Annotated in this window: 42 protein-coding genes and 1 pseudogene (1 of these 43 running past the window's edge); 14 read left to right on the top strand and 29 right to left on the bottom strand. The window is 65.5% G+C overall.

Features of this window, described 5'->3' with window-relative positions:
* From CFB81_RS29865 to CFB81_RS29840, 6 genes are all read right to left on the bottom strand, one after another.
* Positions 1-3,451 carry the 5' portion of a thioester reductase domain-containing protein gene (locus CFB81_RS29865; RefSeq protein ID WP_089437566.1) on the bottom strand. The gene continues 911 nt to the left of window position 1, outside the view, so only the first 3,451 of its 4,362 coding nucleotides appear in the window; its start codon is at positions 3,449-3,451; the stop codon falls past the left edge of the window.
* A 57-nt stretch (positions 3,452-3,508) separates the two neighbouring features.
* Entirely contained in the window at positions 3,509-8,176 is a 4,668-nt protein-coding gene (locus CFB81_RS29860) for a condensation domain-containing protein (RefSeq protein ID WP_089437565.1), read from the bottom strand.
* Entirely contained in the window at positions 8,173-13,785 is a 5,613-nt protein-coding gene (locus CFB81_RS29855) for a type I polyketide synthase (RefSeq protein WP_089437564.1), read from the bottom strand. Before CFB81_RS29855 ends, CFB81_RS29860 begins: the two co-directional genes overlap by 4 nt.
* Positions 13,786-13,831: 46 nt before the next feature.
* Complete coding sequence (locus CFB81_RS29850) at positions 13,832-16,093, bottom strand: AMP-binding protein (RefSeq protein ID WP_089437563.1); 2,262 nt, start codon at positions 16,091-16,093, stop codon at positions 13,832-13,834.
* Positions 16,094-16,161: 68 nt separating this feature from the next.
* Positions 16,162-17,670 (bottom strand): AMP-binding protein, encoded by a 1,509-nt coding sequence (locus CFB81_RS29845; RefSeq protein WP_089437562.1) that lies wholly within the window; start codon positions 17,668-17,670, stop codon positions 16,162-16,164.
* Positions 17,671-17,683: 13 nt separating this feature from the next.
* Positions 17,684-18,430, bottom strand: coding sequence for a TenA family transcriptional regulator (locus tag CFB81_RS29840; RefSeq protein WP_069621830.1), 747 nt, complete (start codon positions 18,428-18,430; stop codon positions 17,684-17,686).
* A gap of 173 nt (positions 18,431-18,603) precedes the next feature.
* On the opposite strand from CFB81_RS29840, the gene CFB81_RS29835 reads away from it, so the two are divergent.
* From CFB81_RS29835 to CFB81_RS29810, 6 genes are all read left to right on the top strand, one after another.
* Positions 18,604-18,870, top strand: a complete 267-nt coding sequence (locus CFB81_RS29835) for an acyl carrier protein (protein ID WP_050016620.1) — start codon at positions 18,604-18,606, stop codon at positions 18,868-18,870.
* A gap of 10 nt (positions 18,871-18,880) precedes the next feature.
* Positions 18,881-20,755, top strand: coding sequence for a hypothetical protein (locus CFB81_RS29830; protein ID WP_143328650.1), 1,875 nt, complete (start codon positions 18,881-18,883; stop codon positions 20,753-20,755).
* A 159-nt stretch (positions 20,756-20,914) separates the two neighbouring features.
* Positions 20,915-21,940, top strand: a complete 1,026-nt coding sequence (locus CFB81_RS29825; protein ID WP_256976378.1) for a PLP-dependent cysteine synthase family protein — start codon at positions 20,915-20,917, stop codon at positions 21,938-21,940.
* Positions 21,855-22,619 (top strand): GNAT family N-acetyltransferase, encoded by a 765-nt coding sequence (locus CFB81_RS29820; protein ID WP_249190683.1) that lies wholly within the window; start codon positions 21,855-21,857, stop codon positions 22,617-22,619. The genes CFB81_RS29825 and CFB81_RS29820 overlap by 86 nt, the downstream gene beginning before the upstream one ends.
* A complete protein-coding gene (locus CFB81_RS29815) occupies positions 22,616-23,578 on the top strand; it encodes an amidohydrolase family protein (RefSeq protein WP_069621476.1) in 963 nt (320 codons plus the stop codon). The genes CFB81_RS29820 and CFB81_RS29815 overlap by 4 nt, the downstream gene beginning before the upstream one ends.
* A complete protein-coding gene (locus CFB81_RS29810; protein ID WP_089437560.1) occupies positions 23,565-24,863 on the top strand; it encodes a cytochrome-c peroxidase in 1,299 nt (432 codons plus the stop codon). Before CFB81_RS29815 ends, CFB81_RS29810 begins: the two co-directional genes overlap by 14 nt.
* Before the next feature lie 19 nt (positions 24,864-24,882).
* Here CFB81_RS29810 and CFB81_RS29805 read toward each other — a convergent pair whose 3' ends face one another.
* From CFB81_RS29805 to CFB81_RS29775, 7 genes are all read right to left on the bottom strand, one after another.
* Complete coding sequence (locus CFB81_RS29805; RefSeq protein WP_089437559.1) at positions 24,883-25,275, bottom strand: RidA family protein; 393 nt, start codon at positions 25,273-25,275, stop codon at positions 24,883-24,885.
* Positions 25,276-25,311: 36 nt separating this feature from the next.
* Entirely contained in the window at positions 25,312-26,583 is a 1,272-nt protein-coding gene (locus tag CFB81_RS29800; RefSeq protein WP_256976377.1) for a hypothetical protein, read from the bottom strand.
* Positions 26,580-27,362: an outer membrane lipoprotein-sorting protein gene (locus CFB81_RS29795; RefSeq protein WP_089437558.1), complete on the bottom strand. Its 783-nt coding sequence runs from the start codon at positions 27,360-27,362 to the stop codon at positions 26,580-26,582. Before CFB81_RS29795 ends, CFB81_RS29800 begins: the two co-directional genes overlap by 4 nt.
* Positions 27,363-27,475: 113 nt before the next feature.
* Positions 27,476-28,618, bottom strand: a complete 1,143-nt coding sequence (locus CFB81_RS29790) for a DJ-1/PfpI family protein (RefSeq protein WP_089437557.1) — start codon at positions 28,616-28,618, stop codon at positions 27,476-27,478.
* 59 nt (positions 28,619-28,677) lie between these two features.
* A complete protein-coding gene (locus tag CFB81_RS29785) occupies positions 28,678-29,112 on the bottom strand; it encodes a FixH family protein (protein WP_249190681.1) in 435 nt (144 codons plus the stop codon).
* A 61-nt stretch (positions 29,113-29,173) separates the two neighbouring features.
* On the bottom strand, positions 29,174-30,565 hold the full coding sequence (locus CFB81_RS29780) for an ABC transporter permease (RefSeq protein ID WP_089437555.1): 1,392 nt from the start codon (positions 30,563-30,565) through the stop codon (positions 29,174-29,176).
* A complete protein-coding gene (locus CFB81_RS29775; protein ID WP_069620631.1) occupies positions 30,562-31,272 on the bottom strand; it encodes an ABC transporter ATP-binding protein in 711 nt (236 codons plus the stop codon). The genes CFB81_RS29780 and CFB81_RS29775 overlap by 4 nt, the downstream gene beginning before the upstream one ends.
* A gap of 123 nt (positions 31,273-31,395) precedes the next feature.
* Between CFB81_RS29775 and CFB81_RS29770 the strand changes: the two genes are divergently transcribed.
* On the top strand, positions 31,396-32,328 hold the full coding sequence (locus tag CFB81_RS29770; RefSeq protein WP_089437554.1) for a thioesterase II family protein: 933 nt from the start codon (positions 31,396-31,398) through the stop codon (positions 32,326-32,328).
* A gap of 50 nt (positions 32,329-32,378) precedes the next feature.
* On the opposite strand, the gene CFB81_RS29765 is transcribed toward CFB81_RS29770, so the two are convergent.
* The 11 genes from CFB81_RS29765 to CFB81_RS29720 all read right to left on the bottom strand — a co-directional run bounded on the left by CFB81_RS29765 (position 32,379) and on the right by CFB81_RS29720 (position 48,643).
* Positions 32,379-36,404, bottom strand: a complete 4,026-nt coding sequence (locus CFB81_RS29765) for a DUF3683 domain-containing protein (protein ID WP_179236111.1) — start codon at positions 36,402-36,404, stop codon at positions 32,379-32,381.
* Positions 36,405-36,485: 81 nt separating this feature from the next.
* Positions 36,486-36,734, bottom strand: a complete 249-nt coding sequence (locus CFB81_RS29760; protein ID WP_069619588.1) for a hypothetical protein — start codon at positions 36,732-36,734, stop codon at positions 36,486-36,488.
* Between the two features lie 12 nt (positions 36,735-36,746).
* Positions 36,747-37,523, bottom strand: a complete 777-nt coding sequence (locus tag CFB81_RS29755; protein ID WP_256976376.1) for a helix-turn-helix domain-containing protein — start codon at positions 37,521-37,523, stop codon at positions 36,747-36,749.
* Positions 37,524-38,549: 1,026 nt separating this feature from the next.
* Positions 38,550-39,926 carry an MATE family efflux transporter gene (locus tag CFB81_RS29750; protein ID WP_069619587.1) on the bottom strand — a complete coding sequence of 459 codons (1,377 nt, stop codon included), beginning with the start codon at positions 39,924-39,926 and terminating at the stop codon, positions 38,550-38,552.
* Positions 39,923-40,945, bottom strand: coding sequence for a cysteine synthase family protein (locus tag CFB81_RS29745; protein ID WP_069619586.1), 1,023 nt, complete (start codon positions 40,943-40,945; stop codon positions 39,923-39,925). The genes CFB81_RS29750 and CFB81_RS29745 overlap by 4 nt, the downstream gene beginning before the upstream one ends.
* 17 nt (positions 40,946-40,962) lie before the next feature.
* Positions 40,963-42,348: an alanine racemase gene (locus CFB81_RS29740; RefSeq protein ID WP_256976375.1), complete on the bottom strand. Its 1,386-nt coding sequence runs from the start codon at positions 42,346-42,348 to the stop codon at positions 40,963-40,965.
* The gene (locus CFB81_RS29735; protein WP_256976374.1) at positions 42,342-43,409 is read right to left on the bottom strand and encodes an ornithine cyclodeaminase family protein; all 1,068 of its coding nucleotides are present in this window, start codon (positions 43,407-43,409) and stop codon (positions 42,342-42,344) included. Before CFB81_RS29735 ends, CFB81_RS29740 begins: the two co-directional genes overlap by 7 nt.
* Positions 43,410-44,094: 685 nt before the next feature.
* Positions 44,095-44,412, bottom strand: coding sequence for a hypothetical protein (locus CFB81_RS35845; RefSeq protein ID WP_143328649.1), 318 nt, complete (start codon positions 44,410-44,412; stop codon positions 44,095-44,097).
* Positions 44,413-44,576: 164 nt separating this feature from the next.
* Complete coding sequence (locus CFB81_RS29730) at positions 44,577-45,119, bottom strand: hypothetical protein (protein ID WP_089437553.1); 543 nt, start codon at positions 45,117-45,119, stop codon at positions 44,577-44,579.
* Positions 45,120-45,490: 371 nt separating this feature from the next.
* Positions 45,491-47,476 carry a gamma-glutamyltransferase family protein gene (locus tag CFB81_RS29725; protein WP_089437552.1) on the bottom strand — a complete coding sequence of 662 codons (1,986 nt, stop codon included), beginning with the start codon at positions 47,474-47,476 and terminating at the stop codon, positions 45,491-45,493.
* A 210-nt stretch (positions 47,477-47,686) separates the two neighbouring features.
* Entirely contained in the window at positions 47,687-48,643 is a 957-nt protein-coding gene (locus CFB81_RS29720; RefSeq protein WP_069619581.1) for a LysR family transcriptional regulator, read from the bottom strand.
* A 101-nt stretch (positions 48,644-48,744) separates the two neighbouring features.
* Between CFB81_RS29720 and CFB81_RS29715 the strand changes: the two genes are divergently transcribed.
* From CFB81_RS29715 to CFB81_RS29700, 4 genes and pseudogenes are all read left to right on the top strand, one after another.
* Positions 48,745-49,869, top strand: a complete 1,125-nt coding sequence (locus tag CFB81_RS29715) for an aryl-sulfate sulfotransferase (RefSeq protein WP_069619580.1) — start codon at positions 48,745-48,747, stop codon at positions 49,867-49,869.
* Positions 49,870-49,927: 58 nt separating this feature from the next.
* Positions 49,928-51,283 (top strand): uracil-xanthine permease family protein, encoded by a 1,356-nt coding sequence (locus CFB81_RS29710; protein WP_089437551.1) that lies wholly within the window; start codon positions 49,928-49,930, stop codon positions 51,281-51,283.
* Between the two features lie 68 nt (positions 51,284-51,351).
* Positions 51,352-51,512: pseudogene (locus tag CFB81_RS29705) on the top strand (DUF2165 family protein); the annotation flags it as partial.
* 85 nt (positions 51,513-51,597) lie between these two features.
* Positions 51,598-52,533 carry a tyrosine-type recombinase/integrase gene (locus CFB81_RS29700; RefSeq protein WP_089437550.1) on the top strand — a complete coding sequence of 312 codons (936 nt, stop codon included), beginning with the start codon at positions 51,598-51,600 and terminating at the stop codon, positions 52,531-52,533.
* 38 nt (positions 52,534-52,571) lie between these two features.
* On the opposite strand, the gene CFB81_RS29695 is transcribed toward CFB81_RS29700, so the two are convergent.
* The 3 genes from CFB81_RS29695 to CFB81_RS29685 form a co-directional block, all read right to left on the bottom strand.
* Positions 52,572-53,051, bottom strand: a complete 480-nt coding sequence (locus CFB81_RS29695) for an RES family NAD+ phosphorylase (RefSeq protein WP_089437549.1) — start codon at positions 53,049-53,051, stop codon at positions 52,572-52,574.
* On the bottom strand, positions 53,048-53,503 hold the full coding sequence (locus tag CFB81_RS29690) for an antitoxin Xre/MbcA/ParS toxin-binding domain-containing protein (protein ID WP_050018210.1): 456 nt from the start codon (positions 53,501-53,503) through the stop codon (positions 53,048-53,050). Before CFB81_RS29690 ends, CFB81_RS29695 begins: the two co-directional genes overlap by 4 nt.
* A 301-nt stretch (positions 53,504-53,804) precedes the next feature.
* Positions 53,805-54,446: an HD domain-containing protein gene (locus tag CFB81_RS29685; protein ID WP_069619576.1), complete on the bottom strand. Its 642-nt coding sequence runs from the start codon at positions 54,444-54,446 to the stop codon at positions 53,805-53,807.
* Between the two features lie 173 nt (positions 54,447-54,619).
* Between CFB81_RS29685 and CFB81_RS29680 the strand changes: the two genes are divergently transcribed.
* Positions 54,620-55,585 (top strand): GlxA family transcriptional regulator, encoded by a 966-nt coding sequence (locus tag CFB81_RS29680; RefSeq protein ID WP_089437548.1) that lies wholly within the window; start codon positions 54,620-54,622, stop codon positions 55,583-55,585.
* Positions 55,586-55,711: 126 nt separating this feature from the next.
* On the opposite strand, the gene CFB81_RS35840 is transcribed toward CFB81_RS29680, so the two are convergent.
* Positions 55,712-55,891, bottom strand: a complete 180-nt coding sequence (locus CFB81_RS35840) for a hypothetical protein (protein ID WP_124505065.1) — start codon at positions 55,889-55,891, stop codon at positions 55,712-55,714.
* Here CFB81_RS35840 and CFB81_RS29675 point away from each other — a divergent pair.
* Positions 55,878-56,189: a DUF4148 domain-containing protein gene (locus tag CFB81_RS29675; RefSeq protein ID WP_069619574.1), complete on the top strand. Its 312-nt coding sequence runs from the start codon at positions 55,878-55,880 to the stop codon at positions 56,187-56,189. The two genes, CFB81_RS35840 and CFB81_RS29675, sit on opposite strands and share 14 nt — an antisense overlap.
* A 277-nt stretch (positions 56,190-56,466) precedes the next feature.
* On the top strand, positions 56,467-57,180 hold the full coding sequence (locus CFB81_RS29670; protein ID WP_069619573.1) for a dienelactone hydrolase family protein: 714 nt from the start codon (positions 56,467-56,469) through the stop codon (positions 57,178-57,180).
* Between the two features lie 135 nt (positions 57,181-57,315).
* Here CFB81_RS29670 and CFB81_RS29665 read toward each other — a convergent pair.
* Positions 57,316-57,671 (bottom strand): TolC family protein (locus tag CFB81_RS29665; protein ID WP_143328648.1); only part of this gene is annotated, 356 nt, incomplete at its 5' end.

Below are 57,671 nucleotides of genomic sequence, written 5' to 3'. Positions count from 1 at the left end.
GATCGCCCGGCACGGCAACGATCCGATCTCGGTGCTGTACATCCCATAAGCCGTGCGACTGCATCGCGGCCTCGATGCGTCGTACGCCTGCAGCCGGATCGTCGGCACGGACCACGCACATCACGCGTGCATCGGTCGTCGCGAGCAGCGTATGAAGCAGGTGCACGCCAAGGAATCCGGTCGCGCCCGTGAGCAATACCGTGCGGTAGGGGCGCCACGCATACGGTCGATGTGTCTCGATCGTCGGGTCGAGCCGCGCTTCCCCCGGCAAATCGACGGCCGGCGTATCGCGACGCACATTGCCATTCGCGACACTGGCGGCCAGGCCGGCAATCGTCGGCGCGGCCAGCAGCGTTTCCATGTCGATCGGGTGCTGAAGCCGCTCGCCGACCTGATACAGCATCACGGTGGCTTGCAGCGAATCCCCGCCGAGATCGAAGTAATTGTCGTGAATGCCGATGCGTGGCTGCTTGAGCAACACGCTCCAGATGTCGTGGATCGCCGTTTCCACCAGATCGCGAGGCGCCGCATGGCGACCATGCTGGCGAACCTCGACGTCACCGGAAAGCAGCCGGACGCGGTCGATCCTTCCTTTCGCGGAACGCGGCAGGGCGGCGAGCGCGACGATTGCGCCGGCGGACAGTGCCGGCATGCCGCGCTGCCCGGCCAGTCGGCGCACGATGTCCGCGGCGTCGGCCGTCGCGTCCTGATGGAACAGCGCATAGTCCCATTGTCCGCTTTCGGCGATCCGCTCCACGAGCGCGACCTCATCGACACCCGCCTGCCGTGCAACGTCGGCCTCGAAATCGAGCCAGTCCGCCGCCGTCTCGTCGGAACACGCGCTTCGGTCCGGCAGCCACGTATGACAGCCATGCTCCGTCCGCCACGCGTCCAGTGTCGTGCGCAACCACGTACCGTTGCGCGTGACGGTCAGGCTGTCCCGGTCCGGCTTGCCGTTGCGCAACATCAGATCGGGCACCGAGTGCCCCGACACGACGAGCGTACCGAGCGCGTCCCCACCCGCCGGGTTCAGATGGGCGTCGGCGACGAACACGGATTCATTTGCCGATACCACGCCCGATTCGACGCGATCGAATCCATCGGCCGACGAAACCGCATGCGGGAGCGACCACGCAGGCCAGCACAATTGCCGGAAGCGTTTCGCGCCGGGTGCAAGCTCGGCGAGTCTCGCGGCATCCTCACGCGTCAACGAGCGTGCATCGGCCATGACCCAGTCGGTGCGAAGCGCACCGGCCGACAGCATCGAGGAGGCGCGGATGATATGACGCGTCGCTTCCGGACTCAGGACGATACCGTGCCAGTGCGCATCCGGCGACGCCGCTCGCCGCAGAAACGCAGGATCGCCGGCGCACGCGATCTGGTGCAGCGACAGCCCGGCACCCAGTGCACCCAATACCGTCCACAACGCCGTATGCGACAGCGGCCCGTCGCCCAGCGCAACATCGCGCGATGCACCGGCCGGTAACGTCGCTCCGAACGCGCGCGCGGCTTCGACAAGCTGAGCATGCGTATAGCGCACGACATGCCAATCGCCGTCCACATCGCGCCGCAGCAACGAACAGGCGCCCAGCGCCGGATCCGAACGATCGTCGAGCGCGCCGTCGATTTGCCCGTACATCGGATCCTGCTCGTCGAATACGTAGCACATGACGCCCGTCAACGGCGTATGCTGCGCGGTCGTCACGCAACTTCGCAGCGGTTCCGGCGACCAACTGCCATCGACGAGCGCATCGAATGCGGACGACGGCAGATTCGGGTCGGTCATCACGCAATCGACGCCGTACGTCAGCCCGGACAGCAGCAACACCAGCCCGGAGACGGGGTCATCGCATGCAATCAGCACGCGCTCGCCCGGCCGATAACCGAAACGCCGCCATTGGTGAACGGCACGCTGCACGCGATCGGCAATCGTTCCATAGGTGACGCCGTGCGCGCCACCCGGCGATTCGCGCCCGTCCAGTCGGGAAAAGGCGATTCGATCCGGCGTGCGAGCGGCATGCGCGGCGATATCTGCCGACAACGTCGCGTCGCCCATCGATGCGTGTGCGGATGCGTCGGGCGCACCGCCGGCACCCGTCGACGATCGCGCGTCGAGCACGAGATCGCATACTTTTCGCGGGATCGCGTCGACCAGCACTTCGAGGAGTCTGCGGTATTGCGACGCCATGCGTTCAATGAATGCCTTGTCGAATCGGGCCGTGTCGTAGGTCAACTGAAACGTCAAGGTATCCGTCGGCAATACGACCAGCGCCAACGCATAACTCGTTTCCTCGACGGCGCGCGGGTCGTCGATCCGCCACCCGCAACTCGCCGCGAGCCGGTCGAACGCATCCCGGCCCGGATAGTTCTCGAATACGTAAAGCGTATCGAACAGCGATTGCTGGCGCGGCACTTCACTGCATTTCAATACGTCCGTGAGTGCGCTGTGCGCATGCTGTTCCAGCCTCTGCGTATCGGCTTGCAAGCGCCGCAACCAGTCGGCCGTATCGACCTCGCCGTCGAGCGTCGCGCGCCACGGCAGCGTGTTGATGAACAGGCCGGCCATGCGTTCGATGCCGTCCACTTCTGCCGCACGTCCCGATACGACGATGCCGCCGACGACGTCGGTGCAACCGCCGTAGCGCGCAAGCAGCACCGCCCATGCACCCTGGCACAGCGTATTGAGCGTCACCCGGGCGACGCGGCATGCGCGGCTGGCCGTTTCCATCCATCCGGCCGGCATCGTCTCGGCTCGAACCGACAACGTGCGGCGCGTGTCGGCGCCGCCTGCGGCATCGTTCGCCGGCGAAGGACATACCGACGGCGCGAATCCTGCCGGCCTGCGATAGCCGCGCAACAGATCGCGCCAATAGTCGAGCGAACTGTCGCCATCGCGTGTGCGCAGCCACGCAACGTAGTCGCGATAGTCCCGCGCGATTGCGGGAAGCGGCGCATCCGGGCGGGAATAACGCTGAAAAACCTCGCCGAGCAGCAACGGCATCGACCACCCGTCGAGGATCGCGTGGTGATAGGTCCACAGGAACCGGTGGCGCTCGTGACCGAGCTGGATCAGCGTGACGCGCATCAACGGCGCGACGCTGAAATCGAAGCCGCGTGCACGGTCGCTCGCCAGCAGATGTTCGAATCGATCGGCTTGCTCGTCGGCCGCTTGATCGCGCCAGTCGATCACCTCGAACGGCAATCCGACCGTATGCCGAACGACCTGCAGCGGATTCTCTTCGTGCAGGCGAATGAACAGCGTCTTGAGTGTGTCGTGGCGATGCACGACCGCTTCCCACGCGCCGCGGAATCGCTCGAGATCCAGCGGGCCATGCAACACGCAGGAAAATTGCTCGACGTAGATGCCGGAGGCTGGATCGAGTCGCGAATGGTGAAGCATGCCTCGCTGCAGAGGCGTGAGCGGGTAAATGGTGTCGACGTTTCGGGTCATCCTGGATTCCTGGTGCGGTCATGCGCGACGAACGCGCGGTATCGCGCGCCGTCGCGTTCAGCGCTCGAGTGCGTCGATTTCTTCCAGCAGCGCGTCAAGCGCGTCTTGATCGACATCGAGTTGAGGAACGTCGTCGGGTGTCAGACCGCCCACCCCGTCGGCGCTGCAATGGCGAATCAGCATCGTCAGCGCCTCTTCGACGCGGCACATGAGGCAGCCGATGCTTTCGTCGACGCCCGGCACCCCGAAGAAGCTGGACTCCACGGTCAGCCTGCCGCGCGACACGTACGCGACGACGTCCAACAGGTGCGTGCGCCGCTGGCGGGGGCTGCGGATGCCCGGCGCCGGTTCGGGCGGCCCGCCGTACAGCGGCGACGACGGCCCCGACAATTGCTCCAGTTGACCGAGATAGGTAAACAGGATCGGTGCGCGCGGAAACGACGTCAGCGCGTCGGCGCCGGCCTGCGATGTCGTGTCGAGATAGCGCAGAACGCCATAGCTCGCGCCCTTGCGCGGCACCTCGCGCAATCGGGCCTTGACCGACTTGATGAGCGCCGACGGATCCGCGGCGGTGACCGGCGTGTCGATCAAGACCGGATAGATCGACGTGAACCAGCCGACCGTGCGGCTCAGGTCGATCGCGTCGCCGAGCGCGTCCCGGCCGTGCCCCTCGACGTCCACCAGCAACGCATCGCTGCCGCTCCATGCATGGAAGCCCGCGTGCAACGCGGCGACGAGCAGGTCGTTCGCGTCGGTGCCATAGGCACGCGGCGCCGTGGTTCGAAACGCGTGCGTCAGATCCGCATCGAGCGTGATCGCGCAACTGAGCGACGATTCCTGATAAGCATGCTGGACGATCGAGGTCAGCCCGTGACGCATCAGCGCCACCCGTTTCGGCCCGCCCAGCACGTCGCGCACCCGTGCGTTCACGTTGCGCCAGTAAAGACGATCGTCGTCGAGCGCGTCGCCCTGCGCCAGCGCGAGCCACTGGTCGACCCAAGCCTTCACGGAGCTCGTCTTCAGCGGCAACGCCGCTGCCGTGCGGGCGCGCAACCGCAGATAGCAATCGGCCAGATCCTGCAGCAGGATGCTCCAGGACACACCATCGATCGCCATATGGTGAACGACGATCAACAGCCGGCTGCTCGACACGCTGGTGCTCTCGAGCCACCTGACCGCCATGAGCCGGCCGCCCTCGAGGTCGAGGCTGCTCTGTGCGGCGTCGATCGCGTCACGCCACATGCGTTCGCAATGCCGGCCGGCCGAGTCGATACACGGGACGATCGCAAAATCGACGGCGTCGGAACCGCCGTCGCCGGCAAACACGTGCCGCATTCCGTCGCCATGCGCGACGAAACGGGAGCGCAGCACGTCGTGATGACGCATGACGACGCGGATCGCCTCGGTCATGATGCTCGCATCGGGCGTCTCGCCGAGCGGAACGAGCAGCGCCTGGTTGAAGTGCGAACGATCGACGTCGACGCGCTCGACGAACCATTGCGCCGCCGGACCGAGCACCGCCTCGCCCTGCACCGGCGCTTGATCGACATCGAGACCCGGCGTCTCGCGCACCACCGTCGACAGGCTCGCCACGGTCGTATGCAGGAAGATGTCCTGCGGCTTCAAATACATGCCGTCGAGCGCGGCGCGCGATACGATGACCGCGGCGAGAATCGAATCGCCGCCCAATTCGAAGAAATCCTGATCGACGCCGACCGACGGCTGGCCGAGGACGTCGGCCCAGATCGCGGCGAGTTTGCGTTCGACGTCGGTCGACGCGCCACGGTCGGCCCGCTCGCTTGCGCGTGGCAGCGGGAGCCCGCCTGCGTCGAGTGCGCCGCTCGCGTCGAGCGGCAGCCGGTCGAGCACCATGATCGCGTCGGGGTGCATCGCGTCCGGCAACGCATGCTTCAGTGCCGAACGAACGGCGTTTTCGAGTGCATGCGCATCCACGTGACCGTCGTCCGCGACGAGATAGGCAACCAGCATTTCCTGCGACTCCCGAACGACGCACGCACAGGCAACGGCGGCCACACCGGGAATCGCGGAGATGGCCTGCTCGACCGTGCCGATCTCGATCGGCACGGGTCGGTGACGCGCGACCCGTGACGAAGGATCCGCGCACAGCAGGTCGCCGCCACGGCGGACGACCGACACGCCGGTGGGTATCAGCGTCCTGTCCGGGGGTGCGGTTTCGAGTGCAGCTCCCGCACCCGACGCGCTGATCGACGCGCCGTCGAAGAAATGCAGTTCTCCGGCCTGACGATCGTCGGCGAAAGTTCCGGACGATCCGAGCGCGAACGCAACGCGTCCCAGATACGACGGCGCCAGCAATGGCCAGCCCTCCGGCCCGGCTGTGAACGCACACAGCGCCGAGCCGGTGTCCGCGCGCTGCACCGGGACGAAGTACGCCGCAGCTGGTATCCGGTTGGCCGCGGCGAACGACTTCAACGTGTGCGGATGCTCGCCGTACGCGACAAGCGCGCGTGCCCGCCCCATGCCGGCGACATCGGCACGTTGCAACAGAAGGGACGGCAGGAGGAGCGACGGGCCGTCCGCGAGCAATCGGTCGAGTTCCGCGTACGCGATGGTCGCGATCGCCGGGTCGCCGGAAGCGAGCGCGCCGATGGCGGCCTGCTCGGACAGGCGAGCCGTGCCGCCGACGAGCACGACTTGGGCGAGTGCCGCTGCCGACAGCCAGTCATGCGCGCCGTGCGGAACGAGCGCCGTTGTGTTGGCGTCGAGATGGAGCAATTGACCGACATAGTCGAGCAGCGGCTCGACCGCCGACACCTTGCCGGCCGCAACGCCGTCGTTGCGCGCGGCGACATCGTGCGCACGCACGACGTCAATCGCGTCGATCTCCCAGCCGGACCAACCGTCGCTGCGACCGCGGCACACTGCGTCGGCCGTGTCGCCCGACACCGTATAGCACGCGCCGACGGCGCGGATCGCGAGCAACGCGACCGCGCGCTCGGCGACACTGTGCAGTCGGAGTTCGACACGTTTTCCGGCACCGATCCCGATGGCATCCAGTTGCGCACGGACGGCGCGAACCGCATCGCGGACCTCGCCGTCGCCGATCGCGCGATGGTCGAATTGCCAGACCACGCGCGAGACATCCCGCTGCATCTCGGATTCGGCATGGGACGCGCGTCGCACGAACGCGTCGGCCGCGGCAATGCGGCTTCGCGCATCGTCGATCGGTGCCGTCGCGAGTGTGTACCGGTGCAGAGAACGGCTGGTGTCAGCCACCACCTGCTCGACGAGATGCGCATACTGGCTCGCGAATCGCTCGATCGTTTCGTCGTCGAACAGATCCGTATTGAACGTCCAGGCGGTCAGATATTCGTCGCCGAGATCCTGTACGTTGAGCGTCAGGTCGTGTGTCGCGCCACGCGTACCGGTGCTCGATGCGGCGAGACGCTCACGATAGAACGGCACGCCGGTCCCGCCTTCGGCGGCGAAATCGCCGCGCGCCTGGTTCCAGTTGTACATCACCTGGTAGATCGGCGACCGGCTCGGATCGCGCGCCGGTCGCAGCGCATCGACCAGCAACGGGAACGGATAATCCTGATGGTCGAGCACGCGCAGCATCATTTCGCGCGTGCGCCGCAGCAGATCGTCGAACGAATCGTCCGGCCAGACTTCGCACGCGAGCACGACCGTGTTCACGAAATGACCGACCACGCGCTCGCTGCCCGGCGCATTGCGCCCGGACGTCGGTGCGCCGATCATCAAGCGCGCCTGCCCGGTGTGAAGGTGAAGATGCAATTGATAGACCGCGAGCAGCAGCATGTACGGGGTCACGCGCAGCAGCCGGGCCGTATCACGCACCTGCTGCGATAGCGTCGCGCCGAGCGACCGGTCGTACACGCGGCCATGCTCGGTTTTGCGCGGCGGGCGCACCCGGTCGGTCGCCAGGCTCAACACCGGAAATCCGTGTGCCAGCTCGCGCCGCCAGAACGCCGCGAGATGCTCGCCGTCCGCGCCGTCGAGCCGTGCGCGCTCGTGTTCGACGCAATCCTTGTACTGCACCGGCAGAGGCGGCAACTTCAGCGTCTCGCCAGCGCAGGCGAGACGGTAGAGCGTGCGAAGCTCGTTGAGCAGGATCTCGAGCGACCAGAAGTCGGCGGCGATGTGGTGGACGTTCAACAGCAGCACCGCGCGAATCGCGTCGGCGCCCTCCCGCTCGTTCAACAGTACCTTGAGCCGGATCGGCGATTGCGTCAGGTCGAACGGGCGATTCGACTCTTCATCGATCCACCGGCGGATCGCGGCTTCGTCGGCCGCGAACACGCGATCGACCGAGAACCGGGCGCGCGCTTGCGACCCTACCTGCTGACGCGGCTCGCCATCGATCACGCGGTACGCGGTGCGCAGGATCGGGTGGCGTGCGATCAGGTAATCGACGCAGCGGCGCAGCGTGGGTATGTCGACATCGTCGTCGATACGCGTCGCGTACGTCACGTTGTACGCCGCACTGTCGGGATTGAGCTGATGCAGCGACCAAAGCGATTTCTGCGCGAACGAAAGCGGGTAGGTGCCTGCCGTTCCCGCAAATTGCTCGAGCAGTGCGATGAGCGTCGCCTTGTGGGTCTTCAGCTCTTCGACGAGCGAAGGTGTCACCGCGCCCTTCGGCGCCTTGTATTGCAACTTGCCGTCCTGGGTCCAGAGCTCGATTCCGCGCCCCGCCAGTTCGTTGATGAATTCGATCGAGCTCACAGCTCTCCTCCTTCCATTTCGACGCCGAACGTCGCTTCCCCTGACACCACGTCGATCCGGTCCGCGGCGCGCGATGGCGGTGTTCCGTCGGGCGCCCGCGACTCGCTGCGGTCGAGCGTCGCCATGATCGTGCGCACGACGTCGTCGACGGTCGCGCCTTCGAGCAATCGCCCGAACGGAATATCGACGCCCAGCTCGCTGCGCAATGCATTGCGGAATTCCGCGGCCATCAGCGAATCGAGCCCGAGCTCGATCAGCGGGATATCCGGCGCGATCCGTTCGCTCGACGTATGCAGGGTCGCGGCGATTGCGTCGGTCAGCTGCCCACGCAGCAATTGCATGCGCTCGTCGTCCGGCAACCCCGCGATGCGCTCACGCAAACCAGGGCCGGTACCGGCCGGGCGATTCGCTGGCGGCGCTGACGGCACGAGTTCCGACAACAGCGCCGCCATCGCCCGGCTCGGGCTGCGCTTGATCAGCGTATCGACTTCCACGTTCCAGATCTGGGTCTGCCCGTCCGGTTCGGCGACCAGCGTGTCGAACACGCGCAGTGCGACGTCCGGCTCGATCGGCTTGAGACCGAACGATGCGATGCGGCGCAGTTGCCGCGCGTCGAGCTGATCGACCATCCCGTTGCCGCCCCACAGGCCCCAGTTCATCGTGTGTCCGGGCAAGCCGTCCTGGTTGCGCAACGCCGTCAGCGCGTCCACATAGGCGTTCGCGGCGGCGTATGCGCATTGGCCCGGAGAGCCGATGCAGGCCACGATCGACGAAAACGACACGAAGTGCCGCAGCGGCAGATGCGCGGTCGCACGATGCAAATTCGACGTTCCCGCGACCTTCGGCGCGAGCACCTTCAATACGTCGGTCATCGGCTGGGTCGCGAGCAGGCCGTCGTCAAGCGTGCCCGCCGCATGCAGGACGCCCACGAGCGGATGCGCGGAATCCGCTTCGAGCGCATGGACGAGCGCGTCGATGTCGGCGGCCGACGCGACATCGGCCGCCACGAATTCGACGATCGTGCCGTGCGCATCGGCGATCGATGCCAGGCGTGCGCGTTCGCTGTCGACCGGTACCTGGCGGCTGGCGGACACGATCTTCGGCACGCCATTCCGGATCAGCTGCTCGATCACCCGCGTACCGATTGCACCGCGCCCGCCCGTCACCAGATAGGCACCGTGCGCCAGCGATTGCGCCGCGCCGGCGTCGCGTGCGACGAGCCGCGGGACGTATACGGTGTCGCCATGCGACACGAACTGCGTCTCGCCGGTCGCCGCGGTGCCCGCCAGTGCGGTCAGCGCGCTCGCGCAAGACGTCGCATCGAGCGCCGGCAGATCGACCACACACACCGGAATGTCGCCGCTCTCGTGCATCAGGCTGCGGGCGACGCCCCAGGCGGCCGCCTGAAACGGCGACACGCGCACGTCGATGCCAGGCACGCGCTGCGCCGCCTGGGTCACGATGCAGACGGTCGGCATGCCCTGCGGCCAGCGGATCGACTGCACTTCGCGCCAGATGTTCGCGAAGCGCCGGTAAGCTGCGCCAACCGCGGCGAGTTCGTCTTTTGATTCCGCGTCGTCTATCGACGGCCACACGTAGAGCAGCACGGTACGTCGTGCATTCGGGCCGACGAGTGCGTCGTCGTCGAACGCAGCACGAATGCGCTGGGCACCTGCCTCGTCGTCGAACAGGTCGTCCACCGGCAGCGCCGCGCGCGCACACGCGTTGCCTGTCTCTTCACATGCGTGCGCCAGCATCGTGTCCGTCACGGAACCGTTGCCGATCAGCACGAAGTTCGCGCGTGCGTCGGTCGCTTCGTGTGTGGCCGCAAGCGGGCGCCAGACGAGCGTATTCAGTGCGACAGGCGGCGTGACCCGCTGAAATCGGCTCGGATCGATGGCCATCAGCCGCAATCCGGAGACGACGGCGACGCAGCCGCCCGCGTCGTCGTATAACCAGAGATCCGCGGTAGCAAGGCTGCGCTTCACCCGCGCCCGCACCGCGCACCACGCCGCACGCATGCCGCGCATCGGCATGCAAGCGATCCGTTCGATGCCGATCGGCACGAAGGCGGTGTTCAGCTCCGCATCCCACAGTGCGCCCGCGACGGTCTGAAACGCGTTGTCGAGCAGCGCCGGATGAACGATGCGGACGAGGTCATCCGTGCCGTCCGGCTCCATTTCGATTCGGGCCAGCGCCACGTCGCCGCCCCGCGACAGCACGCGAATCGAGCGAAATGCGCCGCCGTATTCGAGGCCCGTTGCCTGCAAGCGCTCGTAGAAACCGTCGACCGGCAACGCGTCGCCGCATTGCGCGCGCCATTCGTCGAGTGCCGGCGCGTCGGGAACACCGTGTACCGTCCCGATCCGCGCGGCGCACTGCAGCGTCCATTCGGGTTTGGAAGCAGCCGTGTCGTGACAGGCGTGAATGTCGATCCGTGCGCCTTCTTCTCCCGGACGCGAGGCGTCTCCCGCGTGCACGACCGTGCCGAACGTGACCGCGCTGCCGGGCTCCAGCGTGAGCGCGTTATCGAACGACACCGCATGCGCGACGAGCCAGCGGCCGTTCGCGGATTCCGCGTCGCCGCCATCGCGCCGCGATGCGGCATCGAGCAGCGCCTCGACGGATCCTGCCGCCGGGAAAACGAGTTGCCCGTGCACGCGATGCCCGCCCAGAAACGGCAGATGCCGATCGGATACCTCGCTCTCGTAGCGAAGGTGATCCAATGCCGGAATCGCGAGACGCCGGCCCAGCACGCCACGACCGGCGGTCCGACGCGCGCTGGTTGCGCTCGTCAGCACATTCGCCCTTTGTGCCGGCTCCCGCGCATTCACCCAGTAACGCCGCGCTTCGAGCGGATACGGCGGCAGCACGCCGCGGCGCGCGGCTTGCCGCATCGGCGCACCGGTTCGGGAGCGCTCGTATGCATGCCAGTCGACACGACGCCCGCACATATAGACATGTGCCAATGCACGCAACAACTGCTCGGTCTCGCGCCCGTCATGGTTCATCGACGGCAGCGCAATCACGTTGCCATGATCCGCCCGCTCCGCCATGCATGCGGTGACGAGGCTCGAAAGCGTCTTGCCAGGCCCGATCTCGATGACCGTCGTCACCCTGTCGTCGAGCAGGGTGTCGACACCCGCGCGGAACGCCACCGTGGCCCGGACATGTTCGACCCAATACGCGGGATCGCACAGGCGTTCGACCTCGAACCGGCCCGTCACGTTGGACACGATCGGAATCGCAGGCGCGCGATACCGCACGCTCGCCGCGACGGCGCCGAATTCGACGAGCATCGGCTCCATCAGCGGCGAATGGAATGCACGCGATACCGCCAACGCCTTCGTCGCGATACCGCGCGACGCGAACAGCCGCTCGATCGACTCGATTGCGTCGGGGTCGCCCGACACCAGCACGCTCTCCGGTGCGTTGTCCGCGGCGATGGCGACGCGTCCGGGGTAGTCGCGCACGGCATCGGCCACGTGACGCACGCTTGCGAACACCGCGAGCGCGCGACCCGGCGCGGTGAGCGTATCCATCAAACGCCCGCGCGCCATCACGAGGCGGCAGCCGTCCTCGATCGAGAACACGCCGGCGATGCAGGCAGCCGCGTACTCGCCGATGCTGTGGCCCATCACGACATCGGGCACGACGCCCCAGTGCATCCACAAGCGCGCGAGCGCGACTTCGAGCGCGAACATCGCAGGTTGCGTGTAACGCGTTTCGTTTATCCGGTCCTGATGGTCGCCCCACAGCACGTCCACGAGCGACAGTTCTCCTTGCGCCTCGATATGGCTGTCGCATGCGTCGAATACGTCGCGAAACGGCGCGAAATCCCGATAGAGCTGCCGAGCCATCCCGGCGCGCTGCGCGCCCTGTCCGGTAAACAGGAATGCAAGCCGGTCGCGAACGCCGCCGGGCTGGCCGCTCCGGACCGTCATGGCCCGCGCCGCGTCCGACAGCGCATCGAGCAGCGTGTCGCGAGCATCCGCGACGATCGCCACGCGATGCCGATGGCTGTCGCGTGCGAGACGCAGCGCGCTGGCGACCGCGTCGGGCGCCAACGACGCGTCTGCCCGCACGTGCGCCGCGCAGTCTTCGATCGCTTGCTTCAACATCGGCGCCGTGTGTGCGGACAACGGCCAGATGTCGTGACGCGTGTGCCCGGCCAGCGCGACGTCCGCGTCGGGCTCCGCTGCGCGCGCCTCCTGCCATGCTTCGACGATCAGGTGTGCGTTCGTGCCGCTCATGCCGAACGAGCTGATCGCAGCCACTCGCCGGCCCGGTCGGGACGACGGCCACGCCGCATGCTCGGTCGCGACGCGAATGCCGTTCGCATGCCAGTCGACGTGCGTGGTCGGCGTATCGAAATGCAGGTGCCGCGGCAGTTCACCCTTCTGCAGCGCGCATACGACCTTCATCAGCCCGGCGACCGCGGCGGCCGATTCGAGGTGCCCGATATTCGTCTTGATGCTGCCAACGTACAGGTCGCCGCTGCGATTCGTGTCGCGGCAGTACACATCCTCGAGCGCACGCAGCTCGATCGGATCGCCGAGCGGCGTACCGGTGCCGTGCGCCTCGACGTAGTCGACATCGGCCGGCGATACGCCGGCATGCTCGAGCGCCTCGCGGATCACGTCGCGTTGCGCACGGCCGTTCGGCGCCGTCATTCCGTTGCTGCGCCCGTCATGATTGACGGCGGAGCCACGAATCACCGCCCGAATCGGCCTGCCCTGCGCCCGCGCATCGGACAGCCGCATCAGCGCGACGACGCCGCAGCCTTCGCCGCGCACGTAACCGTCGGCGGCCGCGTCGAACGTCCGGCAGCGACCGCTCGGCGACAGCGCCTGAAGCTCGCTCAGCGCGATCGTCATCTCCGGCGACAGCATCAGGTTCACGCCGCCCGCGAATGCGACATCGGACTCGCGGGTCCGCAGGCTACGGCAAGCCAGATGGACGGCGACGAGCGACGACGAGCACGCGGTGTCGAGATGCAACGCCGGCCCATGAAATCCGAACAGGTAGGAAATGCGTCCGGCCGCGAAGGGCCGCGCGGTACCGAGCGACGTCTGCGCATAGCTGAGCGCGTCGCCCGCTACGCTCTCGCTGACGCGCGCGTAGTCGTCGACCGACGAGCCGACGAACACGCCGGTTCGGTACGACGCGATCGTTTCCCGCGAAAAGCCGGCATCTTCGAGTGCACGCCACGTGCATTCGAGCAACAGCCGCTGCTGCGGATCGATGTGCGGCGCCTCGCGCTCCGACACGCCGAAGAATCCCGCGTCGAAACGATCGACGTCGTCGATGAACCCGCCATGCCGGCTGTAGCTCGTGTCGCGCCGGCCCGGCCGCGGATCGTAGATCGCATCGGTCCATCGGTCGGCCGGCACGGGGCCGACGGCGTCGGTCCCGTCCGCGAGCATCGACCAGAGCGCGTCGGCGGAATCCGCGCCGCCGGGCAGGCGGCAGCCCATGCCGACGATGGCGATCGGTTCGTTCATCGCGTTGCGCGCTTCGGCCAGTTCGCGTTGCAGCGCGTCGATCTTCAGCAACGCTTGCTTCACGGGTGTAAGGGGCGCGGCGGGCGCGCGATTGGACTCGATCATGTGTACCACTCCAGACGTTCGCGGAACGAGACTGCCGGGGATCGGCTCAGCGCTGCAGCGCTTTCAGCAGCAGCGCTTCGGCCTGCGCGTCGGAGAGCGCCGCAAGCTGCTCCCGGGTAGGCGGCGCCTCGGCGCCGCCCACGATCGGCGCGGAATGCGCGTGCGCGGCGGCCGATGCGGGCGCATCGCTCGATCGCAACGCATCGGCCGCGCCCTGCATCCGCGCCAGATGCGCGGCAAGCTGCTCGACGTTCGAACAGTCCCACAGCACGGCGGCGTCGAACGTCAGCCCGATCGTGTGCTGCACCTTCAACGAAAACTGGAGCGCGCTCACCGAGTCGAAACCCATCTCGACCCACGCGGCCGTGCGCGATACCTGCGTCTCGGCGATCTTCAGCCGCTCGGCGACGATCCGTACGATCCGGTCCGCGATCTCGCGCTCGATCAGCGTCGAATCGGAATGCGGCGCAACCTCGGCGACAGTCGGCGCCACCGCACCGTCACGCGCCGCGCCGGCCTCCATCGCATGGGCGCCGTCGGTCCAGCTGGCGACGGCGCGCAGTTCGCCCTGCAGATACGCGCGACGACACAGCGCGCGCGCGATCTTGCCGCTGGAAGTCTTTTCGATGGTCGCCGGCTCGACCAGCACGATCGCGTGCGGCATGACCCCGAAGTCCTCGCCGATCGCGACCACCATCGCCCGCAGCGTGGCGTCGAGGTCCAGCGTCCGGCGCGCGGTGCGACCGACTTCCTGGATGATCACGAGCTTCTCTTCGCCGTCCGCTTGCACCGATACGGCGGCGCCGCACCCGCGGCGCAACGCCGGCACCGCGTCCTGCACGCACGCCTCGATATCCTGCGGATACAGGTTGCGCCCGCGAACGATCAGCATGTCCTTCACGCGGCCGGTCACGTACAGGCGGCCGTCGACGATCGCGCCCAGATCGCCGGTGCGCAGGAACGGACGAGCGCCAGGCTCGTCATCGACATGCGCGCCGAACGTCGACCGTGTCGCTTCCGGGTTGCCGTAGTAGCCCACGCCGATCGCGCCGCCGCGCACCCAGATCTCGCCGACGCCGTTCGGGTCGGCCACCGGGCGACCATCGGGCCCTGCGATCCGGATCTCGGTGCCGGGCGCCGTGCCGCCGCACGACACGAGGCTCTTCGCGTTCGCGGCGCCGGGCTGAACCGGTTCGACGATGCCGGCGGCAAGCTTCACGTTGTCGACGTCCAGATAATGGGCGCCTTCGCCGTAAGGGACGCCCGATACGATCAGAGTCGCCTCGGCCATCCCGTAGCATGGATAGAACGACCCCGGAGCGAAGCCGTGCGGGCTTGCGGCGTCGATGAAATCGGTGACGGTCTGGCGATGAATCGGCTCCGCGCCGCAGAACGCGACCCGCCAGCTGGACAGATCGAGCCGGCCGCCGTCGTCGCTTCCGTCGAGCGCGGCCGCGGCAAGCGCATACGCGAAATTCGGCCCGCCGGACGTCGTCGCACGGTGTGCGGCAATCGCGCGCAACCATCGGCCCGGCTGCTGGACGAACGCAACGGGCGACATCAGCACCACCGAAAGCCCGATCGACGCCAGTTGCAACGGCATCGACAGTCCCATGTCGTGATACAGCGGCAGCCACGACAGCATGCGGGTGTCGCGATCGTGCCGCATCAGCAGCGCGATCGACCGTTGGTTGTCGATGATGTTGCCGTGCGTGATCATCACGCCCTTCGGCGTGCCCGTCGATCCGGACGTGTATTGAAGGAACGCAAGATCGTCCGGCGCCGGCATGCGCGGCAACGCCGACGTGTCCTGCGCCCCCGCGTCGACGAGCGCTTCGTACGTGACGAGCGTGCAGCCGGTGAACAGCTGCTGCGTCGCGTGCAGGGTCTCGATGGTCTCGACCGAGGTCGCCGGCGCCACGATCAGCGTGGCGCCGCAGTTGTCGGCAATCGCGTGCAGCTTCGCCCATTGCGCGACCTTGCGTACCTGCTGCGGATGATAGGCCGGCACGGCGACGCGCCCCGATGCCAGACATCCATAGAACGTGCAGACGAACTCGGCGCTCGTCGGCAACAGCAGCAGCACGCGAGCGCCCGGCTCGGTCAGTCGCGCGAGTCCGCGCGCCACGCGCATCATGCCGGCATGCAGATCGCCGAACGTGCTTTCGCTTTCGATCGCCTCGCCGTCGCGCAGGATGGTCAGCGCGACACGGTCGGGGTCCCGCTCGGTGTGATGGGCGAGCGTCTCGATGATGGAGGTCGGTTCGACTTCCATCTGAAACACGTTCGGATTCGGATGCGTCGTCATGGTGTATCCAGAATGAGGTCAGTGCGCGCCGCCGCGCAAAGGCGATGGCTTGCGCACGGGGGGTGATCTCATGCGTCTCGCAGGAACGCGTCCGCGATCGCGCGGCGATTGAGTTTGAGGTTGCGCGTGCGCAATCCGCCTTCGACGTCGAATGCGCGGTCGGTGAAAATCACCTTCACCAGTTGCCGTTGTGCGGGCAGCGTGCCGTTGACCGCACGGACGAGTGCGCGCAGCGCGTCGGTGACGTCGGGATCGTCCGGCCGGCGCGTCGCGATGACGACGCTGAGCCCCGCTTGCGGGCCCGCCATCACGACGGCCACGTCGACACGCGGATCGCGATACAGCAGCGCCTCGATCGGCTCGGGATGGAATTTCTCGCCGTTGCTCGTGACGATCGCGTCCTTCTTGCGCCCGACGACGCGCAAAAAGCCGTCGGGATCGAATTCGGCAATGTCGCCCGTCGCGACCGCATTCGGCGCGATGAATGTCGCGCGACTGTCCTCTTCCGGCGCATCGAAGTAGCCGAGCGACAGCAGTGCGTTCCGTGTGACGACGACTTCACCGTCCTCCAGCAACGAGACGCTGCCCGGCTCCGCCGGCTGGCCGACCGTACCGACGCGCACGTGTCCGGGCTTGTTCCATGCAACCATGCCGGCCTCGGTGATCCCGAATGCCTCGTACAGCGCGATCCCGCAATCCCAGAAGAAATCGAGCGCCGCGCGCTTGATCGGCGCCATCCCGGTGACCATGTAGCGGATGTTGCCGCCGGTCAGCGCGCTCAGTCGCTCGGCGAGCGTCGACGGGTCGCTGCCCGGTCCGGCAGCCGCTCGCGCCAGCGTATGCAGCGTCTCGTACAACACCGGCGGTGCGATCACGAACGTCGGACGGTGCCGCTTGAGACCCGGAAAGAGCCCGTGGAACGGCACCGACACGAGATCGACCCCGTGATACAGGCAGAAGTAGTACGTCATCCGTTGCTGATAGTTCGCGAACGGCAAGAACGTCAGGAACCGCTCGCCCGGCGCGACGCCGAATGCGTCGCCATACAGACTGAGCAGGTGCGCGGTGCCGCGGCGGCTCATCACGAGCCCTTTGGTCCTGCCCGTCGTGCCCGAACTGAACACCAGGGAATGGGTATCGGGCATATGCTCGACCCGCACCGGCTCGATACGCGTTTGCAAATCGCCGCGGCTGGCGGGATCGATATCCACGACGCGCCCGGCGATCGCGCCAGCGGTGTCGAGCCATCGCGCGTCCACGGCCAGCACGCTCAGCTGGTAGCGCTCGATCAACGCATCGCACGTGTCGAGCAGGCCATCGTTCGGGAAAGCAACCGATACGCAGCCGAGCTCGATGCACGCAAGATCCCACACCATCCACGGATAACCGTTCGGCGCCGCGATGCCGACGCGCGCCCCGGGTACGAGGCCGATTGCCTTGCCGCGCTCGACCGTGGCGAGCACGTCTTCGAACAGTTCGTGGAAGGTCCGGACGGTTTCGGCGCCCTTGTCGTCGACAAAGGTCAGCGTGTGACTGCTGTCGCGCAAGCGCGCGACGAGATCGTCGAAGGTCATCATCGGCGTTGTCCCGTCACGCGTGCGCGACGCCCTCCGCAGACGCGTAGTACTTTTGCGCGGCGCTTTCATACATGTTCCAGAACAGCTTGCACGTGTGGCGCACCGCGAACAGCGCTTCCTGCTGCATCTCCACGGTCGTGCACAGGTCGGTCACGAGCGAAATGCCCTCGGCGACGTGCGCGACGTCCTCTTTCTGGTGAACCGAAAAGAATCGCGTGTCCTCCTCGGTGAGCCCGTAGCACTTCGCCAGAATCGAGTGGCGCGCGTCGCCCGCACGGGTTTCCAGGCTCTGCCCTTCGCTCGCGATCATCACCGCGGCGGCGCCGATATGGTAGGTACCGTCGCCCTTGCAGTTCTCGAGGCGATAGTCGATCAACTCGCGCGTGGCCGCGGACGGCGTCCATGCATCGCGCTCCTCGTCGCTGATGTCTTGCGCGCGAATGAAGTCTTCCATGAGCTCGACATGGTTCTTCGTTTTCGAGAAGCGCCCGGTTTCCTCTTCGAACAGGTTGTACAGCAGCCGGCGCTTGTGGTCGGGAAACGGGCAGCGGAAGTACAGGTTCTCGATGTACTCCAGAAAGTACCGGGTGATCTGGTATCCCTCGAGCGTGATGATCTTCAGCAAGCGCCAGTTTTTCTGAGGCGTGAACAACTCCGCGAAGATCGGGTGATCGAGCGTGAGCTGCTCGTCCAGCGTGTCGCGCAGCGCGCGGGAAAACGTCGCTTTGTCCATCAGCACGGCTTCTTTGGTGAGGGTCATGATCGTTCCCTGTCGGTGAGGTAACCGGCAATGTAATGGCGGCTTTCGAGACTGAAACCTGTCCGTTCGGGCGAGTGTTTCCACCGCTACGCCAACCCTGTACGTCAGTGCAGGTAGGCAGTGCGGTGGCTTGACGCTATAAAGCGGAACCCCTACGGCACTTGGAGAATCCGATGGACGACCACGCGAACGTGTTCGCTACGCTTACCGAACTGATTCCGCAGATTGCTGCGCTCGATATTGCGCCGGACATGCTGACGCGGGAAACGTCGCTGACGTCGGATCTGATGCTCGACTCGATCTCGCTGCTGTCGCTGATGGCGCTGACCGAGGATCGGCTCGGCATCAGCTTCGCATCGCACACGGAACAGGTCGCGAACCTCGAAACCATCGGCGATGCGGTTGACCTGGTGGAAATGCTGTTGTCCGTGAAAGCGTAGCGAGATGGCGATGAACGACCATCCGCTCGACGCATGCGGGATGCCGACTGCCGGCGGCTACGACCGTGTCTGCCTGCTGGATGCCGGCGACCTCGACGCGCTACGCGCGGCGGCCGATGCCGGCGATACGGCATCGGACGGCGTAGCGACGACGGCGCTCGACGCATACACGCGCATCGCCCGGCTTCGCGACGCATTGAACGCGCCCGGTTCCGGGCGGCTCGCCGTCGTTGTCGACGATCCCGAGATGCGTCGCACGCGTGAATTCACCTCCTTGCCCCGCATACTGTCGGCCGCGCTCGACGTCGCGTCCGCATCCGTTGCGAACACATGCATCGTCGTGCTCGGCGACGCGCTCGCGGACGGCTCGGCGGCCATCGGCGAAGCCGGGACGCACTCGCTGGCGTCAATCGACACGCTCGCCGACGCGGTCGCCGAAACCGTGTTCGAGATACGCCGCCGCGCCGACACGTACTTCGAGCAAGCACCGCTGGCTTTGCCTGCCGAAGCGGCCGGCACGGCTTGCCTGCTGACGGCTGAAGCGGTGCTGGCCTGGCTGGCGACGCAAGCGTCGCCCGGCCTTCACGTCGTGCATGGCGACCGGCGTATTGCGTGGCGCGAACTCGTGGAAAGCGTCGCGCGACGGGTGCCCATTCCGACGCGCAGCGATGCCGACGAGGCCGGCTCCGACGCCGTTCTCGCGCTACTCGAAACGAATCTGAAGCATGCCGAGCACATGCTGGGATACGCGGACGACGCGCCCGTGCCGCCGACCGACATCCGTTCTCACCGGCTGCCCTGCGCCGGCTTCGACTGGCCAGCCCGGATCGCTTCACGCGTCGCCGCTCACGCGGCCCGGCACGAACGGCGCGACGCGCCCCGATTTGTCGATCTGCCGTCTGCGCGCCGGATCACGACCGGCAGCGGGCATGGGTATCTCACTGCCGGGCGTGGCCCGCGGGCCATGTTGCTGATCAACGCATTCGGCATCCCGAACGACGTGTGGCACGACTTCGCGGCCGGATTGGCGCCGGATTTCTCCCTCTATCTGGCGGACGACGCAAGCGATACGCCAGCCGATGGAGAACTGACCCGCGCCTACTATTCGAGCCCCGATGCACCGGACCGCTACGCGCGAAGCGTGGCTGAACTGCTCGACGTCGAGGGAATCGACGCGATTCACGTCGCGAGCTGGTGCGGCGGCGCCCGATATGCGCTGGCGTTGGCGCGCGCACTGCCCGGCCGCATCGCGTCGATGAGCCTGATCGCCCCGTCGTTTGCCGGCGCGCAGGACTACGACGGCGCCGACAGCGCGTACGAAAACAATCTCAATACGATGTGCTCGCTCGTCGCGCGCATGCCGAAGGCCGCGGACAGCATGGCCAAATCGATGATCGGGCTTCTGGAGAAGCGGGCACGAAGCGACGCACGCGAAGGCGGCCACGCATCGATGTTCGCACTACCCGATTCGGCGACCCGTCACTGGCTGCACGCGCCGTTCGTGTCGGCGGCGAACATGATCGAATACAGCCAGCAATTGCTGAATTTCCGCGCCCATCGGATCGAATCCGAACGCGACGGATCGATCGCCGGCATCCCTGCACTGCTCGTGACCGGCGAACACGACGAAATGACCTGCGCAATACGTGCGCGAGCCATCACGTCGGCCCAGCTTCGCCCGATCCAGGTCGAACTCCAGGCCGGCAGTCATCACATGGTTCACCAGAATGCGGCGCTGCTGTCGCACCTCGTCGGCAGGTTCGTCGGCGATCGTGCGCTGACACCCGACGCACTGCCGCATCCGAGACTGCGCGTCCTCCCGGCGGCCAACCGTGGCGAGGTGGAAATGGAAATGGAAATGGAGATGGAGTCGGGCGAACTGTGACGCACGAGCCTTCCGATGCCCGTTCGGACAGTTACAGGCCCCGGGCATCGATCACTAAAGTCGCACTGTGAAGCAAGCCGGATCACACGCGGCCGATCGCGTCGTACCACTCGCGAACGACGCACGAGCCAACGCCAACCCGCTGGTCGGAGATGTCGAATGTACGCAAACAGCCTTGTCGAACTGATCGGCGATACGCCGCTGCTGTATCTGAAAAGCCTGTCGAATGAACACAGGCGAATCCGCGTGTATGGAAAGCTCGAGTGCTACAACCCCGGCAACAGCGTCAAGGACCGGAGCGCGCTACAGTTGCTCCGCCAGGCCGAGCGCGACCATGGGCTCAAGCCGGGCTGGTCGATCGTCGAATCGACGTCGGGCAACATGGGGCACGCACTTGCGATGCTGTGCGCCACACGCGGCTATCGCTTCATTTGCGTGCTCGATCCGAAGACGCCGAAAACGAATGCGAATCTCGTGCGGGCATTCGGCGGAGAAGTCGAGATGGTCGAGCACCCCGACGAGACGGGCAGCTATCAGCGCAAGCGCATTGCGGTCGCGAAAGCGATCGCCGCGAGCGTGCCGAATTGCGTGAACCTCGATCAATACAACAATCCGGCCGCGATCGACGCACACTATTACTCCACCGGCCCCGAAATCGTCTCCCAGCTCGCCGACCGGCTCGACGCCGTGATCGTGTCCGCCAGCACCGGCAGCCATCTGAGCGGCATCGCACGCTATGTGAAGGAGCGCGATCCGGCTACGCGCGTGATCGGTGTCGAGCCCGACGGCTCGGTCGTGTTCGGCGGCACCTACCGGCCGCATCTGCAGAACGGCGCGGGGCTCAGTTTTCAGCCCGGCAACATCCTGATTCATCTCGTCGACGACACGATGCGCATCGTCGATCGCGATGCGTTCGTCGGCTGCCGTCGCCTCGCGCTCGACGAAGGGTTGCTGCTCGGCGGTTCGTCCGGCGCCATCGCGCAGGCCGCACGCCGCTACGTCGCCACCTTGCAAGGTCCGGCCAACATCGTGCTCGTGTTCCCCGACAGCGGCACCAAGTATCTCGACACGATCTACGACGACCAGTGGCTGGTCGATCATGGCCTCCAGGCCGTGCTCGACGACCTGTGCACCTCCGCGCCCCCGCCACGCGCCGAAAGCGCCGTGGCCCTCGAAACCACGTGATCCAGGGACCCCCATGAACGACTCCATCCGTACCTTGCTTGCCGACGGCGCACAGTATCCGATCGCGTTGCCGAAGGCCAACGTCACGCACGTCACCTATCGCTGGACGAACGGCGTCGACGATACGTTGGGCGCGCAGATCGTCGAGCTGATGCGGCGCACGAGCGAAAGCGCGCCGATCATCGGCTTCGCCGAAACGATCACGGATGCGGAAGCGAGCCGCTATCTCGACGAACTGCGCTCGAATCTCGCCGCGGAAAAGGTTCGCCTGCTGACGATCTTCGCGAACACCGGTCAGCTGATCGGCCTGTGCACGTTGCGCCGCAACCTGAACCCCAACAATCGCCATATCACCGATCTGGCGAAAGGCATGATCCACGACGCCTGTCGCGGCGGTGGCGTGCTGCCTGCCGCGTTCGTCGAGATTGCGCTGCAATGCGATCGTGACAATGTCGAACTGCTGACACTCGACGTGCGAGACGGCACGCCCGCTCACCGCGTATGGGAACACTACGGTTTTCAGACGTGGGGCACGTTGCCGGACTACGCCCGCGCGAACGGGAAGATGCATGCCGGCCACTTCATGATGCAGCGCGTGGCGGACCTCAAGGAACGCGCGCTCGGCATGCTCACGGGTCGCGACGCCGACCGCACCGCCCCCGTCAAAGCAACGGCATGAGCCCCGCCATCTACGACGGGCCGATCATCGACTCGCACTGCCACATCGCGTCGACGCGCTTCATCCCCACGGCGTTCCTCGAGGGATTCTGCGCCAACGTTCATGTCCGGCTCGTCGCCAACGGCGTACGGAAATCGCGATCGGAACTGCTCGATACCTACCTCGCGCAAAGCCAGGACCACTTCGGCGATGCACTGGTGGCCGACATGACGTCGGCCGGCATCGAGCAGGCCGTGGTGTTGCTGCCCGATTTCACGTACGTGATGAAAAGCGATCTCACGATCGCCGAGATGTATGCCGAGCATCATGCGATCCTGCAGCGTCACGGCGAGCGCTTTCACGTATTCGGCGGCATGGATCCGCGGTGGGGCGCGGACGGTGTCGCGTTGTTCGAGAAAGGCGTGGTCGAGTACGGCTTCTCCGGATTGAAACTCTATCCGCCGTGCGGTTACAGCCCGAGCGACAAGCGCCTGTACCCGCTGTACGAAATCTGTCGCGCTCACCGGTTGCCGGTGCTTCTGCACGTGGGGCCGACCAGCCCGGCGCTCGAGTTTGCATACTCGCACCCGGATCTGCTCGACCGCGCGGCATTCGATTTTCCCGACGTGAACTTCATCCTCGCGCACGGCGCCGTCCATCACGTCGACGCTTGCGCGCGCCAGTGCGCGTATCGACCCAACGTGTATCTCGACGTCAGCGCATTTCTCGGCTCCCAGCATCCGCGGGGGTGGTCGGTTGCGCTCGCCGAGCTGTTCCGCATGAACATCAATCACAAGATTCTGTTCGGCACCGACTGGCCGGTCTTTCGCAACTCGGGCGGCCACCGCAAGGTCATGGAGCAGTTTCTCGCCGCCGATGGCCCGCTCGCCGCCGTCGCGCCGGTGCAACGCAAGTGGTTGATGTCGGGCAACACGCGCGCGCTGCTGCCGGCATCGCGCACGATCGATGCGATCGCGTGATTCCGGCCGTCGCGCGCGACGGCCGTCCCGCACGCACTACGGGCTCGCGGCTGCGTCGATGATCGGCGCGCTGCTCGTCTGGACCGCATGGCCGGGACATCGGGCCGACGCGATGGCGGAAACCGCCGACGCGTCGGACCACTGGCGCGCCGACGAACGGGCGCAGCTCGAATCGATGCGCCTTCCCGCGAACGTCGTCGTCAAAGTCGACCCGTCGAATCGCGTGGTCGCGTCCGCACAGGCGGCTCAGCTTGGCAAGCGATTGTTCTCGGATCCGCGGTTCAGCCGAAACGGCGCGATCGCCTGCGCAAGCTGTCACGCCTCCGATCGCCAGTTCGAAGACGGACGGCCGCTGGCGATCGGCCTGGGCGTCGGCGTGCGTCGCACGATGCCCGTCGTCGGCACGACCGATGCGCCGTGGCTGTTCTGGGACGGCCGCAAGGACAGTGTGTGGTCGCAGGCGATCGGACCGATCGAGGATCACAACGAACACGGCGGCACCCGGCTGCGCGCCGCCCATGTGCTTGCCGAACACTACCGCGACGCTTACGAGCCGCTGTTCGGGCCTTTGCCCGACCTGAGCGCGCTGCCCCGTGACGGAGGCCCGCTCGGCACGGATGCGGAGAAAGTGGTGTGGCAGCGGCTCGACGAACGCACCCGCACCGACGTGTCGCGCGTGTTCGCGAATCTCGGCAAGGCGATCGCGGCGTACGAAGCCACGCTTCAATATGGGCCTTCACGCTTCGATACCTATGTCGACGGCGTCCGGTCCGGCGACCCGGTCAAGCTCGCCGCGCTGACGCCGACCGAGAAAGCAGGCCTCCGCCTGTTCGTGAATAAAGGCCAATGCATGACCTGCCACACCGGGCCCATGCTGAGCGACCGGCAGTTCCACAACATCGGCGTACCGCCGCGTAGCGGGACGGCCGCCGACCCCGGTCGCGCGGCGGCGGTCGCCAAGGTGTTGCACGACGAATTCAACTGTATGGGGCCGTTCAGCGACGCGAAGCCCGAGCAGTGCGACGAGTTGCAATTCATCTCGACCGACGATCCGCACATGCTCGGTGCGTTCAAGACGCCGAGCCTGCGCAACGTCGCGCTGCGGCCGCCGTACATGCACGCGGGTCAGTTCGCGTCGCTGGACGCCGTGATGCGCCACTACGCGGACGCGCCGGCGGCCGCGATCGGGCATAGCGAACTGAAGCGAATCGCGTTGTCGGACGACGAGCAACGGCAGCTCGTCGCGCTGCTCGGCGCGTTTTCCGGCCCCATCGTCGAGCGCTGATCGTCCGCGCCGTCGTGCGTCAGCGCGACGCGTCGCGAACGGCGACGCCCATCACCTTGACCTGGCCGCCGAACGGCAACGCAGCCGCCTGATAGACGGTTCGCGCAGGCCGGCGATCCTCGGGAAACAGGTCGGCATAAACGCCGTTCACCTCCGCGAGCGCACCGATGTCGGAGAACGCGATGTCGACGAACACGAGATCCCGTTGGCTGAATCCCGCCGCCTCGATCGCACGGAACAGGTTCGCGAACGCGCGCCGCGCTTCCTCGGCCGGCGTACCGGGCACATAGCGGCCGTCGGCGTCCAGCGAAAGCTGGCCGCTGAGATAGCAGGTGTCGTTCGCGACCACGGCATGGCTGATCGGCGACGGCCACTGCGGCAATTCATTGCCCGACGTCACATAGTGTTTCATGCAGTGCTTCTCCTTGAAGCAGGTGGCGCTGCCGCGTCACAAATAGTGCTTGACGAGCAGCTGGAAGAGATTCGACTGTGGCAGCGCGCCGTATTCGGTCGACGACGCGCCCGCATTGATCTGCCATTGCAGCGCGACGTCGGTTCTGGCGAAGCGATAACGCGCCTCGAGCCACGTGAGCCGGCTGCGATCGGCCAGGTTCAACCTGACGAAACCGGAGAGATCCAGCCGCTGGATCCACGCGTCCTGCCATCTGACCATCGCGAACAGTCCGTCGCGGGTCGTCGGGTCCTGCTGGGCGGCCGCCAGCGTTCGATACGCGGCGTAACCGGCCGGCGGGCCATTGCGCAGCGCCTGCCAACCCGCACGATCGAGCGCGGCGCCGTCCCGGTCATACTCCAGCGTGACGGAAAGATTGCGCGACGTCGTGCACGTCGCGCCGGTGGCGAGCTTCCAACGGAACGCAACATCGCTGTACGGCTGCCCAAGCGCACGTGCCAGCGTCGACGGCCCTCGCCCACCCGACCACTCGACGTATCCGACGCACGCATTGTTGACGAGATGGACCAGGTTGACGCCGAATTGCGGCGAACTGCCGGGCTTCCCGTCATCGTAGATCACGAACTGCGGCGACAGATCCGAGATGACGCGCTGGCTGAACTGAAGCATCCAGCGCGTGCGCTGATTCGTTGCGCCGAAGTCGGGCGAGAACGATGCGTCGGTTGCGCGATCCGCTATCCGCGGGGCGACGAGCGCGCTGACGGAACCGTCGGCCCACAGCTGCTGGCCGCGCAGCATCACCGTACCGAGCCGGTTCTCGCGCAGGCTCGCCGGGTCCACCGAGGTCACGGAACGGACGGCGTTGTCGCGGAAAAAGTCGGTGGGGTTGTAGCCGGTCGCAACGCCGAGCCGTACATTGACGCGGCCGGCCTGCAGCAGCGTGCTGCCGCTGCCTGCGCGGCCGTCCACATACAGCTCCTTCAGCGTGTTGATCGCGCCCGAGTCGCCATCGAAGCGCCACGGACCGTTCAGGTCGAGTCGGTCTGCCAGGCTGATGCCCCACCCGTTCGAGAATGCATGACGCGCAGTCAGGTCGAGCGACAGCCGCGTGGCCGTCCGCGTGCCGCCCGGCCGCAAGGTGGCGAAACGCAGGCCCGGCTCGAGACTGAACTGGTACTTGCCGTCGTCGACCTTCTGCACCGGCGTCGCGTCGGCCAGCGCCAGCCCGGCCTCTTCCGCGTCGTTGGCATGGCATACGCCCGCCATGCCGGCCAACGCGATACAGGCGATGCCGATGCGCGTCATCATTCAGGCTGGAAACGCGCCATGAAATCGGACTGGAACCAGGCGTCCGGAATCTCCCTCGCCACATAGTCCGCATATCGCATCACGGTCACGAGATTCGGATTGAGCCCGTCGATGATCACGATCTCGGTGGGCCGCAACGCGCCGAGCTGTTGTTGAAACCGTCGATAGAATGCCGTCTTGAGAAGCTTGCCGCTTTCGCTGAAGAAACGTGCCTTCACGGGGCGCGAGTCCGTCGTATCGATCCACATTTCGATCGAGTGATACGTCATGTCGGATACGCTCTGGACCAGCTTCAACCGGTAGGCACGGCGCATCTGGCGCTCGCCGTCCTGCACGTCCTCCTCCGCCTCGACCTGCGCACGATATCCCTGTGCGAAATTGACGGTGACCACGTCGCCGTTCGACGCCTGCCCGAGCAACCGTTGCTGCGGCGAAATGCGGATCGTCGCCTTGCTCGCCGGATCGAAAAACCACAGATCGTTGCCGCTCTTGAGCATCAGCTTGTTCGCATCGCGTGCCGGCGCGGCGAATCGAATCAGGCTGCGAAACTGGCCGCTCGCCGGGTTGATCCGCGAATAGGCGGTCAGTGCGTTCGAATCCGTTTGCTTGCCATCGGTGTACTGGGTCAGCGTGACATTCAGCGTGAACGGCTCGCTCGGGTTGCGAACGGCATCGCTCGCGGCGAGGATGCGTTGCGGATCGGGCGCGGCGTGTGCGGTACAGCAGGCGAGTGCGAGGATCGCGGCGGCGGACAGGCGCGCCATCGAATGCGTCTGCATCGGAATCTCCGGGGCAAATACGGAATGACAGGGACGAGTTCGGCTCCCACCCGAAAACGGGTGGAAAACCGACAGGCTTGGGGAAGGAACGGGGTGACGCTGCGGTGTGCGGCTCAGTAGCCCGGATACTGCATCTGCAGTGCGACCCATGCGGCCGTGCGCTTGCCGAACTCGGCCGAGATCGCGTTCAGCGATGCATCGAGCGCATGCAACGGATAGCGCGTGATCGGCGCGGACAACATCCTCGTCGGCGCGTCGACGCCGGCCACGCGGTCGGGAACGATCGTCAACCCGCGCCGGGTGCGCAGGGGTTCCCGGTTCGCGGCCACCGTGTAGGCGGTCGAGCGGAACGTCGTCGAATAGGCGTCGGCCTCGAGCACGAGCGCGATTTCGTCGACACCCGGCGCGATCGGGATACCGAAATCCTCATGCGACCAGAACGACACGTAGTTGGTTGCGATCGTCGCCATCGCCGGCAAGCCGAGGTTGAAGCGGTCGCTCGCGATCTCGGACGACCATGCGGGACGTCCGAGCCGCTCGGCGACCTGCAGCGCACGTTCGCGCCCCGCGAGCGCCTCGACGAGCGCAAGCGATACCGGAATCGTCGCGGTGACGCCGGTCGTCGTGACGACCTTGCCGTCGGCAACGTAACGCTTGCCGTCGACCCAGCGCGTATCGGTAAACTTCTTGCGGAGATCGTTCATCGAATACCAGTGCCCCGTTGCGCGGCGGCCTTCCAGCAGCCCCGCACGGGCGACCACCCAGACGCCGTCGCACACGCCGATGATCGTCGCGCCCTTCTTCGCCTGCTCGGCCACCCACGCCAGCAGCGCCGGATCGCTGTCGCGATGCACGGCCGGCACGATCACATAGTCCGCCCCTTCGGGCACGCGCTGATCGAACTGGGCGGTAGTTTCGTCCGGAATGACGTTCATCGGCGCCGGGAACATCCGGATGGGGCCCGGCTTCGTCGCGAGCGCGACGAGATCCGCCGCGCCCGATTCGGCCACGATGCCATAGGGAACGACGTAATCGGTCAGCTCGGTGTAGTAGTTTTCGCCGACGACGGCGACGATCGGGCGCGTGCGCCCGAAGCGCGGCTGATAGGCGGGCAGCCGGTCTGCGCGTGCCGCCGCCGGCGCGGCGGCGGCCGGCGCCGACGCTTCGCTCGCCGGCCCCGCATGAGCAAGGTTCGCGATACCCGATGCAAACGGCGCGAGCAGCACCATCATCCAGTACAGCATGACTTTTCGCATTGAAGCCTCTCCGTGTATGGAACTCATCCAGTAATCAGGCATGGGGCCCGTGTCGACCGTCATGACGCCGCCGCCGGCGGCAACACGACGTTGAACGTCACGTCGTCGTCGCGCTGCGCGTCCCGGACCTTCAGCGTGATCGTCCACCAGCCGGGCATGCTGAACTTCATCCCTTGCAGCCGATACGTCCCGTCTCCGTCTCCGTCGATCACGCGAGGGCGCGTCGGCAGACCATGCCCGTGCTGGGGCATCCCGCCGCTGACATCGATGCGCGCACCGCGCACGGGATCGCCCGACGCGCGCTTCACGGTAACGGTCCACGCATGGATCCGGTTCAGCGGCGGCGGTGTCGTCGGCGGTTCGAGCGTCACGATGTACGCGCCGGACGCCGTCGCTTGCGTCAACGACAGATTCAGATCCCGGGGCGCCGGCTGCTCGGCCGGTGCGCCGCATGCACCGAGCATCGCGATGCAACTCCCGGCGAAGGCTAACATGACAATCCGCCGACGAATCCATTTCATCGACATTTCATTGACACCCGATCCGATCGGCCGATCACGCATAGCGGAGCGCATCGACGATCTCCATTCGCGACGCGCGGCGCGCGGGCAGCAACGCGGAGAGCATCGCCACCACCAGCAGGCCGATCGCGGTACCGACGATCAGGTCGTTCTCGCCCCACACACGAATGATCAACGGCACCGGCGAGCGGCCCGGCGGCGTCCACGTCAGACCGCTGACGTTGATGATGCCGGCGAGCAACGCCGCGCTGGCGACGCCGAGCACCGCGCCGATCACACCGAGCAGCAGCCCTTCGCACAGGAACAGGCGACGTACGCCGGCACGGCGCAATCCCATCGCGCGCAGCGTGCCGATTTCGACCGTGCGTTCGAACACCGCCGTGCTCATGGTGTTGCCGACGGTGAACAGCACGATCGCGGCGATCAGGAGCGCGACAAAACCGAACAGCGTCGCGAACATCGCAAGTGCTTGACCATAGAACGGGTTCAGCACCGTGTAATCGACGACTTCCGTATCCGTACCCGCGAATTTCGTTTTCAGCAGCGTCTCGATCCGGGCCTTCGCGGCCGGCAAATCCGACGTATGGCGCAGCTGGACGACGATCGCCGTCGCCTTCGGCTGCTCGGTGCCGTAGACGAGTCGTTGCGCTTGCGCGAGGTGCAGGCCGACGTACATGTCGTCGTATTCCTTGATGCCCTGCCGCTCCGCCTTCACGACCTGCAGTTCCGCCACGTTCGGCGCACCGCGCGCGGTCGCCGCAAGCAGTTCGATCCGCCGGCCGCCCGTCGCGGCAGCCGGCGCCGCACGCGTCCCCTCGGCAAGGGCCGCGATGTCGCCCGGAAGCGGCGAAGCCGTCGTGGTGTCCGCGGACTTCCTGGGCGGGTTGCAGTCAGGCACCTTGAGCGGCCCGCACAGTTCGAGCACGCGCGCGAGGCCCGTGCCGATCACGGCTGCGTCGCCGGTCGTGCCGGTCAGCGCCATCGGCGGGATCGTCACGGGGAACTGATAGTCGTTCCATGCGCGCATCCGGTTCTGGTCGTCGACGCGCACGCCGAGCGCAAGCGCGGTACGCGACAACCCCGCGTCGAAGTTGCCCGCGATACCCTGCAACTGCAGCGTGGGCGTCGCGACGAGCACCATCTTCGCCAGTTCCGGATCGGCCTTCACCGCATCGATGATCGCCTCGTAGTTGTCGATCCCGTACTCGGAAGGGTTCCCGCTGCCGAACTCGTAGAACCCCTTGCGTTCGATCTGCAGGTGGCCGCCATACTTCACGTAATCGGTTTGCAGACCGTACGTGATGTTGCGCGTATAGCCGCCGAACAGCAGCACCGCGTGCGCGCCGACGATCATCGCGAGCAAGGTCGTGATCGAGCGGCGACGGTTGCGCAGCAGATTGCGGAGCGCGAGCGAAAAAGTCTTCATGCGAACGCCTCCTGGTCATCGGTGCGTGTCACGTCGGACACGATCCCGTCGGCAATGTGGACAACGTCGTCGCCCGCCGCGATGACCTGCGGATCGTGCGACGAAATCACGAACGACACGCGCCGCTCCCGTTGCAATCGCCGCATCAGCGCGATGATCTGCTGGCCGGTCTTGCTGTCCAGATTGGCGGTCGGCTCGTCCGCCAGCACGAGGTTCGGCGACGCGACGAGTGCGCGTGCGATCGCGACGCGTTGCCGCTGACCGCCCGACATCTGTCCCGGGCGATGATGCGCCTTGTCCGCGAGACCGACCGCGTCGAGCATGTCCCGTACCTTCAGCGCACGTTCGGACTCCGTCAATCGCGTGCCCGCGAGAAGCAGCGGATATTCGACGTTTTCGTGCGCCGTGAGCACCGGCAACAGATTGAAGTTCTGAAAGACGAAACCGAGCCGCCGAGCACGAAAATCGGATAGCGCATCGTCCGACAAGCGTCCGACCTCTTCGCCCGCCACGACGATGCGGCCGCGGTCGGGCCGGTCCACGCATCCGACGAGATTCAGCAACGTCGACTTCCCGCTGCCGGAAGCACCGGCAATGACGGTCAGTTTTCCGTCGCGAATGTCGAGCGTGACGTCGCGCAGCGCGGTCACGTTGACGGAACCCATCAGATACGATTTTTCAACGGCTTCGAGTATTACAGCGTTCATGGTCTCGATGTACGAAGTTGGCGGGCCGCGACAACACGGTGCAGGACGATCGCGCAGCGCAGAATACCAACTTGCGTGTAGGGAAAAACCTGTTCGTTGGGGCAGCATTCGGGCGCGAACCCGATGCCGGGATCGCATGTCGCGTCCCGCATTCGCGGGCAATCACGACCCGGATGGATCGTCAACCTGTACCGTCGGACGGCACACGTCGCCGGCCCTTGCGATTACGCTGCACCGTCATCGGCGCGCCGCCCCGGACCGGATCGCGGCCGCGACGCGTCACGACTTCCGCTCTCAATCGGCATGCCAGTCAAGATAACCCCCTGGTTCATCCTGCATCGCCCGCAACCCGCGGCCACGCACCGGCTGTTCTGCTTCCCGTACGCCGGTGCGGGTTCGCTGCTCTATCGGCGCTGGGCGCTCGAGCTGCCCGACTGGATCGAAGTCGTGGCGGTCGAGCTACCGGGACGCCAGACGCGCTTCTCGGAAGCCCCGCCCACGTCGCTGGATACGATGACGGATGCGTTGGCCACCGCCGCGAACGGGCTCCTCGACAAGCCGTTCGGCACCTTCGGATACAGTTTCGGCAGTGTCGTCGGTATCGAATGGTTGAGGGAACTCGATCGACGACGGCTTCGCGGGCCCATTCACGCGTTCTGCGCGGCGCACCGTGCGCCGCATGTCGTCCCTCGTCCGTTAGCGATTCATCGGTTGCCGGAACCGGAGCTCATCGACTGGCTGAAGACGATGGGCGGCACACCGGATGCGTTGCTGTCGGAGCCGGACTGGCTTCGGCATTTCCTGCGCGCGCTGCGCGCCGATCTGGCACTCGCCGAAGGCTATTGCACCGATACGCCTTTCGCGTTGCGCTGCGGGCTGACCGTATTTGGCGGCCTGCACGATCCGCACGTCGATATCGACGCGTTGCATGAATGGCGTCGCTACAGCGACGGACCGTTCTCGCTTCATCGGTTCGACGGCGATCATTTCTTCATCCATGCCAGGGAGCGCGAGCTCCAGGATCACGTTGTCGCGACGCTGGCCGCACACGCATAGTCTCGATACAGGGAACCGGCCGCGCCCGCATTGTTTGCGAGGTCGTTTCCTCACAGCATCACGCGCTCGATCCCGCCATGGTTGGCCCGTGCGACATAATCGGCCATCCAGTTCTCGCCGAGCACCTGACGCGCGATCTCGACCACGATGTAGTCGGCCTCCAGGTTCGCGTCCTCGTTGTAGCGCGACAGCCCCTGCAGGCACGACGGGCAGCTCGTCAGGATCTTCACGTCCGGGCCGTTCGCTCCCGCGGCCGCCGGCGCCGCCGCATCGCCCGCCACCACCGGAATCGCACGCAGCTTCGCCGCCCCCTTGCGGATCTCCTCCTCCTTGCGGAAGCGCACCTGCGTCGACACGTCCGGCCGCGTGACCGCCAGCGTGCCCGACTCGCCGCAGCAGCGATCGTTCTTCTCGATCCTGTAGCCGTCTTTCTCCGCGCCCATCAGCTCGTTGACCAGCTTCACCGGGTCGATCGTCTTGATCGGCGTGTGGCACGGGTCGTGATACATGTAGCGCGTGCCCGTCACCCCGTCGAGCTTCATCCCCTTCTCGAGCAGGAACTCGTGGATGTCGATGATCCGGCAGCCCGGGAAGATCTTGTCGAATTCGTAACCCGCGAGCTGGTCGTAGCAGGTGCCGCACGACACCACCACCGTCTTGATGTCCAGGTAGTTCAGCGTGTTCGCGACCCGGTGGAACAGCACGCGGTTGTCCGTCACGATCTTCTCGGCCTTGTCGTACTGCCCCGAGCCGCGCTGCGGATAGCCGCAGCACAGGTAGCCCGGCGGCAGCACCGTCTGCACGCCCGCCTCCCACAGCATCGCCTGCGTCGCCAGCCCCACCTGCGAGAACAGCCGCTCCGAGCCGCAGCCCGGGAAGTAGAACACCGCTTCCGAATCGACCGTCGTCGACTTCGGGTTGCGGATGATCGGCACGATCTTGTTGTCCTCGATGTCCAGCAGCGCCCGCGCCGTCTTCTTCGGCAGGTTGCCCGGCATCTTCTTGTTCACGAAGTGGATCACCTGCTCGACCGCCGGCGGCTTGCCCGTCGTCGCCGGCGGGTGCTGCGTCTGCTTCGTCACGACCTTCTTCAGCATGTCGTTCGCGAAGCGCTGCACCTTGTAGCCCACGCCCATCATCACGCCGCGCGCGAGGTTGATCGTCTGCGGATTGGTCGCGTTCAGGAAGAACATCCCCGCCGCATTGCCGGCGTTGAACTTCTTCTTGCCCATCTTGCGCAACAGGTTGCGCATGTTCATCGTCACGTCGCCGAAGTCGATCTTCACCGGGCACGGCGTCGCGCACTTGTGGCACACCGTGCAGTGGTCGGCCACGTCGTTGAACTCGTCCCAGTGCTTGATCGACACGCCGCGGTGCGTCTGCTCCTCGTACAGGAACGCCTCGACCAGCAGCGACGTCGCCAGGATCTTGTTGCGCGGGCTGTACAGCAGGTTCGCGCGCGGCACGTGCGTCGCGCACACCGGCTTGCACTTGCCGCAGCGCAGGCAGTCCTTCACCGAATCGGCGATCGCCCCGATGTCGGACTGCTGCATGATCAGCGATTCGTAGCCCATCAGCCCGAAGCTCGGCGTGTACGCGTTGCGCAGATCGGCGCCGTCGAGCAGCTTGCCCTTGTTGAAGCGGCCGTTCGGGTCCACGCGCTGCTTGTACGCGCGGAATTCGGCGATCTCGTCCTCGGTCAGGAATTCGAGCTTCGTGATGCCGATCCCGTGTTCGCCGGAAATCACGCCGTCGAGCGAGCGCGCCAGCGTCATGATGCGGGCCACCGACGCGTGCGCGTCCTGCAGCATCTCGTAGTTGTCGGAGTTGACCGGGATGTTCGTATGGACGTTGCCGTCGCCCGCGTGCATGTGCAGCGCGACGAACACGCGCCCGCGCAGCACGCGCTTGTGGATCGCCTGCGCTTCGTCGAGGATCGGCTTGAACGCGCCGCCGTTGAAGATCGCGCGCAGCTCCGCGCGGATCTCCTGCTTCCACGAAATCCGCACCGTGCGGTCCTGCGTGATGTGGAACACGGTCGCGCCCGGCTGCTCGTCCGCGCGATCGGCGAACTTCTCCGCAAGCGCCTCGTAGCCGAGCTGCACCAGGTAGTGCTGCGCCTCGCGCAGCGGCTGGTCGAGCCGGTCGCGCACGAATTCCCAGCGTGCCCGCACGCGCTTGAGCAGCTCCAGCGCCTGCTGCACGCGGTCTTCCAGCAGTTCGGCGCTCGGGATCTCGTTCGCGTCGTCGGTCTTGCCGAGCGGCAGGTTGCCGCCCTTGAAGAACGCTTCGAGCGCGTCGACCAGCTGCAGCTTGTTCTTCAGCGACAGCTCGATGTTGATCCGCTCGATGCCGTCGGTGTACTCGCCCATCCGGTTCAGCGGGATCACCACGTCCTCGTTGATCTTGAACGCGTTCGTGTGCTTGGCGATCGCCGCCGTGCGGCTGCGGTCGAGCCAGAAGCGCTTGCGCGCCTCCGCGCTGACCGCGACGAAGCCTTCGCCGCTCTTGCCGTTCGCCATCCGGATCACCTCGGACGTCGCGTGCGCGACCGCATCCGCATCGTCGCCGACGATGTCGCCGATCAGCACCATCTTCGGGAAGGCATTGCGCTTGCTCTTGGTCGCGTAGCCGACCGCGCGCAGGTAGCGCTCGTCGAGGTGCTCGAGGCCCGCGAGGATCGCGCCGCCCTGCTTCGACGTCTCGAACAGGTAGTCCTTGATCTCGACGATGCTCGGGATCGCCTCGCGCGCCTGGCCGAAGAATTCGAGGCACACGGTGCGCGTGTGCGCGGGCATCTTGTGCAGCACCCAGCGCGCGGACGTGATAAGCCCGTCGCAGCCTTCCTTCTGCACGCCCGGCAGGCCGGCGAGGAACTTGTCGGTCACGTCCTTGCCGAGCCCTTCCTTGCGGAACCGGCGGCCCTCGATCTCGAGCATCTCCGTCTTGAGCAGCTTCTCGCCGGGCGCGTACGCGCCGTCGAACCACTTCAGCTCGAAGCGCGCGACCGCGATGTCGTGGATCTTGCCCTGGTTGTGCTCGTGGCGCGTGACTTCGAGCCAGTTGCCGTCCGGGTCGACCATTCGCCACCATGCGAGGTTGTCGAGCGCGGTGCCCCACAGCACGGCCTTCTTGCCGCCCGCGTTCATCGCGACGTTGCCGCCGATGCACGACGCGTCGAGCGAGGTCGGATCGACCGCGAACACGTAGCCGGCCGCTTCGGCCGCCTCGGTGACGCGGCGCGTGACGACGCCCGCGCCGGAGAAGATCGTCGGCACCTTGTGCGCGACGCCCGGCAGCTCGGTCAGCTCGACCGCGCCGAGCTGTTCGAGCTTCTCGGTGTTGATCACCGCGGAGAACGGCGTGAGCGGCACCGCGCCGCCCGTGTAGCCGGTGCCGCCGCCGCGCGGGATCACGGTCAGGCCGAGCTCGAAGCACGCCTTGATCAGCGCGGCGATCTCGGCTTCGGTGTCCGGCGTCAGCACGACGAACGGGTATTCGACGCGCCAGTCGGTCGCGTCCGTCACGTGCGACACGCGCGACAGCCCGTCGAAGCGGATGTTGTCCTTCTGCGTGCAGCGGCCGAGCGCCTTGGTCGCGCGGCGGCGCAGCTCGGCCATCTTGTCGAATTCGTCGGCGAATTCGTTGACCGCGCGCTGCGCGGCGCTCTCGAGCATCTCGACGCGCGATGCCCGTTCGCGGCCGGCGTCGTCGTACCATCCGCTCACACTCACCCGACGGCGTCTTGCAATTTCAGATAGCCGATCATGCATCGTGGCGATCAGGAACCGGCGACGCCTTCGGTTATCAAGCAGGTCGTCCTGCAGGTACGGGTTGCGGCGCACGATCCAGATGTCGCCGAGCACTTCGCAGAGCATCCGCGCCGAGCGACCCGTGCGGCGCTCGGCGCGCAGTTCGTCGAGCACCGCCCACGCCGCCTCGCCGAGCAGGCGGATCACGATCTCTCGATCGGAAAACGACGTGTAGTTATACGGAATATTGCGCGACGGCTCATGTAATCCTGCTATTGCCCGAACACACTCTAACAATTGTACGGTTGGCAGTCGGGCATTCATTGGCGTTTATGGAATGAATGATGAAGCGATCGAGAACCACGCTCGGGAAAGCGGAATCGTATTCGGCAACCGGCAGGGAAACTAAACGGAAACGACTGTCCGGATCAAATCGAATGCGCCTTTCAGCATCATCGCCGTGGCGATACCGACCAACGGAGGCGCAAGCACACCGGTCACGCACAGCAAGACACGGCCCGGGACCGGCAAGCCCGGTCGCTTCCATGCGATATAAAGTGCTGCCGGCGGCAGAAAGAGAATCGACAAAATATAGGCTTTGTACGTAAACCCATGACGTGCGACAAATGCCTTGACCTTTTCCTTGAAAGACATTCCCGAACTCTCCTAGATCAATCCCAGACGGCTAACCTTCGCCACCGCTTGCGCTCTATTCGACACACGCAGCTTTTCATAGACGTTCGTCAGATGAAACTTGACCGTTCTTTCCGACATGGAAAGTATCCGGCCGATTTCCCAGGCAGTCTTGCCTTCGACTACCCATTTGATTACATCGGATTCCTTTCTCGTGAACTGAATCCTGTTCGAGCTTTCGCAAGCATCCGGCTGGGGGCCGGCTGCGCACAGGTCCACGCCCTCCCGGTTCTGCCGCGCAATCTTCTGGGTCAACGCTGCATGCAAATGCATGGCGATGAGACTGACGAGCAACGCCGAATGCAACGTCATGTCTTCGCACTTCAGTTGCAACACAGTCCGAATGGCCGTCGAATCACCGGGTGGAGCGCCGATACAAGCGACCATACCCCGCCCCCGCATGTACGACGCGACATCGTTGACCTGCGCATCGCGTTGTGGCACTTCCCCGTCGAGATCGCGCCAGCGGAACGTATGATCCTGACGATCGGACAATGCGAAGCAACTCAGATATCGATCGATATCGATTCCGGGACCAAACAGAGTCACGCCTCGCCGGATTCCGGCGTCGCTCGCAGCCCCATAGCGATATATCAGCCCGTGAGAAGCCGGATCGCCGCTGCCGCCGTGCAAAACCAAACACTTGTCGAACGGAATCACGCGTCCGATTTTTTCCGCGAGTTGATCGATCCCCTCGGTCAAACCGTTGGGACGAAGAATCTCGCCAATGATGCGAGAAAAGGTCTCCAATTTTCTGGGCCCTTATGAAAAGACAAGATTCGTATTCGTTGACATGCTCTGGCAGCCGAATATCTGCCAAAGCTTCAAGGCCTTACCGGACGGGCAATCCAACGCTGCTTGCTTTCTACGTGCGAGCACTGCGACAGTATCTGATGGCAACGTCTAGGCAGCCATCGTTCGCGAACCATGTTTTGATAACCAGTACTCACGAGGAATGCAAACCAATTACGCAATACCATTAACATCTGAATTATTTACTTTGCCAATGGCTGAAACAGTTCACTATACGGGCCACCTGTCTAGATTCCGCTCTCTAAACTTGAAGTTGCGCAAGTATATCGGAGGACAGAAGACAGCAACATTACTTTTCGAAAAAATATGTAATGAACCTTTCTTTGATATTACAGCAGGAAATTGCGATTTAATTTCACTAAAACGATTCTATGTTGCGGAATATTTCAACAATCGGCCAAAGTGCGGCATCTTGTCACAACTAAGATCGCGGAACAGCAGAAAACTTTACAAATAAACCGACGTGAATTTCACGCCCTCGTATAATGCGGCAAATTATTTACATTGCTCGCATATACGCCAATCAATTACCGTTTCGATAATTCAGTAAATGCGGCCGGTCAAATCATGCTTTCCAGATGCAGTTATATCTGTCGCGCTCTTGCGACCATCGATCGGCCGAATTAGGAAAATTTACTGACTACGCAACTTTCCGCCGACGCATCTTGTCGGCATACGATTAGCGCAGTCATGAGCGATGACCGTCACGGCTTGTGCATTCCCAAGAGCGGAATACGCCGTATGAGGCGGTCACAACCACCATGTCGCGTACCGGGTACGGTGGCGGATAAAGACAAGTCGCCGTCTATCAACGACAACATGTGCGGGCAGTCGGGAATCCGGCCGGCATTCCGCCTCTGGCGAGACGAGCGGACGTGCCGCGTTCGATGCAATGCCGGCCGGTATTTCGGGAATTCCGGTGCCCGGTCGGCACCGGTGTGCGCGTTGGAAACTTCGTCGCGTTCACGAACGTCCGTCTTGCGTCCGTTTCGTCATCGCGCGAAGGTGGCCCTCGAATTTGTGCAGCAACATCGACGCCGTGGCCGCAAGCCCGATGGCGAGTCCGCTCCAGATGCCGTAGATGCCGTATCCCAGCAGCACACCGGCCGCCCAGGCGACCGGCAGACCGATTAACCAGTATCCGACGATCGATATCCGAAACGAACTCGTTACGTCACCGAGGCCCCGCAAAATGCCGACGCCGATGTTCTGGCTGCAATCGAAGATCTGCAGCAGCGCCGCGATCGTCAGCAGCCCACCGGCGAGGCGCAGAACTTCGGCACTCGCGGCCGCGCCGTTATCGAGAAATGGCGCAAGCACGCGGGTGGGCGCAATGAGATACGGCAGCGCAACGACCAGCATCGTCACGACACCCAGCGCGAGCCCCGTATAGCCGAGCCGGCGCGCACCGCGATAGTCGCGCTGCGCACACGCATGGCTGATGCTGATCGACGACGCGTGAGACAAACCGACCGAAATCATGAACACGATGTAGATCACCTGATTCACGATCGTCTGTGCGGCCAGCGCATCGGCGCCGAGCGTCCCGATCACGAGCGTGAGGACGGTGAAGAACGCAGCCTCCGATCCATAGGTCGCCGCGATCGGCAAACCCATCCGCCACGTCCGCGCCAACGTATCGGCATCGGCGCGCCAGGCGGCAAGCGACAAGTGTTCGGACAGTTCCGGCCGGCGCCTTGCGATCGTCAGAAACGCGATGAAGGAAAGCAGGTACACGCCACTGGTTGCGCACGCAATACCGACCAGGCCGAGCTTCGGAAATCCGAACCGGCCGAACATCAACGCGTAGTCGAGCGCCGCATTGACGACGATCGATACGATCGTGATCGCCAATAGCGGCCCAGGCTTGCGGAGTCCGACGGTATATTGTCGAAGCACCTGAAACCACAGACACGGCAACATGCCGGGTGCGGCCGCCGCAAGATAGAACGATGCTTGGCGTGCGACGCCCGGATCCTGACCGAGCCAGACAAGCGGCATTTCGATACACAGCATCATCAATGCAAACGCCAGTGCCGCGAGCGTCGACAGCGCAAAGCCGGAACGCACCAGCCGCATGATTTCCGCATGCGCGTGTTGACCGTTCGCGAACGCGACGAGGTTGCCCGTTCCCGTCACCAGCCCGGTTCCCATCGTCCGGAACTGGTTGAAGATCGTCAGCGCGAGACCCCCAGCGGCGATTTCGCGCGGGCCAAGCATCCCCATCATGACGATGTCGGTGGTCGTCAGCGCCACCTGGGCGAGCTGCGTAAGGATGAGGGGAGCGGCAAGCACGCCGATTTGCGTGGCATCGAGCCAGACTTGTCGATGAAGTTTCATGCGGCGCGGGAAAATATCGATTCGAGTTCCCGAGCAATCGACTCGTCGAGCAGGTTTCGCGCTCGCATCCAGTCGTCGTCGAACACCGTGTCGAGATATTTTTCCCCGCCATCACAGACCAGGACCACGAGCGTCGCCCCCGCCGGCAGTGAATCGAACATCTTCAACGCGTGCCAGATGACGCTGCCCGCCGAGCCGCCGACGAGCAGCGACTTCTTGCGTGCGATATAGCGTGCCGTATTGAAGGCGGCCGCGTCCGTCACCTTGTAGCCTTCGTCGAGCAACGCATAGTCGACCAACGCGCCGATCTCGGCGCCAGGCGGCGTTCCGGTGCCGGACTGATAGTACGATCCGCCTTCGCCGCCGAAGACGATCGAGCCGACCGGCTCGACACCAATGACGCGCGGCGCCGGGCCTGTCGCGAGCAGTTCTCGTGCAGTGCCGAACAGCGAGCCTCCGGTGCCGACCGAACCCACCAGGAAGTCGATTCGGTCGCCAAGCACGTCGCGCAGTTCATGTGCCAGCCCACGATAGCCGTTACCGTTCGCGGGATTGTTGTGCTGCTCCGTCCAGATGCCGTCCGGATCGTCCGCTGCCATGCGCTTGGCCAGCGCGTCGCGATCCGCCGTCGCGATCGCGTCGCCGTCGCTTACGCAGACGAGCTTTGCGCCGAACGCTTGCATCGCCCGCAGCTTGTCTTTCGACGCGTGACTGTCCACGATCGCGGTAAACCGATAGCCGCGCTCGGCCGACAACAGCGCCAGCCCCATGCCCGTATTGCCGGACGTCGATTCGATCACGTGTCCGGCCGGCCGCAGGCTGCCGTCCTGTTCGGCTTCGTCGAGCATCTGCCTCGCCATCCGGATCTTGGCGCTGCCGGTCGGATTCGTCGATTCGAGTTTAAGCAGGATGCGCGCGCCGTTGGCGCCGCGAATCAATTCGAACAACGGCGTGCGGCCGACAAGATCCGATACCTTCGACACGATCGCAGGCACGGTGATCGTGGCTTGCTCACCCATAAAACGCACATTCATGGTCAGGCTCCCGAAAGCTGGAAGAAGCGATCGACGCGCCAGCGTGGCCGCGCGCCGTCAAGTGTCAAGACAAGCTTGGGGGGAAGCGGCAGCTCGTGAAATGAAGATTCGTTCGAATCCATCTGATAGCCGGCCGTGTTCGGGTAGATCAGCAGATCGCCGGGTTCCGGGCGCCGCCCGAATACGATCTTGCGCCAGGTCAGCATGTCCGAGTCGAGGCAACTCGCCCCGCCGACGCAGGCGCGATAAGGCATGCCCGTGCGCGGCGATCGCGACGGCTCGCGCACGACGCTCAGCAGTTCCGGATCGGGCAGGAATTCACTGGCGAACCATTGCTCCGACACGCTGAAGCTCGTGCCATTGACGGTCGTGATGCCATAGTCGCCGCAGTCCTTCAAGCCTTGCACGGCAAACACCGTAAACCCTGCCTGATCCAGCAACGAACGCCCCGGTTCCAGCATGATCGTCAGACCGTGCTCGCGAAGTAGTTCGGCGAGCGATGCGGAGGACGCCGCATCAGGGGTACCAGCCAGAATCGCGTCGAGCATCTGCGCGCCGCTGCAGGCCGAGTGATACGGATAGAATCCGTCGAATACCTTGTTTGCGTGGTAATCGTCCGCCCGGTGCGCCAGCTGGAATGCGCGCCAGTCGCGCTCGCTGGCGTACGACATCGCGAAGCCGCCACCGATATTGATCGTGGTCGGCGCAAGACCGAGGTCACGCGCAGCCAGGCACGCGCGCATCGCCGTCGCGGCCTGATTGCAGCGCTCCGTCGCGCTGTAACCGGACAGATGGAACGAGAACCCTTCAAGGACGAGCGACGCCTGCATCGCGGCACAGGTCGATAGCGCAACGCGAAGTGCGTCGGCACTCAAACCGAATCGGCTATCGTTGCGTGCCGCCGGCGCCATCCGCAACAGAATGCGTGCAACCCGCTTCGCCTGTGCCGAGATCGCGATCAGCCGATCGAGTTCGTCCTCGCTGTCGATGGCGATCAACGCATCGTGCAAAACCGCGAGCCGCAGCAGCGCGCTCGACTTCGACGGGCCGGATACACCGATATCGGTTCCGCACACGCCCGCGGCCAACGCTTCCGAGAACTCGCCCGTGCTCGCGACGTCGACGCCGATCCCGGATGCTGCCGCCGCATGCGCGAAGCATCGCGCCTTGTTCGCTTTCTTCGCGTAGTAAATGCGCCCCGACACTTGGCGATCGTCCAGTACGCGCTGAAATTCGGCGACATTGCGCGCGAAGCGCTCGGGAAACAAGAAATGAACGGGTGCGTCGAAGCCATGGACAAGATCGTGGATCATCGCTTGATGTTCGTCCACGAAATCCCGCAGTAGCGGATCCCACAACGCCGGCAACCGGAGCATATCCGTCACCATAGTTCGACTTCCCGGCCGAGCCCTTTCGTCAGCGCGGCATCGGCCAGCACGCGCCCCAGCGCGATGTCGGTCACGATCATGCCGCTGTTGAACGCGTAAACGATATCGGCATCGTTGCGCCGCGCAGGCTTGCGGCCAAGCAGTATGTCCGGCAACTCGGCATCGACGGCAGGCAGTTTTCCGGCTTCGTCCACGAGATCGGCACCGGTTACTTGCATTTGGGCCTCGCTCGTCGCGATGCGGTAATCGGCGCCATGCAGCGCGTCAGCGTGAATTCCGTAGCCGACCAGAAGCGCGAGCGCGCCCGGCTTCAGCGCCGCGTGTCGCACGGTCTCCGACACACCGGCGCCGGCCACCCCGAGCACGATGTCCGCTTCATTCGCGGAGGCGACGAGATCCTTCGATACTTCGATGTCACGGCCCGGATGAAAGCGCTTCAACGTCTTGCGGACGGCGTCGATTCCCGACTCATAGTGGCCGTGTACGATCACGCGCTCGATGTCCGGCAATGCGGTCAGCAGGAAGGGCGCCGCCATCCGCCCCTGCGTCCCCGTGCCGACGACGAGCGCCGTTCGAGCCCGCGGCGCAGCCGCACGTGCGAGCAGAGCCGACACCGCCGGCGTGCGCAGCGACCCGACAAGGCTGCCGTCCATCAGTGCGACAGGCATGCCGGTTTCGTCGTCGAACAGCAACAACGTCGTGTAGTACTTCTGCAGTTCGCGGTTATGTTCCGGATCGAACTTATACGACGTCTTGAAACCGACCGTTCTGCGTCCACCATCCCGACCCAGCATCGAGTACGCGACCGAATGCTTGTCCGCGGGCTGGCTCATCAGCTTGCGCGGATTGTCGGATTCGCCGGTACCGAGGCCAAGGTATGCCCGTTCGACAGCGTCGAGCACCATCGACGGGTCGTAGTCGAGTTCATCGATCGTGCGCTTGCCAAGCACAAGGAGTCTCGAGGGTTGCGTTGCGAGCCGCGGTCGAACGTCCGCGTCGGGTTCGGCGCCATCTGCCATCGTGGATATCATCGTATTCACTTGTGTCTCACCGGATTTCACGTATCGAACGGGCCTGCCACATACGTCGTGCAGGTTGACTTGAACATTGACGTGCCGCGACCGGCACCGACGCGCCAGATCGCACATTCTTGTTCGGCGGAGCTGCCTCTGCGAATCGCGCGCTCGACATGAAGGCGGATGCGCCAGGAGGCTGGCGACACGTTCAATTAATGCGGGTGCTTCATGTCCTGCAGCGTATTGATCATGGAATATTTCCTTCCAAAATGCGGATCATGCGGCAAAAGACGGGATCGGCCATCATTTCGTTTTTCATTACATACGGCTCAGTAATTTTGCAATCCGAATCAAATTGATTAACAAAAGCCACATTAATACCAGCGAGAATCACAAGATGACTCGCAGTTGATGCCGATCAGATAATCAGCATTTCGATAACGAAAATACCCGTGTTCCGCCCGAGATTTACCAGGCACGGGCTGACGAGTTCAGCAATTTCGACGGGATTCCCTCACGTCGGCATGGCTGCTTGGCAGGCGGCATTCATGCGCGACAACGCGCGCGCATGATGAAGCGCAGCGAACCGTGTCCCGACCATTTGAGCATTCCGTCAGCGTCGATGGTCGCGACCGGTAGAGAAAATACAAATCGCTCGTATTTATAAACCAGCTTCCACTTTCCTTGCAAATACTTTATTTCATCATTTCAAATGCATTTACGACGACCGTCATTGAATCGTGAAAGTGAAATTTGAGGCCGGTAGCCGCTCGATGGCAGCATCGAGAATCAAGCTCGGCTCGTTGCTCGAAAATACCGCTTGAGCGATACACTGGTTGAGGAAGAAAAAGTGCTCCGCATCGGGGGGGCCGCCGAAACGTTCGGGGGGAGATGTCGTGACGGTGTCGGGCTCTACGCAGTCGGCGGTTTGGGGAACCGCCTGCGGTCGCCATGCGTTCCATCCGCGCTGCCTTCGAGTCGCCAGCTTGCCCCTGCGGCCCGACAATCGTCTCTTTTTGGCGTCAAGTTCGGTCGACCCGACGCTCATTATTCTTCGTGATCCAAATCAATATCGATACATCCATTTTCCCGCGTTTCGACATGAGGCGTCGACATGAGGCGCCGTGCACGACGTATCGCGCTCCTCAATAGAAAAACCCGGCCCGCATCGAAGCGGGCCGGGCCGGGCCGTGACGGGATGCGTGCTGCTTGTTACAGCGCGCCGCCTTGCGTCGACGCCGAGCCCTTCACGCCGACCGACGCGCCACCCTGCACCGAATTCGTCGCGCCTTCGAGCGCTTCGCCGGCCTTCGCCTTCGCGCCGCCCGCGACGTCGCCTGCGGTCGACACCGCGCCGTGGGCATGGCTCTTCGCCGAGGCGGCGACGTGCTTCACGTGCGACTTCGTCGCGTGCACGGCCGATGCCGCCGCATCCTTCGTCGCGCCGGCCGCCGAACCGACCGCCTGCGTCGCGCCACCCACCGCCGCCCCGGCTGCCGAACCCACGCCGCCGACCGTCTGGCCGACGCCGTTCAGCGCGCCGCCGACGACATTGCCCGCGCCCGAACCCGAGCCTGCCGCATTCGCGCCGGCACCAGCCTGCACGCCCACGCCGCCGCCGAGCAGCGGCGTCTGGACCTGCGCGCCGACGCCTGCGGAACCCTGGGCGCCTGTCTGGGCCGTCTGTGCAAATGCAGCCGACGTCGCCATCGCCGTCAGAGCAGCACCCAGCAGAATCGTACGGATCTTGTTCATGGTCATTCTCCCCAAAGACGTTGTTGCTGCGGACCGCGTGCTTGCGGCTTGCCGCATGCCTCGCCGCGACATGCGGCAGGTGGAGCTAATGTAGCGGCGCCGGCGAGCAAAACGACTGAATTGCGGGGACTGTTACTTCCGTTGCAAATGCTGACGATTGACTCACACTGTTTGACAATCGGAGGTTTGCGGCGGGTGGCACTGTATTTGACGACTGACTGGTGCAGCTTGGGCCGGCAGGCGCGCTTCATGCCGGCCCCTTCCATCTGCATTCCGAAGGATGCGATTTGCGCGGCCGTCGATGCGGCCTCGTCATGATGCACAGCCCCGGCCGCCAGCAAGCGGACCGGGGCCGTTCGCGTTCCGCCCGGTTACGGCCGGAACGTATCGCCGAGCACGACGCCTTCGCGACGCGGATCGGTGCCGCCCTGCAACGCCGGCGACTGGCCGACCGTCACGCGCATCACCGTGTTGACGCCGCTCGCCTGCGCGGACGTCGACACCTTGTGCCCGAGCGCGAGCAGCCCCGTGATCAGCGGATCGTTCGCACCGTTGTTCGCCGTGTTGACGTTCGGATGCTCGCCGCCGATCGTGGTCGTCGGGCTGTTGCTCGCGCCGAAGTCGACGAGGCCCGCCGACTGCTGCGCGTCGAGCCCCCAGTCGAGCGCGCCGATCAGCGTCTTGACCACGTATTGCGGAATCGTGCCGCCGCCCGGCGAACCGGTCGCCATCACGAAGTCGCCGCGCGAACCGTCGGCGGCCTGCCCGAACACGATCGTCGGCGCCATCGAGCTGCGCGGCCGCTTGCCCGGCTGCAGGCGGTTCGCCACCGGATTGCCGGACGCGTCGAGCGGGTTCGCGGAAAAGTCGGTCAGCTGGTTGTTCAGCAGGAAGCCGTTGGTCATGTGAAACGAGCCCATGCTCGACTCGACCGTCGTCGTCGCGCTCAGCACGTTGCCGTCGCCGTCCACGATCGTGAACTGATTCGTGCCGTGCTCGATCAGCGTCGTGTCGACGCCGAGCGGCACCGCACCGAGATTGCCGGGCTGCGCGGTACCCATGCTTTTGGTCGTGTCGATCAGAGACGCGCGCGATTTCAGGTACGGTTTGTTCAGCAGCGTGTCCCACGTGCCGCCCGGCAGCGGCACGAAATCGGTATCGGCCACGTACTTGTCGCGGTCGGCATACGCGAGCCGCTCAGCCTCGGTGATCAGGTGGACGCCCGCGACGGTCGGCTTGCCGCCTTCGAGATCGATCGCCGTCGGCTTCAACGACTTCAAGTCGTAATTCTCTAGAATGCCGAGCGCGGATGCGACCGCGATGCCGCCCGACGACGGCGGCGGCATCCCGCAGACCCAGTAGCTGCGATAGGTCGTGCACACCGGTTCGCGGCGCTTCGCCTGATACGCGGCCAGATCGGCGACGGTCGTCTTGCCCGGCGTGAGCGTCGAGCCGTCCGCGCCCTTCGTCACCGCGATCTTCGCGACGATGTCCTGCGCGATCTGCCCCGTGTACAGCGCATTCGCGCCCGACTGCGCCATCAGCGACAGCGTGCGCGCGTAGGCCGGATTCTTCAGTACGGTGCCGAGCGGTTTCGGCGAACCGTCGGCGTTCAGGAAATACGCGGCGGCTTCGGGGTCGCGCTTCAGGTTCGCGGCATTCGCCGCGATCGCGTCGGCCAGCCGGCCGCCGATCGGAAAACCGTTGGTCGCGAGCGTGATCGCGTCGCCGAACAGGCTCTGCCACGGCAAGCGGCCATGATCCTGTTGCAGTGCCTCGACGAGCCGCGGCACGCCGATCGTGCCGATCGAGCGGCCGCTCGCGCGCGCGTTCGGCAGCGGCGCCGAATGATCGGTGGCGTCATCGACATAGCGCAGATAGTTCTCCGTCGCGGCGGCCGGCGCGGTTTCTCGGCCGTCGTACGCCTGCAGCGTCTTGCCTCGCGCGTCGTAGTAGAGCAGCACGCCACCCGACCCGAGGCCCGTCGCCTCCGGCACCGTCAGGCCCAGCACGGCCTGCACGGCAACCGCCGCGTCGGCCGCCGTGCCGCCCTTCTTCAGCACCGCGCAACCAGCTGCGCTCGCGTACGCGTTCGACGTGGCCACCAGGTACCTTTTCGCATAGACGGACTTCATCCCGGTGCGATAGCCCGACGACGCTTCCGGCAGCGACGGGTCGCCCGGCTGGTTCGAGCCCACCACGACCGTCGCGCCGCTGTTGTCGACCGCGAGACAACTCGTATCGGTGGAAGGTGCGGTCGTGCGGCCCGCCTCGTTCTCGACGTCGCCGCCGCATGCGGTCAACAACGCAGCCGCGAGCAACGCGGACGCATACGGAAAAATCGCTGTTCTGTTCATTGTCTGCCGATGTGCGGATCGTTGCGATGGACATCCTGTCGCCCGCGCCCCCCTCGGTGCGCGGGCGACCCGTTCGATAGTCCCATGAACGGAATTTTTTTCGCAATCAGGAAATGACGTCGTGCAACCGGACGTTGTGTACGCAACGTCACCGAACCGGCATGCGGCTTTATCTGCTGCATTGCAGCGCATGGGCGTATCGTGACGTCGTTACCTTGTCGCCCGGCGACGCGTGCCGGCCGCCCGGCCGCCGCGCGCGAAACCGTGCTCCATCGCGTCGATCGCCTCGGAAAAGAATGCGAGAAACATCGTCATCGCGACCGTCGCGCTCGTGTCCGCCCGCTGGTAGATGCAACTGAACGAGCGCGCGCCCGCATCGGCCAGCGGCGTCCACGCGAGCCGGCCGGCGGCTACGTCGTCCGCGACGTTTTCCGCGATCAGGAAGCCGATGCCAGCGCCTTCGGCCACGAGACGCCGCACCATCGACACCGAGCCGGTTTCGACCAGCGGCCGCACGCTGCGCGGCTGCCGAGCATCGATCTGGTCGAACATCGCGCGCAGCTCCGTGTCGGGCGTCATCAGGATCAGCGGATGCGCGAAGCAGTCGCGCATCCGCACCTTGCCGCCCGTCGACGTGAGCGGATGGCCGGGCGCCGTGACGACACCCAGCGGCTGCGCGAACGCGCGCACCTCGACGACGCCCGCCGCGGTACGCCGGCGCAGCGCGTAACCGATGTCGACCTCGCCCGTCTCGACCCAGCGCACGATGCGCTCGCCGTTTCCGCAGCGCACGCTGTACGTGACGCCGGGATAGTGCTGCATCGCCGCGAGGATCGCGTCGGGCACGAGCTTTTCCGCCGTCGAGGCGGGCACCGCGAGATTCACGTGCCCGCGCCGCAGCGCGCGCAGGTCCTCGACCTGCGTCAGCGCGTTGTCGAAATCGCGCTGGCCGCGCCGCACGGCCGCGATCACGATCTCGCCGGCGAGCGTCAGCTGCATGCCGCGCGGCAACCGGTCGAACAGCGGCACGCCCACCTGCTCCTCGAGATTGCGGATCTGCTGGTGCACTGCCGCGGCGGTCAGGTGCAGCGCATCCGCCGCCTTGCGAATCGAGCCGCGCCGCGCGACTTCGTCGAAACAGCGGAATGTCTGCGATATCGAACGCATGATGATCCGTTAGATTTTTCCGAACAGGCCGTCAAGAATAATCCGATTTTACCGACCGGGCGAATCGTCTAGATTCCGCTGCATCCCCGTATCCGATTCGAATGGAGACCGCAGTGACAACCGTCGACCAGATCACCCAGCGCCGCCGCGGCGTCGGCCTCATTGCCCACGATCCCGCGTTGTCCGCGGGCGGCTATACGCTCATCGCGCCGCAGACCGGCGACGGCAACGTCTATCTCGTCGGCATCGACGGCGCAGTCGTCCACCAGTGGAAGATGCCCGTGCGCCCGGGCCGCCACGCGGTCATCCTCGCGAACGGCAACCTCGGCTACAACGGCAATCATCCGCACTCCGAATCGCGCTACGCACCATGGTCGATGTGGCACGGCGGCGACTTCTACGAGGTCACGCCGCAAGGCGACACCGTGTGGCGCTACGAGGATCCCGCGCATCACCACGACGCGCAGTGGCTGCCGAACGGCAACCTGCTGTACGCCGCGTGCGAGCCGGTCGACGCGGCGTTCGCGCGGCGCGTGCCGGGCGGCACCGCGCATGGCGACGACGAGGTGATGTTCGCGGACGTGATCCGCGAAGTGAACCGCGCCGGCCGGATTGTCTGGGAATGGCACGCACGCGACCATCTGCGGCCCGAGGATTTTCCGATCGCGGCAGGCTTCGGCCGCTATCACTGGCCGCTCGTCAACGGCCTCGCGGTCGATGCGAACGGCCGCGTGCTGATGAGCCTGCGCACGACGTCGGGCATCATCGGCGTGCACCGCGCAACCGGCCGCGTCGACCTGCACATCGGGCCCGGCGTCGTGTCGCACCAGCATGCGCCGGCGCCGCTTCCGAACGGCAACATCCTCGCGTTCGACAACGGCAATTTCCGCCATGGCGCGCACGTCGCGTTCTCGCGCGTCGTGGAAATCGATCCGGCGACGCAGCGCGTCGTGTGGTCGTATGCGGACGACGTCGTGAACCTGTTCTACACGCCGTTCATGGGCAACGCGCAGCGCTTGCCGAACGGCAACACGCACATCACCGAATCGTCGACGGGCCGGCTGTTCGAAGTGACGCCGGCCGGCGAGGTCGTCTGGGAATACGTGATCCCGTGGTTCGCCGAATACCCGGACGAAGCGGCGCGCAAGACCGGCCCCGGACAGCTGAACAGCGTGTTCCAGACGTTCCGCTACAGCGCCGCGCAATTGCCGTGGCTACGGACCTGAGCTTTCGTTCACCGCCGGTTTCCGGCCATCGTCGCCGTTCGTTTCCGAGGAGTCTGCCGTGTCGCACGATCCGATCTCCGCACCCGTCGATGCCCGCCTCCCCGCGTGGCAGCTCGCGCTGTTCGGGCTGCAGCACGTGCTGTCGATGGCCGCATCGCCGATCACGGCCGTCTTCCTGATCGCGAAGGTGCTCGTGTTGCCGGCCGACCTGACGGTTCAGTTGATCGGCGCAACGTTCTTCGCGTGCGGCATCGGCACGCTGCTGCAATCGCTCGGCGCCGGCCCGATCGGCGCGCGCATGCCGTTCGTGATGGTGCCCAGCGGCGCACCGACGATGCTGTTCGCCGGCATCGCCGCGCAATCGGGCCTGCCGACCGCGGCCGGCGCGGCGCTGCTCGCCAGCGCGTTCTACTGGGTGCTGCTGCCCGTCTTCACGCGCTGCCTGCGGCTCTTTCCGCGCATCGTCGTCGGCGCGATGCTGTTGCTCGTGTCGATCAACCTGATCCGGATCTACGCGACGATCGTCGTCGGCCAGCCCGGTTCGGCCGACTTCGCGCAGCCGCGCGCGCTCGGTCTCGCACTCGCGACGATCGTCGCCACCGTCGTCGTCGCGGGCGCATTCCGCGGCACGGCCGGGCGCCTCGCGGTGCTGATCGGGCTGATGGCCGGCGCGACGCTCGGCTGGTCGCTCGGCGCGATGCCCGCGCTCGCCGACGTGTGGCACGGGCCGCTGTTCACGCATCCGGTGTGGCTCCCGTTCGGGATGCCGCGTTTCGACGTGCTGGCTGCGCTGCCGCTGCTGATTTTCACCGCGATCTCGATGGCGGAGGCCACCGCGCAGACGGTCGCCGTCGGCGAAACGTGCGGCAAGCCGATTTCGCTCCGGCGCGACGTGCCGAAGACGATACGCGGCGACGCGCTCGCCTCGCTGGCCGGCGCGCTGTTCGGCACGCCGCTGATCGTGACCAGCGCCGAGAACATCGGCGTCGTGCAGACGACCGGCGTACGCTCGCGCTACGTGACGGCCGCCGCCGGCGCGATGCTGATCGTCATCGCGCTGTTCGCGCCGCTTGCGCGGCTCGCGTACGCGATCCCGGCCGCCGTGGTCGGCGGCACCGCGCTGGTCGTGTTCGCGATGATCGGCGTGATGGGCATCCGGCTGCTCGCGAGCATCGACCTGCACGCGCGCGCGAACCAGTACACGCTCGCAGCCGCACTGGTCGTCGGCCTCGCGCCGATCCTGGTGCCGAACCTGTATCGTCATTTCGGCGCGCCCGTGCAGATCGTGCTCGGCAACGGCATGGCGGCCGGCACGCTCGCGGCGATCGCGACGCAACTGGCGTTCGCCGTGCTCGCACGGCTGGGCGGGCAAGCACATGCGAGCGCGGCTGCGGTGCCTTCGCGCGACGCGTAACCGCAGCGGCACGTGCACGCTGCCCGCGCTTGACGACGCCTGCGGTCGTGACTGACGCGCGGTTTCCGTGGCAGGCCGCCTTCATGTCGGTCGGCGGCGAACGGTTCGGATATGGATGTCGAAGCGATGGAACGGCGTGCCGCCCGTGTTCCGCTTCTTCATCACGCTGCTGCGCGTGCTCGTCCACCTGACGATGAACGACGACGGCGTCGACGACATGCGTGCCGCGCCCCGACACACCTGCTTCGTCGCGCGCCGCCCGATCGGCCGTCGGGACGATTGCCGGCGTCACCATGTCCGGCTATAAAACGGGGATGGACACGGATCGCTGGATTCACGACCCCGTCGGCGCATTTCGCGCCTGGCAGGAAACCGCCGCGACCGGCGCCGGCCGCCGGCCGTTCGCGCCGCGTTCGATCGTCCAGCACGTCGCGATGTTCGAGCGATTCCTGCGTCACCTGAGCGCACGGCACGTGTCGCTCGCGACGTTCGGGCCCGACCACGTTGCGGCCTTCCTCGCGGAACTCGACCGTACTTGCGCGCCCGGCACGTCGACGCGCGTGCGCTATGCGAAGCTGATCGACCGGCTCGGCCGGCATCTGGTCGACGCCGGTGTGCGGACGAGTCATCCAGCCGGCCGATCGACGCACGATCTCGCATGGCCGGACGGCGAGCCCGAGCCGTGCTACCTGCCGCCCGATGCCGACGCGGCGCTGCAGCGCCATGTGCAGCCTCGAGCGAATGACACGCCCGCCGACTGCCGGAATCGCGCGATCGTCGCGCTACTGCTCGCGAGCGGCATCACGTCGGCCGAGATTCGCGCGGCGACAGGCGACGCACTCGATCTCGACGCGCGGCCAGCGGTGTTGTCGGTGCCGCGCAATCGCGCGCCGCCGGCGCGCCGGATCGCGCTCGCCGCATTCGCGGTGGCGCCGCTCGCCGCATGGCGTGCGCGCTCGACCGACGTGCCGCCTTCGACGCGGCTGTTTCCCGCGCCGCGCGGGGGCGCAATGAACGACATGTTCCTGCTGCTCGTCGTGCGCGATGCGCTGAACGCGATCGGCTTTCGCGCAGCGGACATGAGCCCGCGCGTGCTGCGCAATACGTATGCGCGCCGCCAACTGCTCGCCGGCCATGCGCATGCCGATGTCACGACGATGCTCGGTCTCGCCAGCCTGCGAACGGTCACGCGCATTCGGCAAACGCTGCCGCCCGATGCAGCCGCGGATCGCGCTGCCCGCGAGCGGTGATCGCGCGCCGCCGGCGCGAACCGCGTTCCTCCGGTGCGCTATTCGCCCGGCTTCGGCTGCACCAGCCGCAGAATCCGCGTGTCGTACGGGGATTGCATCACTTCCGCGATGCGGATGTCGGACGCGGCCGGATGCAGCGGGTTCAACAGGAAGTTATGGGCGTGCGGCACGACGACGCTCGGCACACGCAGCAGCGCGCTCGGCTGCGTGTCCAGCCACTCGGTACCCGCGCTGCGGGTCCAGTCGACGTTCGTGCGCCAGTCGTCCGGCGCATCGCCTTCCGCGATTTCGGCGACGTCCACCGAATCGGGCGCCTCGATACGCAGCAATTGATATCCGCTCGGCAATTGCGCTACGGTGGCGATTTCGAAATGAACCAGCGTCTCGAGCAGCGCGAGCGCCGGATGCTCGGCGAGATACACGACGGGCTGCCCGGCGAAATGCCAGCGCCCGCCGGCCCGCAACCCGCCGATGCCTTTCAGATCGGCGTAATTGCTGATCCGCCACAGCGTCGTCAAGCGAAGTACCCCTCGTCGATCTGCGTGAGGGCCTCTTCGACGAGCCGCGCGCCATGCTCGGTGCTCGCCATGTCGAGCGACGTGCGGCCGCCGAAGCGCTGGAGCCCGTTGCGCAGCCACGCCATCGCCTTGTCCTGATCGCCGAACGTGGCCGCCGCCTGCGCGACGATGCGCGCGAGACGGATCGCCTTGTCCGACTCTTCCGGCGACAGGCGTTCGTGCGCCTGCCGACGATGACTCAACGTGCGGCGCGGAATGATGAAGGCCAGCTCGTCCGATTTCAGCCCGCGCTCCGACAACCGGTCGATCACCGACACGTCGACGCGCGCGCTCGCCAGCTCGGCCAGGTCGGCGCCCGAGCGGACCCGGATCGCCAGCAGCTGCTCGAGAATCGTGAATTCGGCCTGACGCGGGTGCGCGACGCCTGAAGGATGAAAAGCGATGGTGCTCATGACCTCTCTCCGGCAATTTGCCCCACCATTATAGGCGTTTTGCCGGCGAGATACGGACTGTTGAGCGGCGGGCTTTACCCATTGGGCTGACAGACCGGTATTCGAGGTGCGCGAATCGGAGATTCGCCTCCGATGAGGGGGTACAAAAATTCAGTATATAAAATCCTGTTCGCTATGACCTGAAGTTGTCACGTAACAATTTTCCAACGGTAATACGCAAGTCAAGGAAATCGCCTCTTTTCCCCTCCTGTACGCCGGGTAGACGATCACCGGCGGCTGATGCGCAGCCGATCGTCCAGGGTCAGCCGGCCCATGCGGACGACCGGATCACGCTGCAGAAGTTGCCCGCATGGAAATGCGGATCCTTGTCCGCGAGCACGTCGGCCTTCACGTTGCCGAACGTCGTGCCGGGCTTGTGCTTGATGCCGTCGTAGAACGCCTGAATGATGTCTTCCTTGAAATGCGGCGTGCGCGGATGCGCGCGCACGACCGCTTCCCGCTCGATGTCGCTGTATTCCGGGTAAGCGAGGCCCAGTACGTCCATCTCGACGCCCGCCGTGACCAGCGCGACGACCGGATGCATGTGCTGCGGAATGCCGGGCGTGGTATGCAGTGCGATCGAGGTCCATACGACATCGATGTCCTGTTGCGAGATCCCCTTCGCCTTCAGAAAATCGCGGGCGGCATTGGCACCGTCCACTTCGAAGCGCTCGCATGCGCTGCTGTGCCGGTGCGTCAATCCCATGTCATGGAACATGCAGCCGCAATAGAGCAGCTCGGGGTCGTACTCGAGCCCGCGGCGTCGGCCTGCCAGTGCCGCGAAATAGAACACGCGACTCGAGTGATGGAACAGCAGTTCGGATTCGGTATCGCGCACGAGTTCGGTGATCTCGCGCGTCAGTCGAGTATCGGGAAGGGTGATGCCGGCAACGTTCACAGTCATGATCGACCTCCATGAAAGACACGCTCGATTCTCCGGGGGCCGACAGGTGTCTCAAATAGGCTGGTTACGACGAATCCTGCCATTTCGCGCGACGAACGGACACAGTGCCGGCACGGTGAAGAAAGCGCCCCTATACTGCTGCGCATCACGTTCGATACGACACGCAACCGATCATGCCGAAGGTCGTGGGTATTTTTGCCGTTCCGGGCGTTCAGCTGCTCGATGTCTCCGCGCCGCTCGACGTGTTCGCGCAAGCGAACGTCGAATGCGGGAAGCCGTACTATGCGTCGCGGGTCATCGCGAGCGGGGCCGGTGCGATCCGCAGCTCGTCCGGCGCACGGTTGCTGCCCGACTGGATCGCCCCCGACATCCCCGAGCGCATCGACACGCTGCTGGTCGCCGGCGCGCCGAACGCCTGCCAGATCACGCTGCGCACCGACGTCCTCGCGTGGTTGCGCGCGGCGGCGGTGCAGAGCCGACGCTACGGGTCGATCTGCACCGGGGCATTCATCCTCGCCGCCACGGGCCTGCTGAAAGGACGTCACCTCACCACGCACTGGGCCGCCGCCGATGCACTCGGCGAAGCCTATCCGTCGCTCGTCGTGGACGCCGACGCGCTGTACGTGCGCGACGGCAAGCTGCGCACCGGCGCGGGCGTCACGGCCGGGCTCGATCTCGCGCTCGCGCTGGTCGAGGAAGATCTCGGCCGCGAGATCGCGCGGCGCGTCGCCGCGCAACTGGTGATGTTTTTCAAGCGTCCGGGCGGGCAGCTCCAGTTCAGCCGCAAGGGCGAAGCCCGCCCCGCCGGACGTTCGGTGCTGCAGGAAGTCCAGCGCTGGGTCGCGGCCCATCCGGAACTCGAACATTCGGTGGCCGAGATGGCCAAGCATGCCGGCATGAGCCCACGCCATTTCGCGCGGCTGTTCCGCGCGGAAGTCGGCATGACGCCGGCCGCGTGGGTCGAAGCGACCCGCATCTCTGCCGCCCGCCAGTTGCTCGAGAACGGCCATGACACCCCGAAGCAGGTCGCCGCGAAATGCGGCTTCGCAAACGTCGATACGCTCAGGCGAGCGTTCACCCGGCATGTCGGCATCACGCCGGCCGAATATCGGAAACGGCAGACGACCCTGGCTGCGTGAGAGGGAACGCGCGGCGCCGAATGAGTGACGCCGACGGCCTCGCGAAAATACTTCGGGATCCGATTCAATGGTTCGACCCGCTCGTTCCGCGTCGATCGCCCCCATCGCGCCTTCCCCTCCTCCGGCTCACCGGCAATCATCAGATGAAATTGCGCGCTGCGCGAATCGTTTACCCAGTTGCAATAATGATTCGCTGCAATGCGTATTTCCGACCGGTAACGCGATCGTTACGATGCAATCAACCGCTGAACGCAACGAGCGAAGCGCGAAATCAACAGAACCGGAGGTCACCATGAAGTCGTTCATCACTGCTGTCGTCGCCGCAACCGCATTGTCCGCGTCGTACGGCGCATTCGCGCAATCGAATCCGTCGGGCCAGCTTACGCGTGCCCAGGTGCGTGCGGAACTCGTCCAGCTCGAACAGGCCGGCTACAAGCCCGAAGTCTCCGATCAGTATTACCCGCGTGCGCTGCAAGCCGCACAGGCCCGCGTGACGAACGCCGATGAGGCCGGCTACGGCGCGCAAGCAGCCGCCGGCGCGCGTGCTGGCCGCGCGGTCGCAGTCAAGCAGGAAGGCCGCAACTCGATCTACTTCGGTCAGTAAACCGGATACCCGCCAGCGTATTTCCGGCGTATTCCGGATACGCCCGTCGTAGACGCGACACCCCGCTCCCGTTCGTCGGGGCGGGGTGTTCGTTTTCCGGTTGTCCGCTCCTTTCGTTGCTCGCGTGCCGCGCGGCGTCGTTCACGCAAGCGTCCGGTGTTTGCGCATAGAATGGCCGCGTGGTCGGCGTCGGCCAGCACGAACGCGGGCGGCATCACGACGCCCGCTGGCCGGCCCGATGTCGCACTCGGCGCATTTTTCGAAAAGGAGCGGTTTCATGTCTCAAACATCCGGTTCCACGATCACGTTTCGCCGCCCGGACGGCCAGGAACTGCAGGGCTATCTCGCCACGCCGGCACGGACCGAAGGCGCGCCCGCGGTCGTCGTCATCCAGGAATGGTGGGGGCTGAACGACCAGATTCGCGGCGTCGCGGATCGTCTCGCGCGCTGCGGCTACTTCGCGCTCGTGCCCGACCTGTATCGCGGCAAGTCGACGGTCGAGGAGGAAGAAGCGCACCACCTGATGACCGGCCTCGATTTCGGCGACGCCGCGTCGCAGGACATTCCCGGCGCGGTCGCCTACCTGAAGACGCTGGCGCCGCGGGTCGCGGTGACGGGCTACTGCATGGGCGGCGCCCTCACGCTGCTGTCGCTGCAGTACGCCGACGCGGACGCCGGCGTCACGTGGTATGGCCTGCCGCCGCTCGACTACATCGATCCGGCCAAGCTCAAGGTGCCGCTGATGGGTCACTGGGCGACGCAGGATGCGTTCTTCACGATCGACCAGGTCGACGCACTGGAAAAGAAGCTGACCGATGCGAAGGTCGGCTTCGAATTCCATCGCTATCTCGCGCACCATGCGTTCGCGAACGAAACGGCCGTCGGCCCCGGCCGCATCGCCGGCACGCAGTTCGATCCGGTGTGGTCGGAAACGGCGTGGGACCGCACGCTCACGTTCTTCGGCCGAACGCTCTGGACGAAGCACGCGTAACGGAATGCCGCGTCCCACGCGGCGACGGTACAAAGGAAAACGCCACGGATTTGTGTCCGTGGCGTTTTCCTTTTCACATCCCTTCGGTTCAGTGGACAGGCGCGGCCTGCCGCTTCGGCCATGCTTCCGTCGTGCTTACCCGTTCGTTGCCGTCTGGTAGTCGACCGGTGCATCCGGCGCGCGCGGCGCTTCGCCCGCGCGCTGGATCCAGCCGCCGCCGAGCGCGCGGTACAGATCGACCAGGTTCGTCCAGCGCGCCAGGCGCGCGCTGATCAGCGACTGCTGTGCGGAGTACAGATCCGTCTGCGCGGTCAGCACCGACAGGTAGCTGTCCACACCGTTCTTGTAACGCAGGTCCGACAGGTCGAAGCGACGCTGCTGCGCGTGCTCGTTGCGCTCCAGCGCCGCGATCTGCTGGTCGTACGTGCCGCGTGCGGCAAGCCCGTCCGACACTTCGCGGAACGCCGACTGGATCGCCTTCTCGTAGTTCG

The organism is Burkholderia sp. AU28863 (assembly GCF_002223195.1).
In the GTDB taxonomy this organism is placed as follows: Bacteria; Pseudomonadota; Gammaproteobacteria; order Burkholderiales; family Burkholderiaceae; genus Burkholderia; species Burkholderia sola.
Note: the sequence above shows the minus strand (reverse complement) of the source record. Positions and strands in the feature narration are given on the sequence as shown.

Excerpts from the sequence above, each read along its gene's own strand:
- CFB81_RS29775 (WP_069620631.1), bottom strand. The coding sequence starts at position 31,272 with ATGAACGCTGTAATACTCGAAGCCGTTGAAAAATCGTATCTGATGGGT.
- CFB81_RS29745 (WP_069619586.1), bottom strand. The coding sequence starts at position 40,945 with ATGGGTGAGCAAGCCACGATCACCGTGCCTGCGATCGTGTCGAAGGTA.
- CFB81_RS29850 (WP_089437563.1), bottom strand. The coding sequence starts at position 16,093 with ATGACGACGCATCCGAATCCGAACGTGTTTCAGATGGAAGTCGAACCG.
- CFB81_RS29780 (WP_089437555.1), bottom strand. The coding sequence starts at position 30,565 with ATGAAGACTTTTTCGCTCGCGCTCCGCAATCTGCTGCGCAACCGTCGC.
- CFB81_RS35840 (WP_124505065.1), bottom strand. The coding sequence starts at position 55,891 with ATGAACGACTTCATGGTGACCTCCGGTTCTGTTGATTTCGCGCTTCGC.
- CFB81_RS29785 (WP_249190681.1), bottom strand. The coding sequence starts at position 29,112 with ATGTTAGCCTTCGCCGGGAGTTGCATCGCGATGCTCGGTGCATGCGGC.
- CFB81_RS29840 (WP_069621830.1), bottom strand. The coding sequence starts at position 18,430 with ATGACCCTCACCAAAGAAGCCGTGCTGATGGACAAAGCGACGTTTTCC.
- CFB81_RS29680 (WP_089437548.1), top strand. The coding sequence starts at position 54,620 with ATGCCGAAGGTCGTGGGTATTTTTGCCGTTCCGGGCGTTCAGCTGCTC.
- CFB81_RS29685 (WP_069619576.1), bottom strand. The coding sequence starts at position 54,446 with ATGACTGTGAACGTTGCCGGCATCACCCTTCCCGATACTCGACTGACG.
- CFB81_RS29790 (WP_089437557.1), bottom strand. The coding sequence starts at position 28,618 with ATGCGAAAAGTCATGCTGTACTGGATGATGGTGCTGCTCGCGCCGTTT.
- CFB81_RS29820 (WP_249190683.1), top strand. The coding sequence starts at position 21,855 with ATGGCCTCCAGGCCGTGCTCGACGACCTGTGCACCTCCGCGCCCCCGC.
- CFB81_RS29795 (WP_089437558.1), bottom strand. The coding sequence starts at position 27,362 with ATGCAGACGCATTCGATGGCGCGCCTGTCCGCCGCCGCGATCCTCGCA.
- CFB81_RS29830 (WP_143328650.1), top strand. The coding sequence starts at position 18,881 with ATGAACGACCATCCGCTCGACGCATGCGGGATGCCGACTGCCGGCGGC.
- CFB81_RS29810 (WP_089437560.1), top strand. The coding sequence starts at position 23,565 with ATGCGATCGCGTGATTCCGGCCGTCGCGCGCGACGGCCGTCCCGCACG.
- CFB81_RS29835 (WP_050016620.1), top strand. The coding sequence starts at position 18,604 with ATGGACGACCACGCGAACGTGTTCGCTACGCTTACCGAACTGATTCCG.
- CFB81_RS29765 (WP_179236111.1), bottom strand. The coding sequence starts at position 36,404 with ATGAATGCCCGACTGCCAACCGTACAATTGTTAGAGTGTGTTCGGGCA.
- CFB81_RS29750 (WP_069619587.1), bottom strand. The coding sequence starts at position 39,926 with ATGAAACTTCATCGACAAGTCTGGCTCGATGCCACGCAAATCGGCGTG.
- CFB81_RS29690 (WP_050018210.1), bottom strand. The coding sequence starts at position 53,503 with ATGAGCACCATCGCTTTTCATCCTTCAGGCGTCGCGCACCCGCGTCAG.
- CFB81_RS29855 (WP_089437564.1), bottom strand. The coding sequence starts at position 13,785 with ATGATCGAGTCCAATCGCGCGCCCGCCGCGCCCCTTACACCCGTGAAG.
- CFB81_RS29720 (WP_069619581.1), bottom strand. The coding sequence starts at position 48,643 with ATGCGTTCGATATCGCAGACATTCCGCTGTTTCGACGAAGTCGCGCGG.
- CFB81_RS29675 (WP_069619574.1), top strand. The coding sequence starts at position 55,878 with ATGAAGTCGTTCATCACTGCTGTCGTCGCCGCAACCGCATTGTCCGCG.
- CFB81_RS29740 (WP_256976375.1), bottom strand. The coding sequence starts at position 42,348 with ATGGTGACGGATATGCTCCGGTTGCCGGCGTTGTGGGATCCGCTACTG.
- CFB81_RS29700 (WP_089437550.1), top strand. The coding sequence starts at position 51,598 with ATGGACACGGATCGCTGGATTCACGACCCCGTCGGCGCATTTCGCGCC.
- CFB81_RS29725 (WP_089437552.1), bottom strand. The coding sequence starts at position 47,476 with ATGAACAGAACAGCGATTTTTCCGTATGCGTCCGCGTTGCTCGCGGCT.
- CFB81_RS29760 (WP_069619588.1), bottom strand. The coding sequence starts at position 36,734 with ATGTCTTTCAAGGAAAAGGTCAAGGCATTTGTCGCACGTCATGGGTTT.
- CFB81_RS29845 (WP_089437562.1), bottom strand. The coding sequence starts at position 17,670 with ATGATGACCTTCGACGATCTCGTCGCGCGCTTGCGCGACAGCAGTCAC.
- CFB81_RS29730 (WP_089437553.1), bottom strand. The coding sequence starts at position 45,119 with ATGAACAAGATCCGTACGATTCTGCTGGGTGCTGCTCTGACGGCGATG.
- CFB81_RS29670 (WP_069619573.1), top strand. The coding sequence starts at position 56,467 with ATGTCTCAAACATCCGGTTCCACGATCACGTTTCGCCGCCCGGACGGC.
- CFB81_RS29770 (WP_089437554.1), top strand. The coding sequence starts at position 31,396 with ATGCCGGGATCGCATGTCGCGTCCCGCATTCGCGGGCAATCACGACCC.
- CFB81_RS29815 (WP_069621476.1), top strand. The coding sequence starts at position 22,616 with ATGAGCCCCGCCATCTACGACGGGCCGATCATCGACTCGCACTGCCAC.
- CFB81_RS29800 (WP_256976377.1), bottom strand. The coding sequence starts at position 26,583 with ATGATGACGCGCATCGGCATCGCCTGTATCGCGTTGGCCGGCATGGCG.
- CFB81_RS29825 (WP_256976378.1), top strand. The coding sequence starts at position 20,915 with ATGTACGCAAACAGCCTTGTCGAACTGATCGGCGATACGCCGCTGCTG.
- CFB81_RS29805 (WP_089437559.1), bottom strand. The coding sequence starts at position 25,275 with ATGAAACACTATGTGACGTCGGGCAATGAATTGCCGCAGTGGCCGTCG.
- CFB81_RS35845 (WP_143328649.1), bottom strand. The coding sequence starts at position 44,412 with ATGAGCGTCGGGTCGACCGAACTTGACGCCAAAAAGAGACGATTGTCG.
- CFB81_RS29715 (WP_069619580.1), top strand. The coding sequence starts at position 48,745 with ATGGAGACCGCAGTGACAACCGTCGACCAGATCACCCAGCGCCGCCGC.